This is a genomic window from Candidatus Liberimonas magnetica, from assembly GCA_020523885.1.
GTDB lineage: Bacteria > Elusimicrobiota > Endomicrobiia > Endomicrobiales > JAFGIL01 > Liberimonas > Liberimonas magnetica.
The window spans coordinates 1-57,671 of record JAJAPY010000005.1 but is presented as its reverse complement, the minus strand read 5'-3'; the positions used below and the strand labels follow the sequence as shown (position 1 = coordinate 57,671).

The following is a 57,671-nucleotide window of genomic DNA, read 5'->3' as shown; positions in this document are numbered from 1 at the left end:
ACAATATTTTATAACACGCCTGATGATTTAAAAGATAAACTTGTAAAAAGACTAAAAGCGACAATAAACATAATTGAGAGATAGGTGCAGGGATATGTATACAAAAAATATATTCAAAACCTTCAAAATGAGAAATGGTAAATATCAACGTATGTTTTATCGTAATTGGGTATACTTTGTATATCCAGGAGCACCACATTCAAAAAATACAATGAAAGATGCTATTAAATATGCGTTTCAATTGGAGCTAGTAAAGAAAATAAAGGAAATGAAAGAAAAAACGCCATTTGTAGGTAATGTGGGGGTAGAAATGTACATAGAAGCGTGTGGCAAAACTCCACCACACATACACACTGTTGCAAAAAATTACATAGACTTACTATATAAACCAGTTAATAAAAATATAAGTAAAGACGACCTAATATTAGAAGATGATAATCAAATATCTCATTTATGCATATATTATAGTGTAAATAATCAAAATCCAAAAATAACATTTCAAATATACAAAATGCAATGTTTAAAAGAGTCAATGAGGCTTGCAGTAGATGCGTTATATGGCAGATTGGAAGACGTTGATAAAAATGAGCTTGAAAGAAAATGTGAAGATTATGAAGGAGATGACTTATCTGATCTCGTAGAACGATATCGCGATCATGTAAAAGAAAAAGAGTTGATACTAAAAAATATTGGGGGAAAATCTTATAACAATATGCTAAGGTTGTACAAAATGGATATTCAAAAGTCCATACTGAAACATTCTAAACAAGACATTGCAAGTGTGTACGAATTGTTGAAACGTAATAGAAATCACAAAGATGAGCTATTAAATAAATTAAATGAATTTAGAAAGCAGAATGCTGAATTTAGTATTAAGAATCTCGTAAAAATTAAATTACCTAACGTAACATTTGAACATGATTATTTAAATAATTTTAAAAACAACATAAGGAAACAATTTAATGAATTCAAAAACAAAAATCCTTTTCTAGATAAATTATATTTTCCCGTTGCTATAGAAGTTGTTTACAGGCCAACAAAAACAAAATCAAAAGATGTTTTTAAAGATTTAGACAATTTAATGCGTATAATAGTGCCGATATTTCACGAGATTTTTAGTCCTCCCCTTGGATTTGATTCGTTAGTTGAAAAAAACTTGTGTCAAATTCCAAAAACAATAAAATATCAATTGGAAAGATATGAGATAGTTATGATACCAAGAAAGAAGGATGATGATGATGGGATTCTTACACTTGGTATTTGTGACTGGCAAACACATGAAGGATTACTTGGTAGAGCACGAAGAATTATTGACAAGGCAGAGGAGTGTGTTAAAAATGATTAGGTATTAGCATATGCGGCATACATGAGCGTAAAGGCATAACAACAAGGCTAGAGATAATGGAAGAAGTAAAGAAAATTTCAGTAAAAATTACAAAAAAAATGATATGGCGTCAGTGTTTGATCCTCCAAATAGTTTATGTACTCACTAAATTTAGACAAAGTTTCTGTTTTATTCAGATAAAACTTAAAAATTTAGAAAGTAGGTGTAAAACATGGGAAGTTATTGGGATTTAAGCTTAAACGGGTATCCTATAATTAGCATGAAAAGCTACGTAAGTGATGAAATAATGACGATTTACCAAGAAATGGATAAAAAAGTGCGTTTGGCAAATGTTTCTGAAAGAAACGAACTTGTATGGGGTAAAGATTTAGCTGATTCTAAAGAGGAAGAAACTAGAATAGAATATTCAGCAGAGGCTTCTTGTATTTGTCAACGCCTGGATCTAATGGGATTTAATTTATTGAAAACAAAACAAGATTTCGAAGAAAGTAAAGCTGACAAAATAATGAATTTAAAAGAATACTTAGATGAAGATAGATACTTCTCAAACGAATTAAGAGTTCTTGAAAAAAACAATTATGATGATTTTATCACTGAATTCAAAATTATTTTTAAAGAAGGGGTATATCCAATTTCTAAATTAAAATCTCTTGATAATTGTTCAGAATTATTAAAATATATTTGTGATAATGATGATACTTTTTATGGATTTCCTTGTTCTGATTTTCGATATTTATTACGAGCGATGCTATCCATTATTCCTCCTAGTTCTCATGTTACGTTAGATTTAACAGAAGTTACAAATGCAGGTTATTACAATGCCGATGATGAAGTGTCTAACAATGCAAGAGATGCTTTGAATGGCGGATATGCTATTAATTCAAAAATAATAGTTTTGACTGAAGGGAAATCAGACGCACACATTTTAGAAAAAGCATTAAAATTATTGTACCCCAACTTATATAATTATTACTCATTTCTTGACTTCACGTTTGGCAATCCGGGAGGAACAGGTCATTTAGTTAACGCAATCAAGTTCTTTGCTGCGGCTGGCATTGAGAATAGAATAATAGCATTGTTTGATAATGATACAGCAGCATTTTCAGCAATAAGCGGATTAAAGGAAACAAAGCTTCCTAATAATATCAAATTAACAACTTATCCTGATATAGAATTAGCTAATTCATATCCTACAATTGGTCCAAATGGATTAATTAAACAAAACATTAATGGTTTAGCATGTAGTATTGAATTGTATTTTGGAAAAGACGTATTATCTCTTGATTCTGAAGATTATGTACCAATTCAATGGAAAGGTTTCGATGAAAAGTTAAACCGTTATCAAGGTGAAATATTAAAAAAAAGAGAATTACAAGAAGTATTTTCCAATAAGATAAGAAAATCTGAACAGTCAGGAGTTACAACACCCGAAGATTGGGAAGATATTATAAGTATTTTTAACCATATTTTTATCCAATTTCAATAACCGCTTTTAAAGCCTTAAAAATACTTGTAAAGTTTCTTCTTTAAAAGATATTTAAATGCAATTGGGATCAGGGCTAATCTTTTGTCGTAATAGAAGATTTTGATTGTTTCTAAATATAATCAAAAAACTCAGGAAAACCATATTAAAATTTAAGAACGTCAAATCAGCCTTTTGGAACAAATACAGCGAAGATGAAACTGACTTCGATAATGAAGTCCGGCAAGGGATATGGTTCCGCTCAGATGATCTGACCCCCCTTCCTGAGGCCCCAGAGGGCTATTATTGGACGCTTGATAATGGTGGTCTTAGTACAGGTAGAACGATAAATTATAGGTTGTGGAGCAATAAATTTACTGAATATATGGTTGGTTCAGAATAAAGTTTAAGAAATAAAAGGCTTGTATACCTATGGAATACGAAATTCACAAGAAATACAATGTTGAAGATATTGTTGATAAAGTTATCCCGCTGCTTAATCCGAACGGATATGATGACTATTCCGAGTATGAAGATGCAGTTCATAATGCTATCATTAAAATTGGCATAAAAGTATTATTCCAGACCGATATTAGGAATGCCATTAGAACCAAGAAGGAATATTTGAACGGGATAGTAGATAGAATGAAGAATAAAATAGAGTTTTTAATCGCAAATGAACGTAGGTTAAACAAATATAATAAGGAGTGTTTTGCAAAGATTAAAAATCTTAAACGGGACGAATATAACCTTGCAAATCATAAAAAAATCGATATGATACTCAGTTCTAATTTTTCTACAAAAGAACTTGTTAAGAAGGGAGTGAACAATGCCTGAAGAAATAAAAGAAGTTACTTTAGAAGAAACTGCAAGAACGCTTGTTTATATCCAGGAAGCCATAATAAACGTACTTGAGCGAAAAGAGATAGCAACACGACAAGAGATCATGGAAGAAGTAAAGAATCTTGCAGCGGCTAGTTTAAAACCAAAAAATTGATAAAAACACCTTTAAAACAAATAATTTATTTTTAATTACAAAGAGACAGCTCGAGCACTTAGTGAATGGAGGTATAATGAGTAATAATATGTTTCCTCGTGGGTCAGAGTGGAGGAAATGGGATTTGCATGTGCATTCTCCAGCTTCCGAAGGTTATGTGGGTACATATGCTAAATTACTTCAGCAAATTAGAAATAGTGATTGTGCTGTAGTAGGAATAAATGATTATTTTACTGTAGATGGGTATAAGAAGATAAGAGATGAATTAAAAGATATTAAGGAAAAGATGCTTCTTCCAGTGGTCGAAATGCGAATGAATAATGTGTTGGCAAATCGTGCAAGAGAAGATTCTGGGGTTAGAATAAATTTTCATATAATATTTAATCCTTTAAGAGAAGAAGGTAATGTAGATTTAGTTCCAGCTATAGAGGTATTTGTAAAATCACTTAATTATAAAAAAGCTTCAGGACAAGATGGTAAAATAGGTGATATTTATAATAACAAAACGGCTTTACTGAATGATGTGACAGTGGATTTTGATAATGTTTTGCATGAGCTTAACAGATTGGAAGAACTAAGTAATAACTATTTAATTCTTCTTCCTTACGACGAATACGGCGGAATTGATGGAATAGTATCGAAAAATTTTCCTTTCAAACCTGCATTAATCAATAGTGCACATATCATAGGGTCTGCAAATAGCAAAGAAATAACTTATTTTTTAGGGGCGACAAAGGAGTATTATGAGCATTTTGAAAAAAGAAAACCATGTATAAAGGGAAGTGATTCTCATAATGCTAACTATCCAATTGGGGCTTTAAAAGATAAAAATTCAAAACCGATAGAAAAATATTGCTGGATAAAGGCAGATCCTACTTTCGAAGGCCTAAAACAGATTGTTAGGGAACCAGAAGATAGGGTTTATATTGGTCAAACACCTCCGATTTTAGAATTTATTCAAAAGAATACCACAAAATATATAGATAATATTGAAATACATAAAAATGAAAATTCGAAAATAAGTGATTTGTGGTTTGATAGCAAAATCGATTTAAACACAGGGCTTGTTGCAATCATCGGAAACAAGGGCAAAGGAAAGAGTGCTTTAATAGAAACAATAGGACTAATGGGGTATACTAAGAACAGTGAAGACTTTTCATTCTTGCATAAAAATAAATTTAATCGAAACAAGCTGGCAGATAATTTTAAAGCAACAATAAAATGGAAAAATAATAAAACATATTCTCACAGCTTAAATTACAAACCAGAGCTAGGCGAGCCAGAGCGAGTTAAGTGTATTCCGCAATACTATTTAGAGAGGGTTTGTAATAATATAGATAAAAGTTTTCAAGAAGAGGTAGATAATGTAATATTTTCGCATATCGATATTTCAGAAAAGTTGAATGCTAATAATCTTAAGCAATTAGTTGAATATAGAACAAAGACAATAGATGATGCTATTGAAATGGAAAGAGATAAAATAGTTAAGCTTAATACTGCTATTATTGAACTTGAAGAAAAGGATAAGCCAGCATACAAGAATAAAATAAATCAAGAGTTAGAACTTAGAAGCAGCGAGTTGATAGCGTTGGTTAAACAAAAACCTGGAAAGCCTAAACATCCAAAGCAAGACGAAAAGATAGTGGAGAAGCAGAAAGTATGCTTAGAAAACATTGAAAGAATAAACAAAGTAATTGAGGCAATAAATAAGAAAATTGATAAGAACAAGAAAAGTCAGTTAGCCATTAATTCGGATTTAGAAGAAGTTAAAATAATAGAAGGCAAAATCAATGCTTTGAAAAATACTTACAAGGCAATAATTGAAGATATTGGAGAGAGTTTTGAGAGACAGTTGAAAAATAAGTTTGAAGATGTTGTTAAACTAGATTTAACAAATTCAATGTTGTTAATAAAAAATAAATTAAAAGAACTGGAAGGTTTGAAATCTTCATTAAAATGTGAGGTTGAAGGTGAGACGTCGAAAAGTGAAAAGAAAGTTGGTCTTTTAGAGCAATTGAAAAATGAAATCGAAAGTAAAACAAATGAACAAAAGAAACTGAATGAGCCTACTAAAATGTATCAGGAATCGTTAGATAAATACAAGGATTGGGAAACATTACTTACATCTAAGAAAAAAGAGATAGGTGAAATTAGAAAAAATGTAGATTATGTTAAAAATGTTCTAAGAAAAGATATTGAAGGGGTTGTTGATAGGAGAAATAATTCGATTAAAGAGATATTTAACAAATATGAGGAAAAAATAAAAGTATATAAAGATCTTTATAGGCCAGTAATAAATTTCATTAGTAAAGAAAAAGTCAAAAATGAACGCATGGAGCTAGATTTCTCACCTGGTATTTTGATGGATAATGGTTTTGTAGATAATTTATTATCTTTTGTTGACCAAGGAAGAAAGGGTTATTTTCAAGGTGTTGAAAAAGGGAGAGAGCGACTAATAGAGATAATTCAAAAATATGATTTTAACAAATGCGAAAATGTAATATCATTTTTGGACGAAATTAATGGGGCAATAAGAAATAATTCTGATATAGGGGAACAATTGGTGAAAGGGAAAAGTAAAGGGTCTTTATATGCATTTATGTTTTTACTTAGATTTCTTAAGATCGATTACCAGTTAAGATGGGGTGATAAAACGCTTGAAGATCTGTCGCCAGGGGAAAGGGGGACTGTTTTACTTATATTTTATTTATTAATTGATCAAAGTAATATTCCTTTAGTAATAGATCAGCCAGAAGAAAACTTGGATAATGAATCGGTTTATTACTTGCTAGTAAAATATATTAAAGACGCAAAGAAAAGAAGACAAATTATTATCGTTACTCATAATCCTAATCTTGCAGTGGTCTGCGATGCTGAGCAGGTCGTATATTGCGATTTAGATAAAAAAAATAAATTCAAAGCATCGTACATAACTGGAGGTATCGAAAATAAAATAATTAAGGAGAAAATAATTAATATCTTAGAAGGAACAAAATATGCCTTTGGAAATCGACAACAAAAGTATGAAATAATTAATTACAATTCTTAGGCTTAAATCAGAGTTCTTGTAATTAAATTCGAAGTCAGGTTTCCCTAACTACACTAACTTTAAAAAATGATTTTAATTCATATTCTATAATAATCAAATAAAAAATGAAAATAATATCAGGTGGACAAACAGGGGCAGATAGGGCAGGTTTAGATGTAGCTATTGCCTTAGGATTAGAGTATGGCGGTGCCCTGCCAAAGGGCAGGAAGACAGAAGATGGCCCGCTTGATCTCAAATACAAGTCAATGACTGAGCTATCTACGGATAACTATCCAGCACGGACAGAAAAGAATGTTAAAGACAGCGATGGAACATTGATGTTTGTAGATGGTAAGATAGGGAAAGGAACAGCTTTAACTATTAAAATATGCGAAAAACTACATAAACCTTATCTGATTATTGACTTTCAAGATAAAAAGAAGGACCACGTTAAAAATATAGCCAAGTGGCTTAAAATATTGAAGCCTAGAGCATTGAATATTGCTGGTCCAAGGGAAAGCGGAGAACTTGGGATTTATGAGAAGACATGTAAAACTCTGCGTGAAGCGTTGAAGATGATATAAGTCAGGAATAAGATAATAAATATAATAGGAATGACGGAAATTATTATTTTAAAAGGAGTTCCAAATGTTAAAAAATAATTTAGTATGCCAGTATCTAGAAAATATTTCTAGAGGAGCTTTTGAAAAATATCAAAATGTAATTAAAAAGTATGTGCGTCACAGACATGGTATATATAGCTTATATAAAAATAACAAGCTGTATTATGTTGGACTAGCTTCCAATTTAAGAACTAGATTAAAACGTCATCTACGAGATAGACATGCCAATGCTTGGGATAGTTTTAGTATATACCTTACAACTAGCGGAGAACACCTGCATGAACTCGAAGCTCTTCTGCTAAGGATAATAGACAGAAAAGGCAACAAACAACGTGGTAAATTTGGTAAAGCAGAAGATCTGAAAAGAAAACTTCGCAATGATTTGAAAAAAGCATTGAATATTGAGTTGGAAAATATATTTTGTGGTAAAAAGAAACAGTTAAAAGAATTGAATAAAAAGATATTGAATAAAAAAGGCAAAGTTGCAGTTTTGGCACCTTTTGTTGAAAAAAGATTTCACATCAGATATAAACTGAAAAAAAAGCTTTTTATTGCACATGTTCGTACGGATGGGACAATTACTTTTGACAGAACAAGTGCCGATTACAAAAGACTAAAAAATAAAACATTCTATTCACCTTCTCTTGCAGCTGCGGCGGCCGCGTCAAAAAGAAGTAGGAATGGCTGGACGTGCTGGCAATATCAAAGGTCTCCTGGTGAATGGGTTTTACTTAACGAATTAAGGAAATAATGCTAAAAATGATACAATAGAACTAATAATAAATACAGAGAAAGATATCCTGAGGTAATAATGCCAACAATAGAATGGTCAAATAAAGATAAAGCGATTTTGGCGGCTAATAAAGTACCGTTTAGATTGCTTGATGAGGATAAAGAGCATTCTTATGGCAATAAGGATGCTTCCAATATGCTAATTCAAGGAGATAATCTGGATGCATTAAAATCGCTCCTGCCGGTTTTTGCTGGTAAGATAAAGTGTGTATACATTGACCCCCCGTATAACACTGGCAATGCATTTAAGCATTATGATGACGGATTGGAACATTCTTTGTGGTTAAGCATGATGCAGCCACGTATTGAACTTTTACATAGGTTATTGGATAATGAGCAAGGTACTCTTTGGATTTCTATTGATGATGAAGAAGGGCATTATTTAAAGGTGCTTTGTGATGAAGTATTCGGCAGAAATAACTTTGTAGCAAATGTTATTTGGGAAAAGAAGTTTTCACCACAGAATGATGCAAAATGGTTGTCTGATAGCCATGATCATATTTTTGTGTACGCAAAAAATAAGGAAGAATGGAGACCTAATTTATTGCCGCGGACAGATGATATGGACGCAAGATATAAAAATCCTGACAATGATCCAAGAGGGATTTGGACATCAGGAGATGTGTCAGTGAAAACATATTCTGCTGCAACAGATTATACAATTGTTACACCCTCAGGTAGAAAAGTAAACCCACCTTCTGGTTATTGTTGGAGATTGTCAAAAGATAAGTTACAGGAAATGATAGCTGACAATAGAATATGGTTTGGCGAAAAAGGAAATAATGTCCCTAGAATTAAAAGATTTCTTTCAGAAGTTAAAGAAGGAAGTGTTTCTAAAACTATTTGGTATAGGACAGAAGTTGGAGACAATCAAGAAGCAAAAAAGGAAATGAAAGTATTTAATATAGATGAAGTGTTTTCCACGCCAAAACCAGAGCGTTTAATCCAGCGGATATTTACATTGGCTTCCAAAGAAAGTGATTGGGTTCTAGATTCTTTCCTTGGTTCAGGCACCGCTGCTGCGGTTGCTCATAAAATGAAAAGAAATTGGATTGGCGTAGAAATGGGTGAACATGCGGTTACTCATTGTGTGCCAAGACTTAAAAAAGTTATAGATGGAGAAGAAGGTGGTATATCTGAAATCGAAAACTGGAAAGGTGGTGGAGGTTTCAGGTTCTTTAAGCTTGGAGCTCCTGTGTTTAATTCTGATGGTACTATCAATCCAGATGTGCGGTTTAAAACTCTTGCATCTCATATTTGGTTTTATGAAACAAAAACCCCAGCGGGAAGCATTAAAAACAGTCCATTTTTGGGAAGTTATAAAGGAACAGGATATTATCTTCTTTATAATGGAATACTTGGAGACAAAAAGCCTGAAGGCGGAAATGTGCTTACTAGAAACATCTTAAGGGAGCTTCCGAAATATGACGGGCCGAAGGTTATTTACGGTGAAATATCTACTTTGAGTAAGGATTATTTAAAGCGGTTGAATATAGTATTTAAACAAATTCCTTATGATGTGAGGTCTTATTAATGCATGAGCTAAAGAAATATCAAAAAGACACTTTAGATGTACTTACAAGGTTTCTAACTGAAGCTCGCTTTGGTCTGCCATCTGAAGCATATCTAAAAATTAAGCAAGAGCAGGGTATTGCAACAAGATATGAAACTTATGGACTAGGGAGTATTCCGTATGCGTGTTTAAGGCTTCCTACTGGCGGTGGTAAAACCCTGCTTGCTGCACATACTATAAACATAGCATCAAAGAATTACTTGGAAAAAGAGTTTCCCCTAGTTCTTTGGCTTGTTCCTACAAACGCTATACGCAATCAGACATTAAAAGCATTGCAATCTAAGGACAACTCTTATAGGCAGGTGATAGATGAACATTTTAATGGGAAGGTGTCTGTTTTTGATATAGGAGATGTTGATAATATTCGCACTCAAGATATTGAGAATACTGTTTGTATTGTAGTTGGTACTTTGGCTACTTTACGCGTGGAAGATAAGACAGGAAGGAAGATATATGCTTCTCGTCCGGACTGGTTTGACAGTCATTTTAAAAAAATACCGGATAATTATCCGGGGTTAGATAAAGACAGTGAAAATAAGGTTATTCAATCGTTTGCTAATCTATGTCATTTCCATAAACCTTTAGTGATTATGGATGAGGCACATAATGCAAGGACATCCCTTACTTTTGAAACGCTTAAAAGGGTAAGCCCTGCCTGTATTGTTGAGTTTACGGCTACACCTAATACAACAGATGAAAATGGAAGCAACATACTCTACAGTGTAACAGCATCAGAATTAAAAGCGGAGAACATGATTAAACTGCCAATAATGCTTACAGAGCATAAAAACTGGCAGAATGCCTTGCACGAAACTGTAATTATGCTTAATAAACTGTCTGAACTAGCTAAAAATGAAAATGAGTATATAAGGCCCATGGCTCTAATACAGGCGGAAAGCAAAAACCATGAAGTTACAGTAGATATTATTAAACAGTATTTGATTGAAGAAGAAAAGATAACTGCTAATAAAGTAGCGATTGCAACAGGCACACAGCGGGAGATTGATGGAATAGACCTGTTTGATCCAAAATGTAAGATAGAATATATTATTACCATTGAAGCCTTGAAAGAAGGCTGGGACTGCTCGTTTGCTTATGTATTTTGCTCTGTAGCTAATATAGGCTCTAGTACGGATGTAGAGCAGATACTTGGAAGGGTACTTCGTATGCCTTATGCAGTCAAAAGAAAAGTGCCGGAATTAAATTATGCGTATGCTTATGTAATATCCGAAAGGTTTTTAGAGGCAGCTAATAATTTAAAAGATAAACTCATAAACATGGGTTTTGAGGAACTGGAAGCGGATGCTTACCTGAAACCAAAGCTATTTTTTGGAGATGACTTACCGGAGAATAAGAAAAACATTTCTTTCATAATAGAATCACCAGTTAAAGCTGACACAACAAAACTTCTCGATGAGGTGAAAAAGCAGATTGATATAAAAGTAAATGAAAAAGGCACTATCATAAAACTTGAATGTGCCATAACAGATACAATGCAGACCAATATAGCATCCCTTTTTTCAAAGGATAAGAATGAACAAAATAGGATAGTTAATAGTCTCCATTTATTTAAGGCACAGCAAGATGTAAGTTTATCGCCCGCAGAAAAAGGCAAAATATTCAAAGTCCCGCAATTATCCGTTTTTTATCAAGGATATTTTGAACTTCCCGAACCTTCATTGTTTTTAGAATCCTCTCAATGGAATATTCTGGATTACTCTGCTGAATTAAGCGAAAGCGAGTTCAATTTATCTCAGGAAGCAAGGGCATATAAATTTGATATTGAAAATAAGAAAATTGTCTATGAGACAGCAGAGCATCCTGAATTTGAGGTTGATAATTTGCATTCCAATTGGGATAAGTTTCAGCTTGTTATATGGTTTGATAAACAGCTGCAACAAGTAGATGTGCCTCAAATAAAAATGATCGAATACATAAGGAAAGTGGTAGAGCATCTTTTAGACACAAGAAAGCTGCCCATAGATGCGGTAGTTATAGGAAGATACTTATTAAAGCGAGAAATCGAAAAAAAGATTAAGATGTCCAGAGAAGCGGCGATGAAAAGGGGTTTTCAGGATCTTCTTTTTAGCAATAATTCAAAAATGGAAGTAGATTTTAAATATTCCATGCAGTTTGATCCCAATAACTATCCAGTACACGATAACTATTACCAGGGAGCATACAGATTTAAAAAACATTTCTACGTAAATATTGGCGATTTAAAATCTGATGGTGAAGAGTTTGAATGTGCTCAGATTATAGATACTCTTGGCGAAGTTGATTATTGGGTAAAAAATCTGCCCAGGCAGCCGGAGTTTTCATTTTGGCTGCCTACCTCAACAGACAAGTTCTATCCGGATTTCATGATTCAATTAAAAGACGGCAGAATACTTGCGGTCGAATATAAAGGCGGTCAATTGACTGGGTCAGATGATACAAAAGAAAAAGATAATATCGGTAGACTTTGGGAGTCAAAAAGTAACGGCAAATGCCTGTTCTTAATAGTATATAAAACAGATGACAAAGGCAGAGATATTACAACACAGATTAAGAACAAAGTAAAGAAATAGTTAATAGTTTAAAAAATAACTTTATGTATAAAAATATTCATACTACGAGTGTATCAGAACTTCAGTTAGTCACCCAGCAATGCTTTTATGAGATTCTTTTCTTAAAAGTGTTTCAAACTATTGGTAGTACAGATCAAAACTGGTATGATAGTAAAACAAAAGCAGACAATGGGAAATTACTTCAGCAAATATTAGTTTTAGAATATGTTGATAAGCTGAAACAGAGGTGTGGTGATGTAGAGCATTTCGAAAATAAGCAGCTTCCAAAACCGTTGCTTTATGAAATTGCCCAAAATCTAATTAGGTTGTTATTAAAGTCTCATTTTACTTATCCATTAGGAAAGTCACCTGCTAAAGATGATTTGCCTGAAGATCCCGAAAGAGATTTATTGGAAAGAATCTGTGAATGTTTGTTTGATGTGAAAGTAGTCACGAAAACTAGTGAATATTGGGAAAATATTGCTAATAATACCTCCGAAGATATATATTTGGAATTATTGTTCAATATACTAAAGAGTAAAAATCAAATTAATTTGAAAGTAGTATTACCTGAAATAATAGTAGGGGCAGTATTAGATTATGCAACTTTTATTAATAAAAGTGATAGCCTGGAAAATGCACAGTTACATAGTTTAATTGGTGAAATGGATGCAAGTAATATAACAGTTGATGCAGTTACTGATAAAATCTGTACTCTATTAGGCACTTTAAACATAATTTGGCTTGGAAAAAAATGGATATTTTACCCAATAGCAAATACTATTGGCAATATTCTTATTAAAAACAATATCACAATAGAAGAAAAAGAATTATTGAATTATTTTAAAGATGAAGCAAATTACCACGAATACATTAAATCTTTTATCGATATAATAACGAATGAACAGGAACTACTGCTAGCTTTCGGAATAGATATTGTTTTTAATGAAGAGATTCCGAACACAGATTCTGTGTTCGGATTTAGAATAGTAGAAAAAGATAGCATTTCAAAAGAATTTGCTAAGTTTCCGGTCGAGTTATTTAAAGGTAAATATATAGCAATATTTGACAAAGTGAAATCGTTAGGGGTTGACCAGGCAAAAACTAAATGCAAGGAAAAGATAAGCCAATTTTTCGATACTGTTATTTTCTCAATGGGAGAAAAACTGGAATATGAAGTGGAATTAAACAATTACTGTGTGTCTAGTAATGAAGGTTTGGAATGGTCTGTCTATGGGAGAAGAGAAAAATACCCAAGAGTAAGCATAAGTAATAATTCTTTTAATGAAATATTTAAGAATTTATTAGGAATCTTAAATAATGATAATAGGGGAATATGCTATACATGGTTAAGATCTTTAAGTATGTATAGAAAAGGAATAGAAAGTAATAGTGAGATTGATAAGTATATCTTTTTATGGCTAGGTCTCGAAACTCTTGGCTGTAGTGCCGAAGGGAAGGACCTTGCTTCAAGTTTGACTACAATAATTACGTACTATGATAATGACCCAAAGTATAAAGTTAAGTGGGCCGAGCAATTGAATATTATTCAAAAGAGAATATTGCATTTGATTGTAATACGTTCAAATTATATTATACATAATCAAAAAAATGAAGCTTTATCAGAAACATCAATAAGTATACTAAATGAATTGCTTTCTAACATGTTAAGAAAAGCTCTTTACATATCAGGTTTAGCAATAAATAAGGATAAAACAATTAATAAAATAGAAGATATTAGAATTAAAATAGAACAAAATAATTTAGTCCTTTAACTCTTCATTATTAGACGCTGTGCCCTTACTTCCCCTTAAAAAACACCTATAGCCTCAAAAATATCCCAAAATATCCGCACAGGATTTTCCAGATTTTAGAAATTTCCTATTAGCTCGAAAAAAATCACAAAATTCCCACGAGAAAATCTATACAGAATAAAAGTTTCCTATAGTGGCCTTTTTTATTAGACAGTCGCGGGGGTCACTTACTGTATAAATATCTTAAGTAAGTTCTAATTTACGCCAAGCCGGGGTCTAAAAAGAAGACTATCAAAGTTACGATGGTCTTTTTTTTATTGCCAAATTTCTAAAAGGGAGGTGATATCAACATGATTAAATTATTTGAAGACGTTGTAAGGTTCGTCGTAATTACTATTGTAATGTTTATCATTACGAGAGTAATTATGAAAATCTTCAAGCTAGATAAATACATCATTGGTAAACATACAATGATAGATAAATATCTATCAAAAGAAGATGAATTAGTAAAAGAAGTGAAGATTAAAGTAGTAGAAGTAAAGAACGAATTAGTGGAGAAGTAAGAAACAAATGATGTGAGATTTACACGTAGTTAAATCTATAACGGGAGGTGATTAGCATAAGAATACTTCCAGTCTTTCAAGGGTGGACAGTAGACTTACGACTGAAAGAATTCAGGAAGATTAATCCCAAAACATGGGAATTAACTTTCCTGCAATTCAGCACAGAAAAAGGCGACAAGATTCTCACGGGATATATCGGCACTTTAGACGTTGATTCCGAAGAATTTAAACAGGTTGCCTTGAGCATACTCTAAGGAGGTGAAGGTATATGAATCGGATTAAATTTGTTTACAGGCACACCGTCAGATCTGGGGATTATTCTCTTAGATCTCTGGTGTGGGCAGTCAAGGTGTCATTCCAGGTATTTTAGTCTGGAAAATAACTAAAAGGAGGGCCTATGGATCACAAACATCCATTGTGGATTGCAATAGTGCTAACTGTAGCATTTATTGTATTGGAAATTTTACAGTGGTTTGTTATTTTACTTGCCGGAAAATACGGAGCTGGCTTAATATTTTCTGGTAAAAGAAAAGCTTAAGGAAGTAAAAAATCAAAAAGGAGGCATATCATGCGTAAGTTCATTAGTAAAGTAGAAAACGTATCAGCGACGGTATTAACGCTCTTAATTATTGACGCGTTGATCGTTTCGGGCGTGTACGAGTTGGTAAAGCTCAATGAAGTTAATCTAAAAAAGGAGGACAAAACCAATGGCTAGAACATTTGACAAAACAGTAGAGTTAGTAGAAAGGATTCCGGATATAGATACAACGAAATTCCTATTCCGTTCGTTGATGGCATATCTGCATCCTGGAGATCAGATGAAAGTGATTGAAGATCTGCTTGATTATGCAACACAGAAAGAAGCAGTCACACAAGAGTAGTTTCCGCAGTAAATCCTACCCAAACACATGCCTAAAGTCGAGAAACAATCCTGTACGTAAAAAAGCGAGGTGAAGAAACATGTTTAGTATTACATTTATTGTATTTCTGTCCGCGATTATGGCGGTCGTGCAAATTTCCATGTTTAAGGCCTTTCCCCATGTAGTACAGAAGTTATTCTGTGCTTCAATACTTGGCGGAATGATTTTGAACTATCTGCTCAGTGCCGTTATCTTAGCGTTCACAGGTATTGGCTTTCTGGCTGGTATAAGTAATTTGGCCGGGTCAATTGGATTTGGAGCCTATTTGGCAATGTACAAGAACAAACATGGGATATCTGGATTAAAGGTTAAGCACAGATTCGGAATTCCATGCGGTTTGTACATTGAAGAAGCCAATCCATTTGAGCACTGGCTGTATTAGTTGTTTATCCGCGAACAAATGGGAGGTGATGACAAATGAAGATACCGTACACGGTATTTCGGAAAGTGGTGACAGTAGGGTTAGTGGCGACGGATTTTATTGTAGTTGGGCTGGCTACAGTCAAAGTCTGGGGTACGCTGCTTAAGAAGCTTGGGCTTCTGATGGCCAGGCGTGCTGTCCGGCAGAGCAACAAAAGCATGCTACAAAAGTAACAGAAGTTAAGAAGAAAGTATTAACACGCAACCTTATAAAATATAGGGTTGTTTTTTTATGCCCAAATGGGCAAGGAGATCACAATGAACATTTCAAAGAAGGAACTCAAAGAAGTGGTTTTGACTGCAATAGACGTATTCCAAGAAGTGCAGAAGGAGCGGGGCGTAGTCTTCTCATCAGAAGACATCGTGAAGCTGGCCATTAGCCTGTACATACAAATCAGCAAAAACGGGAATGGTCCTAGCGATATTTACCGTAAACCTGACGGAGGCAATGGGAAAGACAAGGATACAAAAGCTGTATTAATTGGTTTTGGAAAGTACAAAGGAAAAACTGTCCTGGAGGTAGTGAAGACAGATCGTGGGTATGTAGCTTGGCTCGCGGACAAGAGTAAAGACGAAGCAATAAAGTCTGAGAGCAAACGGCTTCTTGCAGAAAGTCCTGTGGTCGGCAGGAAGTTTACTATTCCCCAGCCAAAACTAACGCACTAATCTGTAAAAGCGGCGGCAGAATGAAAATTCAGTGCTGTAACCAGCTCAAAGCTGCCGCTTATCTTTTTTTTATAGGAGTTTATCATGGTCAATGTAATAGAGAAGGAAATGCTGTCTATCAGCCGTATAAAGATGTTCCTCAGGTGTCCTTTGCAGTACTACTTCAAGTATGTAGAGGGAATTAAAACACCTTCTAATGGGGCATTATTGTTAGGAAAAAGCGTTCACAAAGCACTGGAGGTCAACTATAAGGAAAAAGTGAAGTCGAGGAAAGATCTTCCCTTAGATCTGCTTTATGAAATCCATTCAACCTCGTTTGATGAGCTTACAAAGGCTGAGGAAGTCATCTTTGATGAGGCTGAGGATCCCGGAAAGCTGAAGGATTGTGGGATTGCTTGTTTGAAGGCCTACTATGAAGAGATTGCTCCGACAATATTCCCTGTAGAAGTCGAAAGTCACTTCATCCTAGAGTTTGAAAACGTGCCTTATGCATTCCAGGGATACATAGATATTATCGATGAACAAGGTTTTATCAGAGATCATAAATGCGTGAAAAGGAGTTATGCAGTCAACGCTGCTGAGGAGGACATTCAGCTAACGGGCTACAATTTGGCATTTAAATTCTTAAAAGGCAAGGAGCCTACAGGTTTGGTATTTGACTGTATGGTCAAGACCAAAGTTCCTAAGGTCAATTCTGTGAGTTGTGGGCCAAGGAGTGAACAACAGCTGAACAGGTTCCTGAAGTTAATCGGATCCGTTTCCGAAGCTATGAAATCCGGGTTGTTTTATCCAGCGGAAGGCAGTATGGTCTGTTCGTATTGTGATTTCAAGGATCACTGTAGGAAATGGTAGTTGTACAAAGTACACAAAGTTCACATGTTCATAAAGACCAGGGATGGCAGATACTTGCTGTCTCTGGTTTATTATTTTAAGGAGGGTACAATGCAAAAAGATAAAGACGGAAAGTATGTATGTCCGGTATGCAGTAAGCCAATGAATTCCATAACCTGGTCAACGTATGACTCAATACGCTGGGATTGGGATTCTAAGGTAAAGAGATATGTTCAGTCAACGCATGAGGATGCTGATGATCCAAAGTGCGGCGAATGCGACATTCCATTGGATATGGAGTTTGCAACTGAACTTATCGAGGAGGATAGCCATGACAAATGAAAAAGGATTGTTTGAAGAGGCAGAAGTAATTTCCACTTACACGCTTGAAGAAGCGATAGAAGATGGAGTTCTTGCAAAGGTCGGTTTTTGCGGGCGTTATCCGGTTATTTTTACTTCAAACCTTTTGTATGACGGTTATGAAGATCAAGAAACACGGGTAAAGCTTGTAAACAAGGGATTAGAGGCCTTGAAGAAGTCTGATCCTGAAGATACACCGGACATGAAGCTCCGTGTGCTGGAGAAGGACAAAATCTGGGTAATTGCAGATACTCAGGCGATTACTTTTATGAAGCCCGAAGACTATTAAGTCTCAGGGTTAGCACTTGTAAGGGCAGTTCCTGTTCAATCCAGGGGCTGCTCTATTTTATTTATGGGAGGACTAAAACAAATGAACAATTTCAAAGATGTAGAGTTTATGACGGCACATGAAAAACAGCTGGTGTTAAAAGACTGGATAAGATTTATTGGAGCATTGGCTTCCAATAAATGCAAAGAGAAGCCGGATCTTTTCAGTAAATTTACAAAGAGGTTATATCAGCATTTACATTTGCATTGCTCGTTCATTGCTCATTATGACCGCAATGGCTTCTACAGTACGTATTTTGACGATCCTGCCAAGACAGTAGAGTTCATCCGGCAGTTTGACTGTGAACTTGGCTCTAAGAGCGTTGAATATGGCGGTAATTGGTGGCTGAATGGCGACTTCGAGGACCTTAACCGGGAGATGTGTATAGCAATTGATAAATACAAGAAACTGCTATACGAAAGGCTGCGAAATAGCGAAAAAGAGAATGATATAAGTGTTGCTAAAAGTTTAGCAGATAAATGGGGTTATGTGGTTAAATAAGAAGTACAAGTAGTGCCAATTTTAACAATGGGAGGGTTTATGTCTATGATCCGCGAAAATTTAGACGCTATAGAAAAATATGTTTACGCCAAGTATTTTGAAGTATTGAAAATCCCAGAGGAACCTGATACTCCAATTGGCTCGAAGAAAGTAGAAAGGATTTATGACTTACTTCAAGACGGTCTCTCAATAAAATCACTCACCACAAAAGCTAACCGCTTAAACATCCAAGAGAAAATCATACTGTCTGCTGAATTAAAACTATTTGTAGCGAACTCCGTTGGAGATTTACAAGAAACATATCGCTATGAGTCAGTTGAAGAAGGTGAACTTTATGAACGTTATCTCGATGACGTTTTAGTGTTAGCTGAATCGCTTATTGAGAAAGAAGTTCCTGAATATTCTCGAGAGCAGTACATGCAGGTCGCAGAATGAAGGATATCTTATAGGAGGAATAAAACAATGAACAATACAATTGATTTTGCAGTAAAAAGAGAACAGGTATTTACAGCTGATGGTATGTACGTCGGTAAACATGCGATCAGGCGAGCTGATGACCTTTCGTTATTAGGTGTTGTCGGTGAGAACTACCGGCTTATCGAGCACAAGAACGCTGTAGAAAGTGCTGAAAAGGTTCTGGCACAGATAGGAACGTATAAACGGGTGTCAATGGAGGTTACAAAGAACGGTGCCAGGCTATATGCCAAGTACGCGTTTTTGGATATGGCCTTCAAAGTTACAGCACGAAACGGCGAGATAGATAGCGTGGCCCCAACACTCACATTAAGTAATAGTTATGATGGCTTACTTAAATTTGGGTTTATACTCGGAGCATACCAGTTTATATGTTCAAATGGGCTCCGGATAGGTCACGATATTTTCGAGATAATTCATCGCCATACCGCTGGCCTAGAGTTAGATGGGATATTCAAGAATGCATCTACGGCCATGGATTATTTTAAGGAAAAGACATATCCACGGTATGTAGAATTAAGCGAAACACCAATGGACAGCCCTAAGGAATTCCTGGAAAACCTCGTTTTAGAAAAGCACGTACCTCTGAGACTTACTGACAGGGTTTCAGAGAGAGTTATAGGGAACGCGAATGTACGAACAAACTGGGATTTGTATTCAGAATTTACGCACTTGCTTACCCATGATGCAGATAAGATGAGTTATGAGCGTAAAGATCAGGTCGGACAAATTGTTGCCCGTGCGTTCGGGTTATAGGAGGCTGTCATGCAAAAAGATAAACAGGGCAGGTATATCTGTCCGGCATGTAATAAGCCGATGAACAGCGTTATCCAGACAATGTATGACGACATTACATGGACCTGGGATATTAAAACAAAGCAGTATGTGAAATCCCAGGGTGGAGACGCTGAAGATCCTAAGTGCGGAGAATGCTATGCAAAAATTGACCAGCAATATGCCGATGAACTCGGTTACTAAGGGAGGTTTAAGATGAAGATAGATAAAGTTGATAAGAAGAAATACTTTGAAGTCAGTCCTTGGGACTTTGAAGCATATTGTAAGGATAACAGGATAAAGTACAGGTTCTTTGATGATTACAAAGAAGCCGAAAGTTTTCATCGAGAGAATCCTGAATGGAAGGCCTGTACCTATATTGATGCGGAAAGCAAAAGTCTGGTCATCCAGGGTTGCCACTTTATAAATAGATTGGGCTACTATTTCACAGCAAAAAAAATAGAACCGGCAGAACTCTCTGCGTGGTGCACATCACACGGGATAAAAGACTATTTCACGGAGGTCCGTTAGAAACGGTACTATAGGCCCTGAAGTTGTAGAAGAACGTAAGAAGGAAACTTTAACAAGGGGAGCAATTCTGTTCTAATCAGAGTTGTTCCCCTATCTATTTTAGGAGGCCACTATGCAGATAACACTTGAAACAGTAAGAGACGTATTGAGAAAAGCCCTCGGTTGGGAATCATTTGTAGCAAGGTTTATTAGCAGGACAGTTGAAAATAGAGATTTGCCTACGGTGTGCATTAACAAGGATGGTGTATTGGAATACAATCCTGAGTTTCTTGATAAGTATGTAAACACTCAGCAAGATTTATTCTGTGTTGTATTCCATGAGCTGCTCCATCCTATGTTTAATCACTTTATCTACCGCTCAGGAAAGATTGACAACTTTGCCGCGGACAGTATAATCAACGCTGTGATAAGCAAATTGTACTCTGAGCAATCTGACGGTGGTAAATTCTTTACTAAACTCTATCCTGCTACAGGCTTGACGGGTCTATTGCGGCCAAAAAGTAGTCTTTCTGAAACAAGATTTGAAAACCTATATTCCAATCTATATTATAGATCGCCAAAACTTACTACAGGCGAGGTGATCCAGACACTCAGGATACTTGCTGATACCGTACCGTCTAATGTAACACTCATTGGATCTCATACAGGCGGTGATGGAATACCGGCAGATGTGGCTGAAAGGATAGCCAGCGAACTCAAAGAAAAACTTCTTGAAAAATTTAAGAATGCGGGATGCTACGATAACATGGTAGATTTGTTCATTGAGATTCTTAAAAGTAAGTTTACATTGAGGAAGCAGATGCTTGAAAAGTATGCCTCAAACAGCGTCAAAGCCAGGTTTAAAAGTTTTGTAGGCAACGACGCTGAAAGAGTCTCCCCTGTCTTGTTATCAGGATGCAGATTAAGGCGTGCAGCTGTGCTTCTATCCTGCGGGATTTATCCGGTAAGATATTACATCCCTAAAAGCAGTTTAAGGCCGAATAAAGGGATAATAGTTTATCTTGATGTGTCAGGCAGTGTTGAAAATGCATTACCTGACATTGTGGGAATACTTATGACTATCAAGGATAAAATAGGCAAGATCTACGCATTTTCAAATGCTGTGAAGGAAATCCCTTTTACTGACTTGGTGAAAGGCGAGGTGGAAACTACAGGCGGGACTGATTTTGATTGTATTGCGAATTCCATACTGGAACACAGGCATGAGCACGTTATAGTGATTACTGATGGTTTCGCGAGCCTGGAAGATGAACTTCTTGAAAAGCTAAAGAATTTTAAACCGCAAATACTGACAATACTATTTGACGGTAAAGACAACTGCCTTGAATTTCAACCATTCGGGGATGTTGTACAACTTGATGACATAAAGGAGGTGGTAGCCTAAGATTCAATTTCAGTTAAGTTTTAAGATGCAAAAGAGAGGAAAATAAACCTCTCTATTTTTTTGTCTACGGAGGTAGTCATGTTATTAGAAAAGTTAGGTATTTATGGTTGGCAGGAAAAAGATGAGAATTTGTTGCTATCAAGTTTGCTTACCGGGGATCCGCTTCTACTCATAGGAAGCCACGGGACCGCTAAGACACAGGTGATCTACAAACTTGCTGAATCGCTGGCAAAGAAGTTTATTGCTTATGATGCAAGCAAGGCTTTGTTTGAAGACGTTCTTGGGTATCCAAATATCCAGTTGCTTAAGAAAGGCCAGGTTGAATACATCCCGAGCACAGTCACGATCTGGGATAAAGAGTTTATACTAATAGATGAGTTAAACAGGGCGTTGCCTGAGATGCAGTCCAAGTGGCTTGAGATAATCCGGTCCAGGAAAATCATGGGAATCAGCACAAAAGTAAAATGGGTATTTTCCGCGATGAATTTTTCAAGCTATGCCGGTGCCCAGCAGTTAGATGAAGCCCTGATTGGCAGGTTTGCATTGTTTGTATATCCGCCGGAAGTTCTTAAGATGAGCGAAGAAGACAGAATAAAGGTATTAACCCATGTCAATGGAGATGATGCACTTGCAATCAGTGAATGGACTTCAGGCAAGAACTGTAAAACAGTCACTGAAAACGATACAAGGCTGACCGGTGAAGAATTAAGCAAGATTCTAAAGAAATCCGGCAAGCATTTCGTGAAACTGCGGGAACACATGAGTACATTACCAGTATTCCTGGCAAAGTTTTCAGAGCTTGTGCTTAAGGAGACAAATGGGACGCTCTCACTTGATGGCAGGCGGCTAGGATTTATCTATAGAAATATACTCGCAAATCGTGCGGTTGAACTTGCAAAAGCAGGAATCTGCGGTTCTGCATCGCCTGCCCTGCTTGATGGAGCAAAGTATGTGATAGAGAGCTCTATTCCTGTAGGATTAAACGATGCTTCAATCAAACGTGAAGAAATCCTGCACAAGTTTGAGGTCTGTTTTGACCTGTTAAGCGACTATTTCAAGGAGGATTCTGAAATATCTAGGGTCAATATGATCTATGAGTTGTTCACTACAACGGACGTAATGCGTAAGGCTGAGTTGCTTATCAAGTACGATCTCTCAGAATTAGCAAAAACCAAGGCATGGAATGACATGGTAAATTCTGAAGGAGATATTACGTTACTTGCCTATTCTGCCTTGCAGGTTGAAGCTAATAGGCCCGGTACTGTGCCAAAGGAAATGATTGAATCCTTAAGCGAACGGATTAACTTCAGCAACCTAACTTCTGGGAGTATTCCAAAGCTCAAGAATCAGCAGATAGATTTTGTTGAAGAGATAGAGAAACTGTTTAGCCAGGAGACAGACCTGGGTAAAATAGTTGCCTATGCCTGCATCCGGGATTTAGTTGAGAAAGAAACGCTTAAACCCGAAGACATAACGGCCACAAAAGCAAGAATACAGTCAGAGATAGAAACGTTTAATAAACTAATAGACTAAGGAGGGTGTTATGCTTGGCGTGTATAAATTGTCATTAAAGCCGGATAATGAAATCAGCAGTTTCAAGAGGTTGAGTTTTAAAAGCGAGCCTGTACCACTTTCAAAGGTCCTGCGAGAAGGAATTCATCCGGGATTCAATCTGGAAGATTGTAGTGACGGTTCTAAAATCAGGAGCAGGTTGCAGGAAATAACGAATGAGGATAAATATCTGCCGCCGGAATTAAAACAGATGGATTATTCTAACGAGTTTAGTCATTCTGCATATGATTATTCCGAAAAGGATAAACTAAAACTTCTGCTTGAAGATATCCGGGATAATATCTATTTTGTTGACGCGGACATTAAATTCCAGGAGCTGCTTGAAATTGCTAAAGTACAACTCAAAAAGAAGTGGGGTAGGGAAGCAGCCAAGGATATTCTTTTAAGTTGTTACAGGGAATTCAATGAGTTGCGTTCCTTTGTTAAAAGCAAAGATGAGAATGTGAAAATTACAAGCTATGAGGACCTGAGTGATATTCCGCTTGAGAAAATCCTGAAAGTTGAGGACTTTCTAGCCTTTGAAAAGGTGCTTATTTCACATGGGCTTGAAGTACATAATTTCAGGTATAGTGACTATCTTAAAGGTATTTGCACACAGGAAGGTTATTTATCACTGAAACCTAGTATATCAGAGTTTCAGTTTAGATATCCTGTAAAAGGTGAATGCATAGTCTATAATGCCCTGTTATCAGGAGATACTGTGACTTGCTATCCGGAATTAAGTGTTCACTCAGAAAGGCATAGGGTATTGGCAATAGAATTCGCAGAGAAATATGGAACGGACACCAAGTATTGCCCTTTGGTACCTTTAAGCACTATAGAGGAATTACAAAACCAAAATGTTCTTCGCGTTTATTTTGCGAATATAAATTATGAACAGGAAGACAATGCTTTGGAATCCTATGCGGGAGTTAAAAAGGAAGCGGTTAAATACTATATGATTGAGAATTTTCTCAACGAAACTGCCCCGGCCAAAAAGTTGCGGGAGATACTAAAGCAGTTCGACGAGAAAATCTCAGGGAACAAGGTCGAAATTATTGACCGGTATACAGACAATGCAACGCAGGAATATAACAAACTATTGCCTAAGCTGGATAAATATTTTGCGGGCAGGAAATATGTAAAGGTTAATTCTTCAAACGATGAGGATGGCCAGGAATTTGTAGTCCTCAAAGACAATCCGATTAAGAACCTGATACTTACCATGTACTTTATCAAGCATTTACGCGGTAACGTGATGTTTGATACTGGATATGAGAACGATGCTTATTCTGTCAGTGACCTGGCAAAGGCATTGATTAGCCGGAAGGTATCCCTGGAGGGAGTGTTTGTTGGAGTTAAGAGTTAATAAGATCACTGCAATTATTTCAGTGATAAGAGGAGGTGAAAAGCACTTATGAACAGAATAGAGTTTAATTTGATTATAGTTATCAAATTATCTATAATTATTGTGCTATGGCAGAAAAATTTAGAACCAACGTAGAAAAAGGGTTGCACCGGATTCCTTTGACTCTAAGCAAGGAAGTCGACGAATGGCTTTATCATATAAGTTCCGAGATGAAAAGCCGCGGCGGATATAAACTTCCTCGTACTTATATAATCAGATGTATAGTCCGGGCAGCGATGAAGCTCAAGCTCGACCTTAATGAAATTAAAGATGAAAAGGAACTTGAGAAACGCATAATAACTGCTATAAAGAAATATAAATAACTATCACCCTGTGGCAACTGCCACGGGGTTTTTAGATGCCTTTGATAAGCACATAACAGCATAACACAAACACGGAGGAATCATGGCCACTAAGAATAAATATAATATACAACTCAAGGAAAAAGAGTTTAAATTTATTGAAAAGTACATTAAGCAGTTCAAAAAGAAGGGTGTAAACATAACGCATGGACAGGTTATTAACTATATACTCAAAGCAGTCAGAGCCAGCAATGTTGATCTTAGCTCAGCTACAACTGAAGCTGAAATTGAAGAAGCTGTTGAGAAAGCATTTAGAAAGACCAGATAACATGAAGATTACATTACATAAAAATGAAAGTCACCAAACTCTTTTTGTTTATACTTGTAACTTACCCAATAATATTAACCGCCGAAACTCAAAATTATGTTAATAATGAGTTTATTGTGAAATTTAAGTCTACAGCAACAAGTAAAACCATAAATAAAATAATAAAAAAATACTCCCTGCAAATAATCGAACGCGTAACTACTGAAAACAACTTGTACCATTTAAAGATTATTGATAAAACAAAACGCCATGATTTATTTGACACAATAAATAAATTAAAACTAAACAAGGATGTTGAGTATGTTCAGCCAAATTATAAATATAAAATTGAACAATGATTTATGAAAAAAACATGCATCTTCTTATTTGTAGGTATTTCATTCTTAACCAGCTCACTTTCCGTTTACGCAAAACCACTAGATTCTTTAAATAATTCAAATCAGTCTCCTCAATCTTCAGAAGATCTAAAATATGTGCGGGGGGAAGTAATAGTTGTTTTTAAATCCGGTGTTGTCTCAAATCAAAAAGTCCCTCTTGCACTAAGTAAAAATGCAGTCGTGACTGAATCTTTCATAGTAACCAATAATAAAAAACAAGAAGCCTGCCTGATGAAGTTAAAAGCTGACAAATCTGTTGAAACTGCGGTTTCTGAACTACAAGACGACCCATCCGTTGATTACGTACAGCCAAATTATATTTACCATTTATGTTCAATGCCAAATGATACGGATTTCCCAAAACTTTGGGGTCTTAAGAATACCGGACAAACTGTAAACAATATTACTGGAACGCCTGGTGCAGATATTGATATGCCTGAAGCTTGGGATGCGGCTACAGGTACTAATACTATTATTGTTGCTGTTCTTGACACAGGTGTTGACATTAATCACCCTGATCTGGAAGATGGTATATGGACAAACTCAAAAGAAATAGCAGGTGACGGCACTGATAATGATGATAATGGGTATATTGATGATATAAATGGATGGAATTTTGTTGAAAATAACAATGAAACTAGAGATTATAATGAACACGGCTCTCATGTTGCAGGTATTATAGGAGCTATTAATAATAATGGAATTGGTGTAACTGGGTTTTCATCAAAAATAAAGATTATGCCGGTACGAGCTGGGAATGTGTTAGGAGAATTTAGGTCATTAGATATTTATAAAGGTGTTAGATATGCTGTTGCAAACGGAGCAAAAGTCATCAATGCAAGTTTCGGCGGCAGTGAATACGATACGCTTGTATACAATGCCATTTTATATGCTAATAATAACAATGTTCTATTTATTGCAGCAGCGGGTAATGGTGGTTCGGATATACTTGGAGATAGTAATGATGATACTCCTACATATCCAAGTAGTTATAACTTACCAAATATCATATCAGTCGCAGCAGCAGACCAGAACGACAATCTTGCAAGTTTTTCAAATTATGGAATAAATTCAGTTGATGTAGCAGCTCCGGGTGTAAATATTTATAGCACTATACCTGCATTTAGTTATGGCTCGCCTTTTGCTGTTTACAGTCAAAACTTTGATTCTACTACTGTAGGTCAAAGACCTACAGGTTGGATAAGCAATACCTCTTCTGACTGGAAAGCATCAAGTTCTTCATACACATCATCGCCAAACTGTCTTGAAGATAGCCCTGGCAGAAATTATTACGAGAATTCATCATCCTACATCTATTACAACTCAACATTCACATACCAGAACTACAATAGGTATAAAGCAAATTATAAAATTAAATATTCTTTGGAGAAAACTTATGATTACTCATATCTAGTTCTATCTCAAAACAAAAAAATCTGGTATAGGCTTATTTCTTCATCCATGACAGGCACCAGCAATGGGGCGTTTATTAATAGGTCAATAAATATTACAAATTTCATTTCTGGCTATTATTTTGGTTTTGCTCTAACTTCTGACGCCGGAACAAATGAAGACGGCGTGTATATTGACGATTTTAGTATAACAAAAGAACCAATATCACTGGGAAGCCATTCTTATGATTATTTAAATGGTACATCAATGGCAGCACCTTATGTTGCCGGTCTTGCTGCTTTCATGTTATCAACAAACCCGTCATTAGCACCTTCTGTAATAAAAAGTATTATTATTGCCAAATGTGATCAAAAAGCATCGCTTACAAACAAAGTTGTATCTAACGGCAGAATTAATGCGTACAGAGCCATTAGATCTCTAATGGTTAACAGAAGTTTGCCAACATTAACTTTTGCTGGTGTAAATAACTATGTTTCGGATTATGTTTATCCTAATAAAGGAAATAACAAAACAATATTTACTTTTAAAGTTAAATATATAGATCCCCTTAACAAACCGGCGGCAGCCGGGTATCCCAAATTAACTGTCTTAGGTAATACACCAATAGAAATGATGTATTCATCAGGTAGCTATGCTACAGGGGCTATTTATTGTGCGACAACAACTATTTCACATATCGGAGACTACAGGTCTATTTCCTATAAAATACAAGCTTATGATTATTATGGGGATTCTGTGACTTCCGTTTCAGGTACAGGGCCTTCTTACTCAAATTCTGCTGATATACAGGGATTTGTATTAGATAAAAAAGGAAACGGTGTGCCCGGGATCAGTGTAAATTTATCTGGGTATAAATTTAAAACAACAACAACGGATAGTGGAGGTAGCTACTTATTTGAAGATGTTATGCTTGATAAATCATATGTCATAACTCCTACATCAATTAATTATTCCTTTCTTCCCTCGTCTTGTACATACTCATATTATGCCGGCAATCTATCATCTCAATGTTTTGTTAGACAAATAGGAAAATCAACTTTACTCTGGGCAGATGACTTAAACTACAAAAAAAGTGCTGTATACCCCAAAGATGGTTTTGAAACAACAAATTTTGTTTTTCGTATAAAATACAGAAACGCGGTAGCAGATGAGCCTTTGGTAAATTATCCGAAACTTCATATACTTCAAGATAGCTCAGAAATACAAGGGAGCCCTTTTGTTTTAAGAAAAGAAGAATCAGATTTAACAGATTACAAGAGAGGTGTTATTTATAAAGAATACATAACTTTGTCAAAAGGATGTACCTATAATTATTTCATTGAATGTTATGATGTTTTCGGTACCTCTGCTACAGGTTCTGCCAGTAGTTTGCTAGCTGGACCTTTTGTTTCTGCTTTAACATTACCTCAATCTGGAAATGTAAGTGTTGTTGGGCCAGCAAGAAGCAAAGGGGTAATAAATCCTGACAAAGGAGATAAGGCTCAGATATATTTTAACAGTAATCTTAGAGGTAAGTTCACATGTAAAATATTTTCAGTTTCAGGGAATTTACTTTTTGAAGAAACAAAAAGTGATGTAAATAATGGGTATTTTGAATGGATACCTAAGGATATTGCAAGTGGGGTATATATTGTATGCGTTCAAGGACCAGGTGTTGACCAAAGAAAAAAAATGGTAGTTTTAAGATAATTTATGAAAAAACATTCAATCATCCTTTATTTATCTTTTACTTTCCTGGTTATTGGTATTGTCAATGCATCGGACGGTTGGCAAATATTATCAAATATTGAGTCTGCACGGCCAAGTTCAATTTGCACAAATCATATATTCCAAAGCAGTCTCACAGGGATACTTTACAATCCTGCTCAGTTATCATTTCTAAAAAACAATTCTTTAGACTTCACAGCGACAAAAGCTGAAGGAAGTGAACAAAATAGCGGTGGGTTCATATATGCAAACAGTTCTAAAACTTTGCCGTTTGCTATAAGTTATTTTAGTTTTGATTATGGAACCGCAGAGCTTAGCTGGATAGAAAACAATACAATAGTAAGCAGGAATGTGTCCGCTCAAAAAGACAGTTTTATAGGTTTTACACTTGCCAGACCATTAAGTGAATATTCTTCCTGCGGTCTTAACATTAAATACATAAATTCAAATATTGCAGAAACAGCATCCGCCTATGCTATTGCATTTGATGCAGGATTTACTGTTAAAAATGATTCATCCATGAGCTTAACAATAGCGTGTCAGAATATAGGTGTGACATCAAAATTCATTGATAAATCAGAGAATCTTCCTTCTGCCATCAACTTGGGCTTAAATTACTGGCAACCGATTGGGGAAATATATTTGACAGGGAATGCGAACTCCTCTTACTTATTCAACGAACAAAAGATGACACCTGAAATCACTGTCGAAGCAGGTAAGTGGCCAATTTCTTTCTTTTTTAATAAAAAGCTTTATGACAATGAATTAAATACTTCTTTCGGTGTGGGAATATGCCTGAATAATTATGAGATTAGTTACTCCTTTACACCTTCACAGTGGCTTGGAAATACGCAAAAAATATCATTTTATTATAAATTTGGAAATGTTATAGACGCTAGGGAAGATTTATAATTTTAAAAAACAGAATATAGACAAGGATTGAGGTGTCTATATGATAATAAAGGAGAAACATAATGGAAGTTGATGGATTATTTACCTTGTTGCTTAAGTGGTTTGTTATTGCAGATATAATTGTACTAATAACATCCTTTATCGTATTTGGAGAAACTACAGCATCATTTTTATTAATATGTGTTTTATTTATTCAAATTCCCTTTTTAGCTATTGTAGGCTTATACACGTTAATTATAAAAAGTCAAAATAAAGGAGACTAATATGTTAGAAAAAGATATTGAATTATTCGAGAAGGCAATAAATATTAATAAAATATATTGGTTGTCATATTTATGGGAGGTAAATTAATTATGGGAAATTGTTCTACGTGTAGTTCACCAGCCGATAGCTACTGTCCCGAGTGCAAAAAAGCTTTTTGTTATGAACATGAAAGAGATTTGTTGTTTTATGCCCCAAAGAAGCATTATGTTGCTATTCGCACAGATGCAGGGTTTACTGAACAACAGGAAGCTGTAAAATTGCATAATGAACATGTGACTATCCCAGAGATGAGGAAGCTTGTAGATAAACTGCGTCTTAATAAGCTGCATCCAGAAACATGGGGAAACATGAAAAAGTTTAGTAGTCAAATGTATAATTTAGGAGAAGTAACAGAAGGGTGGTATTTTTGTGAATCATGCTATAATAAAATAAAGTCATGTGATCAAGGTGAAATTGGTTTGTCTGGTGTAAAAAAGGCCGAAAATGTCTCAGGTTGTTATATTGCTTCAACTGTATACTCAGACAGTAAGGAACTATATAAAATTGAAATATTAAGGGAATTCAGAAATAATATACTCATTAAGAATCAAATAGGGAAAGTGTTGATAAAATATTATAACGTATATGGTCCGAGCATTGCAAAAATATCTAACAAGTATATTGTCATTAATAGGATATTTAAAATAATTATTAATATGATGGTTAAAATGATTAGTAGTGTAATAATTAAAACGAACTAAGATATCCCTATAGTTCAAAAGGATGATTAATGTCAGAAACAAAAGATTATTATTCAATACTGGGAATACCACGAAATGCTTCCCCTGAAGAAATAAAGAAAGCGTGGCAACTACTTGCTTTAAAATACCATCCTGATCGACATCCTAATAATGAATTAGCTTATCTTGCTGCTGAAAAATACAAAGAAATACAAGAAGCCTATGATGTTTTAATAGATGATGATAAGCGTAAAGCATATAATCCGAATCCTTCCACTTATGATAACAATAATATTGAAGAAGAATGTCGTAAGCATATAGAAACAGCTTTGCAGTATTGTTTACAGCAGATGTTTGATGAGGCACATGAAGAATTAGATATTGCTGAAAAAATGAATCCCAACAATCCATATGTGAGTGCGGCTAGAGGGATTATATATGTAAAAGCAAACGAGTATGTTGAAGCTATTCCGATTTTTGAAGAAGCACTTTCAAAAAGTGTTATTGAGGCGGTTGTTTACTATAACTATGGAATAGCTTTAATTGCAACCGGATTCTTTTCAAAAGCCATAGATATGATAAATAGAGCAATTAAAATTGATGGCGAAAAAACAGAGTATCTTGAAGCATTAGTGATTGCTAATAATAAAAATAGCCAAGAAAACAAAGCATGGGAAATTGGTAAAAGTAATTATTCATTTGAACAGGTAAAAAGGGCAAAAGAAAGTTATTCAATATGTTTTTGGATTGCAATTGTTTTGGGTGTATTATCTGGCATATTTACAGCAGGATTAGGTTTAATAGTTACAGTCCCAATAGGGTATGCTCTTGGCAGATTCTGGGGAAAATCTGCTGTTAAAAATGAATATGGTGAAGAGATGTTGAAAATATTAGAATTAAAATAAATTATTATTGATCAGAAGTTTCATTGTCTTTTTTATCTCCCGCGACTTTTTAGCTGGTTGCTACTGAAAATCGCTGGATTTTATATAGATAGAATAAAATGTTCCTAAAATAGGAGAATTTATGTCAAAAAACAAACAATTATGCGTATGTTTCTTGTCAATTATATTTCTTTTAACAGGATGTGCTCAGAATAAGCAGAAGGAAAGAATATTGAGCTTAGTAAGTAATGGAAAATATCAGGAAGCCGTCAATGAATATACAATATTACTTAGCATGCGTAAAGGAAAAGATGATAAAGAAGTTCTTAAAACAATATGTGAGGGTGTTCTAAAAAACGATAAAGGCAGAGAATATATTTTATATTTAATACGCACTAAAGGAATAGTCGCAAAGGATATTTATATAAATTATGTAAAAAATGCTTATCGTGAAGACGATACTCTTCTGATGGAAGAAATCTCAAAATTTAAGATACCCGAAATTACTTCTTGGTTTCTTAACAATTATAAAAAAGACGGTAATTGGAAAATGCTAAAGTATTTACTAATAAGTGACGATAAAAAAGGAAGAGATATTTTAGCCGAAACAATATTGCATGATTATCAACACTATTATCAAATAGTCCAGGCAAACACAAAGGAATTGCTGACTACGGATATGTCTAACAATCGGAACTTTTACGCTTTTGAAGAAAGTTTGATAAATCATATTAACGAAGCTTCTTTTAAATGTGCTTACTATGTTTATCTTGCAGGTTATATAAAGGATCAGAAATGTCAAAAAATTATTGAAAGAATATATCAAGAATCAGAATCGATCCATGAACAATTTAAAATGGTAGATAATCGTCTAAAAAAGAAGGAATTAAGTAATTTGTTTTATCGCTCTTACCCCTCTGATTCAATAGATAAGTTAAAAGATTTGAAATATGTAGCCGCATTAACATTGTTAAAGATGGAAGATAAAACAGTAGTACCAGTAGTAAAGGAAAATATAATATATATTAGTAAAAGAATCGATATTGATTATAATCCGTACATAAATATAAATAATTCAGCATCACCTTTAAGTTATTGTGAGTTATTAATGTTAACAAAAAGGGATGGTGAGGATAATCCTGAAGGGTATAAAATATTTGATGATTTATTAGAGGAATATAATAAGGAACATGACAATGTAAGTTCTTATAAAATTGTTGAGTACGCAAAAATAATGAAGCGATTTAATGTTGAGTACGGTCAAAATAAAATAAATTCAATTACTATTAATGTAGCAAAAAGTATTGTAGAAAACCCTGATAAAAGCTCGTATGAAGATGTTATGAACTTGTACTATATTTTTATGTTTAAGGATCATAAAATACAAGGCCTGACTATTGGAATGAAGGATAAATTAGTGTATGTATTTAGAAAGAATATGTTCAGTCAAGATTATATAAGTATAGATAAGTGGTTGTTTTTGTCATTGCTGTTATCTGAGTAAATTTATTAAATAGGTGTTAGTATACTTTGTCTTTGTTGAAGCGTTAAGGGGCCGGTAGGCCCTGATTGTCAATTTTAGTATTTACACATCATTTTATCTTCATTCGAATAATCCCCTCTGATCGGCTTAATCGTGCGTAAGCATGGTTAGGCCTTTTTTTTATTTCTAAAATAGCCTGCTGATGAACTATTTTTCTGAAATCTTTGTATATAATCTAATATGGGCAAGTATGTGGTTTTGCCCTAAAATAAGGCCTCAAAATAAAAGCTAAAAATAAATGAATATTCTGCAAGGATATTTGTATAAAATAATTATGTAGGGCAATTATGTACTTTTGACCCTAAAATAAATTTCAAACTATTTTTAAAATAACCAGTTCAAAACGTTAAAAAATATAATATTTCTGTATATAATTCAATATGGGGCAATAAAATGCTCCTAAAGATTAAAATAAAGATGAACGGAGGATCGATATGGATATTTATTACCAGCCAGCAGTAACCCCATCTGAAGTACCCGCTTTAAGCTTATCAGTAGTACCAGCATTTAGCATCAAACTCCAAGAAAGGAAGTTGACGCCTTTACGTGCGATCAGGCTTTATTGTTTATGGTGCCATAAAGGCAGCTCGGCAGGAGTTAAGGAATGTTTAGATACTGCTTGTCCTTTGTGGCACTATAGATCAGGTAGGAGACCCCAAAGTGGGACTACCGACCTTACACCAATTCAGGCAATACGTGCCCGGTGCCTTAATTGTTCAGGCTCTGAAAGAAAAGAGGTCAAAAACTGCCTTTGTGATGACTGTTCTTTGTTTTGCCATAGGAAACCACTAGCCAGAACAGATAACTCGCCGGTTGGCCTTATATAGGCCTGCTTTTTAACGTAGGAATCGATTCTGTAGGGTATATCTTAAGTAACAAGGAGGCCTGTGATGGATGTCTATAGAACTAATGACTTATATGAGTCAAGCTTGCTATACGCTTTAGGCTACAAGCTGGTGAATACTGAGAGGACAAACGGAAGGATAAGTTTTGAATTTGGGGATAAGCTCGAATGCGAAGCTACTCTAAAAAAGTACTATTCAAATGATTTGAAAGTGAAGGCACACAGTTTTGCTGAATCTATAAGGAGTATAAAAAGCATGTTATTCAGAATTTAAATTTAAATGAGGAGGAAAAAAAGATGAAGCTGATAAATGAAGAAGAAAAATTACGGCATAAGTTTTATGAAGATGTTCACGCTCCAGGGTTGCTAAACGGCGAGTACGTTGAGTTAAGGGAAATATTTTTGAATGGTCCAATACTGCAACGATACTTCAGGGATATCGAAAGCTTCAGGATAGAGAGCTTAAGGAGAACAGATAATAAAAGCAATCTCTATTTCGGAGTTGCCCCAAGACATCTTAATGATTTTGGCGGGAAGGAATCTGTTTATTATTTAAAAACGCTTTGGTGTGACCTTGACTACGGCAAGAAAGGACATACAAAACCCAATAACTATGCTACAAGAAAAGACGCTCTCCGTGCGATATTGAAGTTTCCACTAAGACCGACGTATATCATAGACTCAGGACATGGGTTTCATCTGTACTGGGTTTTTAATGAATTTCTCTCTGTGAAAGATATTAAGGAAGATTTTGAGAATACCTTAATGGGTATTAGTATTTCCCTGGATAGCGACACCAGTGCTTGTCAAATAGCCCAAATTTTACGTATACCAGGGACTTTCTGTAGAAAAAAAGAGTGCCCTGAGAAAGAAGTAAGAATACTGAATCAAAACAAGCGAACGTATTACGAGTATTCAGATTTCAAGGAATATACTGTAATCGGCGGCAAGATAAACCCACATAAAGAACCTGATATTCCGATTGATCCTACCCTGTCAAATCAGGGATTGAAGATAGATCCTGCTTATCTGGCATCTCTTGGGATAAAGTTTTCTAGTAAGCCCAGTAAAGATGGCTGGTATAGGCTGTGCTGTCCGTTACCAAGCCATAAAAGCGGAGAAGACACTACTACCAGTGCTGGTATTAATCTTAAGAAAGGGTTGTTTCATTGTTTTACTGAAGATAATTTAACAATATCTATTGATGAACTTATTTATCGTATGGGCGGATCCTTAGATCGCGGCAAAAACAATGACTACAGCGATATAGTACCTTCTGGAGTAGTTACCGCATTGATGCAGGGTGATCCGGCATTACTTGGATATGAAACATATATCCCTGAAGAACCTATAGGCATAGATTGCGATATCGTAGATAGCCTTGTAATGGATTTAAGACATACAATTCAAGCACAGCCTGGTCTGGATGCCTCAACGACAGAAGGCCTAGTAGAAAACGGCGGGGACATACTTAAAACTTTAGTGCGTCCTAATAAGGATATCGTTACTGTTGCTATGGATCCAGGAACCTATAAATCATTTTTAAAGCGTAAATATATCGCTGAAAAAGCGAAGAGAGACAAGTATTTTGGATGTATATTCGTTGGCGAATATGCTGATGATGTTACGCGTGATGTTGACGAGATAAACAGACTTATCGGCAGAGAAGATGCCTACGCCGTTCTGGGTTATGATGAAGACAGATGTATCGCAAAATGCTTTTCACAATGCCAAAACGAACATAAATGTGAAGGTTGTTCAAAACGGCAGGGATATAAGGAGTATAGCTGTGAACTTTGCCATACATGTAAAGCGGCTATGTGCCATGTTAAACAAAACTATAGACAGGCACAAAGTCACAGGATTATAGGTATAACCACTGAACGCTTGGCACGGTTTGGAATATCATCAGGGTTGTGTGCTTTTCACGATGATGCAGGCAGGAAGTATTCACGTGCGGATTTAATAATTGACGAGGCTCCTCACCTAATGCTGATAAAAGAGCTCACCGTTCCTGAAATTGTTACCTTCAGAGATGCATGTATCAAGCAAAATCTGCGTTTCAATAAAATAGATAAATTAAAAAATATTATCAAGAAAATATATGAAGATAAGAATAAAGGATTTCTTCCCCCCGTATGCAGTGGGTATAAGGTTACGGAACATTTTAAAAAACGGTTTATTAAGAAGCTCCCGGATATGTATGGCATCCTTGAGAAAATAGAGTCGCTGATATCTCACGGCGGCATGATAGACAGTAACGGCAACAGAGTATTCGTAGGCAAGCACTTAGAGCTTGAGGATTTGCCGTTTAGGACTACTATTTTAGACGGTTCCGCGTTAATAGATCCCAGATACCGGTTAATAAAGAGTAAGTACCTAAAGATGTCCTGGCGGCCTTCTTATGAGAACGTAACGGCGGTTGTATGCGACAGTAGGAATCTAAGCAGGACAGCACTTGAAGAAGAAAAGACCCTTTATGAGACTCTTCCGAATATAGCAGAACTGATCCAGGCCGGGGAAGACAAAACCTATCTTGTTACTTTGAAGATAAAAAAGAATGAAGAAAAAATTAGAGAATATTTAAACAGTAAGGGCCTGAAGGATAAATACATTATCAAGCATTATGGAAAGACACGCGGATCAAACGAGATGCGTGATTGCAAGTCAATAATACTTTACGGGAACTTCAGGAAACCAAGCGGGTACTATTCGGCACTGTCTATGGGTATCAATCCTGATATTAATGATTTCGCTGTAGCTCTTAAAGATAAGACAGTTCGGTTTAAAGATAATGATGTAGAGTCAGTAAGAATTATGGACTTCATCCAGAACTTCTACCAAGAGGTCTGCCGGATCGGGATAAGGAATCATACAAAGGAACGTTTTAACATATATGTATTCTCAAGGGATGCAGAGGTTGTCAGGCTGATGAAGGCAGTGTTACCCGGGATAAAGGTTGAGTACGCTAACACCCTGGACAAACGGATTCCATCGTTATTGTCTATCTTGAGGGCTTTCGTTGGCTCAGGAAAGGGGTCTATCAGCAAAGCCGAGATATTGGATCAGCTTGGAGTAACAAAGCGACAAATCTTGATAAACCTACTAAAAAACCGGCTAGTTATAGATTATATGGAACAGAACAGGCTTATAGCTGAGAACCATGGGATATCACTAGGTAACGGTGCGGTATCGGATGCCGCTGTTGCTTAAGCGGTGCCGCACCCAAAAACGGGCAATAGAATCATCAGAATACGGTATTTGAGTATGTATAGCCCGCCAAAGGTGACCAAGCCCTATAAGTCTTTATTATATAGAAGACGGTCACCTTTAAAAACGCATTGAGATTACTCACTAAAAACACACTCAAGTACACTATTCCGATGATTAGTAGTGTTCTATCCCGCCGCAAGGCGGGTGAAGAGGTTCGAAGTATATCATAAAGATAACCATTTAACAGGGTTTTTAGGTGGTCTGAGGTCCATAAGGGCCCGAATACAATAGGTAGAAGAGTAATCTGCGTAAAGGGGAGCATAGCTGGTACTTTGGGATTCTGTTGGCCACATAAACATTGCGGCACAAAAGTAAAAATCAAATGTTGTCCAAAAGTTGTCCTGTTGCATCAGGAAACAAAAGGAAATAGGAAGCATTGGATAGCAATTAATATTTTAGGTTATTTTATTAATTATCGTCATAAGGAAGAGAGAGGTGGAGGGCAATTTATAGATTTTCGTTCACAAGTTCAAAACAGGATTTTAATATAATATATGCCTTGAGAGGGCGATGTCCTGGACCACTAGACGATGGCGGCAGCTTATATATTCTTATTGATATTACAATATGATTTATGCTCTACTATTTTATATTATATTTTGGTAAATTCTAAATGTTTGACGGTTTATTGACTGCTTTTAAAGATTATATCATATTCCAGTAATCGCCGCAAAGAGGCGATGTTCATTTCTGTCTTAAATAATTTGCGATAGCAAATATTGCTCAGATTATAGGTATCAATCCTAACCCTATTTTCAAGCAAATCATTTGTATACATCTTTTTTGTGTTTTTCTATCTGCAATCATTTTATCAATCTCTGCATCTGAAATCCCAAGTTCATCTTTGTCCCATATTTTAAGCTCGCCACATGTTTTTAGGGGTTCTTTTTCTATCCCACGAAAATAACAATAAATATTTACTTTATTTTGATATTGTTTACAATATAAACAATCAAGGCATGTGGTTTCTTTGGGGTTTTTCAATGTCTTGGCTCACAATAAAATAACATATATAAAGTATCATATATTTCAATCGTCTGCTTAAATTTACTTTTCTCTTCGTAGAGGGAGTTTGCATATTTGATTATGCAGGATTTATCAAATATTTCCACGCAGATTTGACTTCTATGTTTGATGTTAAAGAGAAGTCCTCTTTGCCCATGTAAATTACTATGCCCTTTTCAATCTTGAGGTGCTGCATACAGCGTTGAAACCCTGACAAATCGCTGATACCCACGGAAGATGATGTTTTAATCTCAAAGGCGGTAAGCTTGCTGCCGGTTTTTACTAAAAGGTCAATCTCGTCTCCCTGGGCAGTGCGGTAAAAATAATATTCATTACGGGCATTGGGCACTGCATCGAGATTCTGTATTATGTTTTCTATTATAAGGCCCTCAAAACTGAAACCACGGTAAGGGGAAGTCCGTAGCATTTCCAATGAATCTATGCCAAGAAGATAATGCAGTATGCCTGCATCCCGAAAATATATTTTGGGGTGCTTCATGAGCCTTTTGCCGACATTCGCAAAATATGGCATCAATCTGCGGACAATAAAATATTTATTAAGTATATCAATATAATTATTAATGGTATGGTAGCTCGTGCCGAAAGCGGACGAAATCTGGGATGCATTCCATAACTTGCCGTGAGTATGGGCGATCATTGTCAAAAGCTGAATTTGCTTTTGCGCCGTTATGTCTATCTGGTTATACCGGAATACGTCCCTTTCCGTAAATGTTTTGATATAACTTTCCAGCCATATAATATGGTCTTCTGTTTTCCATTTAATGGGCTCGGGGTATCCGCCTTTAAGCCAGAAACTCTCTAAATTTAGTTTCAGCTTTTTGCTTATTTCAGAAAATAAGAAAGTAGGTATCTCCACAAATCCAATTCTTCCAGAAAGCGATTCGGATATGTTTTTCATTAGCAGTGGGTTTATTGAACCCAAAAGAACTATACGCCCCTTCTTTTTGCGGTTTGTGTCTACAAAACTGCGTAGAAAAGGAAATAATACAGGCATGTTTTGAGCTTCGTCAATTATGCACTGATTGCCATACTCATTGAAAAAATACTCCATATCGGATTCAATTCTTCGAAAATCGGAAGGTTTTTCCAGATCAAAGTATTTCCATGAAAACAGCTCCTTTTTTATAAAAGTCGTTTTGCCGGCTTGCCTCGGCCCGATAACAGAAACAATAGGAAATAGCTTCAGGTAATGATTTAGTTTTTGGGAAAATAATCTTTTAATCATGTATGCATTGTAGCAATTGTATTTCTATTTTGCAAGGTATTTGCAAACCGGGAGGCTATTGGAGAGAACTGGCGAACATCGCACTATCCAATTATATCTTCCAACTCCATTTCACAATATTCTATATGCAAGTATGGTTGCATATAGAATATTGCTTTCAAAAAACAGATTCAATAAGTTTGACAGCTGTTTGACGGGTAATAGCCAAAAACAGCCCGAAATGACCCGAAACAGTCCGAAACGTTCCGACGATAAAGCCACTACAGCTGGGGCGATTTTAGATTTGAGAGGGCGATGTCCTGGACCAATAGACGATGGCGGGAGCTTTTATATTACAGCATTAAACTAATGTTTTATTCTCAAGCTCGCAGGTTTCGGTTGTTTTTCCAGGTGCTTTCAGGTCGCCGAGCTCAGAACCAATAAGCTTATCTTCAAATTTTTCAAGACGCTTTGAGCTTTCGTCAAATTTTGTTTTTATGTTTGTTATATGCTTGCCTAAAATATCGAACTCACATTTAAAACGTTCAAAATCGCCTTTTAAACGGGCAAGGTGCTGGATTATCTCGCCAGCGGTCTTTTCAACCTTCATTCCTTTAAGCCCAAGCACTATAGCCTGCAGGTAAGCGTAAAAAGAGTTCGGGGATACAGGGATGACCCGCCTTGAAACCGCGTACTCCGAGATACTTGAGTTATCTTCATCTTTTATTATCGTTTCGTAGTAAACATTCTCCGCAGGTATGTACATGAGAGCGAAATCGAACGTGCCTTCATCCGGCACTATATATTTGGCAGCTATCGCATCAATATGCTTTTTAACGTCAGATACGAACTTTCTTCTTACGGCTTTTTTCTCTTCTTCGCCCTGTGTCTCCACGTACTTCTTAAAGTTTTCAAGGGGGAACTTCGAATCCACAGGTACAAGCCCACCGCTAAGCTGCACTACCGCGTCCACAGCCTCGCCACTTTTAAACTTATGCTGGGTTGTAAAATTTTCTTTCGGAAGCATCTGACCAAGAAGGTCACCCAGAAAAAGCTCACCGAGGTTACCCCTGAGTTTTGGTGACTGGAGTATCTCCTGAAGGCTTGATATATCCTTTCCTACTTCAAAGACCCTCTCTGTAGCAACGGAAAGAGAGCCTAACTCTTTTTCTACCTTTGATATGATGTTTGTCGTGTTATCGAGCCTTTCTCCCATGTTTTTCTGGGATGTAGAAAGCTGGTTTGTAACTTTGTCAAGCTGATTATTCACCTGGCTCATTATTCCAAAAAGCTGTTTGTTTACTACATCCGTGTTGTTTTTAAGGCTTTCCGAGACTTGAAGTCTCAAATTCTCAAGCTGCTGCTGCAGTAAAAGAAATGACTGGTCAGAAGTTTTTGATTTTCTTAAGGCTAATATAATTATTACCGCAGCAAGAAGTATGATTACAAGAACAAATATATTCATTGGTTATATTTTATACGATATTTAATTATATTTCAAGGGAACTTCTTAAGGTTGATCTGTATGTGGGATAAATAAGGCTGCCAGGTATTCATCCATATATTTTGGCTCACTGCTTAAATCTAGATAAGTGATTGCTTTCTGTATATCATAAGTTTCGCTTCTTGCTTCTTGAGATAACAAATATTTAACCGCCCCTGTAAGCGACGAGTTCCCGATAAATTTAATTTTCTTCCTGTCCATGGGAGGGAACAATCCTATGTATAACGCATCTTCTATATTTAATGCATTCCCGATGCCTCCGGCTATGTAAAAATTATTGATATTTGAAAATGGAATATCCAGCTTTTTCATTATAAGGCTCATTCCTGAGTATATCGCCGCTTTAGCTCTTAGAATATTGTCAATATCCGTTTCGTCGATGTAAATAACCTCATTATTAAACGAGTCATCTGCCTTAAACAGTATAAAAGATTTTCTGCCGTTGATTTTATCGGTAACTTTATCTGTAAACTTGCCCCGTTTATCAATATAATTCTGTTCTCTTAAATGTTTTAATAAACTGATAACTCCTGTCCCGCATATGCCGCCGGGCTTTGATTCCCCTGCTACAGAGTATTCAAACTTGCCGTTATTATAAGTTGCACTTGTTACTGCGCCGGCTTTGTACCTCATGCCGCAGTTAAGTCCCATGCCTTCAAATGCCGGGCCGGCTGAACAGGCGCACCCGGCCATCCACTCATTGTTTCCGATTATAATTTCGCCGTTTGTCCCTATGTCAAGCAAGATGTTAATCCCTGTTTTTTTATGCAGCCCGCTCGCAATTACACCTGAGACTATATCCCCTCCAAGATAATTAGCTACCCAGGGTATTATAAATATCTTACCATCTTTTAAAATATTAACCTCAGGATATTTATCCGGTGCCGGCAAATAAAGCTTTTCCCTTATATCTTTTGTCGGAAGCCCCATTGCCAGATGAATCATTGTTGTATTTCCGGCTATGACTGCGGCTTTTACATCTTCAAGCCTGAAATTGTTTTTCAGGCATAAATCATTGATCGCCATTCTTATTTCATCAATTACATTTTTTTGAAGCAATTGCGCATTATCGCCTTTTTGGGCAAAAACAATGCGGTGGATAATATCAGCCCCATAAATTATCTGCGGATTATAGAAAGTAATAGAATCAACTATTTTGCCCTTGTTTAATTCTAAAAGCTCTATACATATTGTAGTTGTGCCAAGGTCTATGGCAGCACCCAGGTTGTTCGGCCCATCGGTTTTAACCGCAGGTTCAATACAATGCCCTTTAAAATATTTGGCGATTTGCGTTTTTTCATTTTTCAATTCAAGGTTAGCATATTCCGGCACCCTTACAATCATATCATTCTCAACGCTTACCCTACATGCCAGGCAGGCCTGCCCGCCGGTGAGGCGGGGTTTTTCATCAATAAAAACCGTGCATTTTTTACACGTTCCGTTGCCGCCGCACGGAGCATCAATAAAGAGCCCGCTTTGTTGTATTATGCTTAATAAATTGGAATTTTCTTTTACAAGGATGGTTTTGTTAAAATTACCTGAGATGAGCGTAAGCTTTTTCATTTACTGCTTCCACGTTTCTTTAAGGTACTGCGGAATGTCTACTGCTTCCTGCGGGCCTACCTTAACTTCCCAGCCTGCAAGCTTCTCTTCCAGGTCGCCTTGCAGGATCGCCACATAACCCGGGATTATAATTTTTCTGTGCTTGATTTCATTTTCTATCTTTGAGTCCCTGACCGAGCGGGCGATAAGTTCCGGAGAGAATTTATTAGCAGACCAGGCTGTAAGCACTGACATCCCTTCTGAATCAGCGATTAGCAGCCAGGCGCTGTAAGGCGAATTGCCGACCTCACCTGAAACTATAAAATAGGTTAAGGAGAAATTTGTAGTAACCATTAACGGCGAATCAGCCGCGGGTTCACCGACTTTATAAATACCCGGCTGTATTTGCAGAGGTTTCTGCGGATCGGTATAAATATTCTGCCTCAAGGTAAGAAGGGGAAAAAGCGAAGCGCCGTTGTAATCTTTTAATATTATAATTGATGAATATTTACAGATACCGGTCACACAATCAAACAGCCTGTCGCTGCTTTCGGATAAAATGGGGTATCCTGCGGGCTTAAAATTCCTTTTTAATGCCAGGCGCCTTAAAGTAACATTATTTTTAAGCAAATCCGCAACAGAATTTGAATTCTGTTTCAATATAATGTTTTTTATGCTGCTGCCTTCCGCTTTTAGAACAAGGTCAAATAATTCTTCCGGGTTTTCCGCCTCAACAACAACTTTAATATCCTTCCCTGAAGCAATATTTACATATCCGTCAAAATCCGCAAGCCTGCAACTGTTAAGTATTAAATTTGCGTGAGTGCCCCCTGTATTTAATACCTGCTCCAATATGGCAGGATTAATCCCTGATAATATAATCACCCTGTCTAAGCCTGTCAGCGCTTTATATCTATTTATGTAATTTTCAATATTATTTGAAGTGTTTAGAAGCGATATGCCTTCACAAAAAAGGTCTTCGCCAACCCTGTTAAACGTATAAGACATTATTTCTTTGAGTTTCTTGTCAAACTCATCGTTTGATAACCCGTCACTTATCTCCAAAGCGATTACTGGCTTATTAATAAACCTTTTTTCATGCCTGTACATTACAGTCTCAGCGCCGATATCTATTGATTTTCCGGATAATCTAAAACTAAGCTTTTTAATAGGCGGCGTCTGGGAAGCTCCTAAGACTCCCATTGCTTCTTCTGAAATGTACGGACATGACTTTGGTTCAGCGGCCTTTGCTGCAAGTTTCATTGCAAAAGCCAGGCATGTGGGTACGCCGCATTCGTTGCAGTTTTTGTTCGGCAATAATTTAAATATCTGAAGCCCTGTTAATGCCATTTCATTCTCCTCATATAATCAATTCACCCTCACCTTTAATCCTCTCCCCTCGAGGGAGAGGAAAGAGGTGAGGGGGCTGTAATTAAATCTCCACTACGGTCTTCATCGGGTTATGCTATCCAATTTGGACATACATGACCTTAACTATTATATAATGACTTAATAAACTTCTTGATCAATTTCACCGATTCCGGGTGGCGCACAACGACTATATTAGCGCCGGATAAAATTAAGCTTATAGCAGTTGTGGTTTCCCAGTTAATGCCTCTTTCCAGGTTGCTGCCCAGGTTTTGGGCTTCGATCTTTATTTCCTTTGCCTTCCAGACGTCCTGGCCCACACAGCATATAAGAGGCGGGGACATCATTTTATCGTCATTAAAAGTCTGAAGCCTTATTCTTTCCATTACGGAATACGTATATTCAAGCCCGTACCCCAGAGCGCCTGTCAGCGGGTCCATAATTATCCTATCAAGCGGGAAGTTCATCTGTGTTACAAGTATATTTGTCTGTTTGGATATATTTACGTCAATAGGCGCTTCTGTAATTATAAAGTGTTTTCCTGCCATAGCCGAAGCCGTTATTGTCCTGTAATTATCTTCCTTGGCTGAACCAATTATTATCTGCCTTTTTGCCTGCTCGCAGCATTTGGAGAAAACCTCATTCTTTTTATCGTTATTGCCGTCCGGCCTTACTATAACGGGCAACTCAACTGCGCTTAAAACAGCGTTCATGCCCTCTGCTGCCTGCTGCGGCCCGATATTTTCCTTATCCTGGTGCGTGCCGGGCATATCATAAAATATCAGGTCAGCATCAAATTCGTTCACGCATTTTTGAGCCCACGTAACCGGGTTTTTCAGTGCATCTTCGCCTATGGAATCCTTTAAAAACACCGGCCAGGCTTTTGGATATACATCATTTATTTCCATTGCAACTAAAGGAACGTTGGGGAAATTCCCTTCAAACCTGTGATACGAAAATGCCGTCTCTCCGCCGATTTTTATTTTATCAGAGAGCGCCAGCTCGTTTACAGCTCCGCTCCATTTCTCTTTTACGTCATCGTATTGCATAAACCGCTCCTATACCAATTCGCCCATCTCAAGGGCAGGGTGCTTTTTTTCTGAAAGAAACTCTATCAGTTTGCCTATATCATTAGTTACTTTTTCGTCTGCTATTTTATCCAGCAAGTCAGGGACGCCAAGCTCTGTGGCGCGTTCAAGAAGTTCAGCCCTGAACCTTTCCTTAATCTGGGCCGGCATCCATACAAGGCGCTTCAACCCGCCTTCAGCAGAAATAAATTTCTTGCTTACAAGGTAATTCAAGCCCACCCCAAGAAATCCCGGTGTCTGCTGGCCGCCGCCTACTACACCTGCAAGAGTAGAAAACGTCATGCCGCAAGGCGTCATTTCCATAAAAGTCCTGTCAACCACCATCACGCCGCCCGTGCCCGGCAATACGGCAAGAATGCACTCAAAACATCCGCAGGACGTCATCGGATACTTTATTATAGAATATGCGCTGAACCGTTCTAAGGTCTTATTTGATGACTTATAGACAAAATCATTGATACCTTTCCATTCTCCTATTACCGCATCTATCACGTGCCCCTTAACAACAGGCTGGTTAGGGCCGGTGGGTTTTATCTGGTGTGCGGCTTTTCCATCCAGCCAGTTATAGGCGCCGCATAAGCCCAGCCGTTCAGGGGTAATAATACATACATGGTTAGGCGCAAAGGACTGGCACAACGTACATGAATAAAAGGTATCTACGCTTTCATCCGTCATAGCACCCATCCGTTTGTCGCGCTCTGTATACAGCTCCATGGCCCTGCCTAAATACTTTTCCGCTTCCTCTTTCTGGGTATATATGTGGACTTCCACTTTATCTACTATTGAAGGGAACTCGTCTTTAAATTTAGTATGCACTATCCTGCCAAGGTCGGAAATTTTAAACCCGTTTTTCCTGGCTTCCTTGCTTATCCTCAGCCAGACGATATTTCGCTGGCCTATATGCATAACGCCCGCTGCCTGGTTAATAAGCCTGTGCATCTGGCGCTCTATTACAGGCTCAAAATCCTTTTGCATGTTTCTGCCTGCCACGTATGCCACCATACCGTAATACAATTTCCCGCCTTCTTCAACCTCGTCAATTTCTTTGCCTATTACTTCAATCTTTCCGTCGGTTATTTCAGACAGCTCCTTTCCTTCAACATACTCAAAAGCTTTTGTGTATTTGCCGCCGAACTCTACCGCAACGTCCACTGCCCTTACACGTTCGCCTTCAAAGGCAGCCCCGTACAGCACAGGGATGGGGGGCTTTGAAACAGTTATTTTCACCCCGCGCACTTCAATTGCGCGGCTAACCATTTTGTTTAAATCTTTTTCTTTTACAAGCTCCTCATAAGTGCACACGCCTGTGGGCAGTATTTCAGGTATATCCGTATCAGCGATAATGGGAAAACCCATTGCAATAGCCCCTGCGCCTGTAGCGTATTTTAAATCATCTAGCTCGCCAAACGCCAGCCCAAACGCAAATACCCTGTCGCGGCAGTATTCAAGGCATTTCTGGCCTGCACCGCCGTGAAGCCCTCCGAAAGTAAGCGCTGAACGGATAGCCCAGTCAAGCGCATATATTGTGCTTTCAGTATCTTCACCTAACGGCACGATATACGTATCCCAGCCCATTTCCACACCTTCAGCTTCAAGATGCTTTTTCATGGTATAGCCATTGCTTGAGCCGCTTAAAAATATAAGGATACTTTTTTCCTGCAGCTCGCGCACAATCTTTACCGCAGCCTTGGCATCCTTCGGCGCGCCAAGTATCGCCGCAAACCCGGGCATCCTGCCGTCTACAAGCTGTATGCCAAGAGTCCTCATCTGTGTATCTGAAAGAAACCCGAGGTAGCCTTCTTTTGGTTCTGTTCCTTCAATGTACTTCAACATCATAAGTATCTCTTCAAGCATCAGGGTAGAAAGGCCGCTGTCAAGCGCATCGCCCAGGTACGGCAGCCAGTTTTTTTCAAGCGGCGGGTTATGAATCAACTTTTCCGCATAGCTGAGAAAATTCCCGATGTCTTTTAGTTTCTGAATCTTAACGCCTGTAAGCGCAAAAATCATGGGCAGGTAGTAAGCTGTCCCGGGAAACACTGTTTCAAATTCCGGCCCCTTTGCGTTTAAAATAACCTTATATTTTTCTTTAACGTCCGCCAATATTTTTGCCGCGCCGCTCATTACCGCTGTAGCTACTATTTTTGACATATTATTTTCCTCTCTATTTTGACTGTTTTTGACTTAAAAGAGTCGAATTCGACCCCTTAATGTTATGAAGCTCCACGTGCATGCAGGTGGTATCAACACCTCTACCACTTTCGGTGGAGCGGAATCCCGCTTTCCACCAAACTACCGGTGGATTTTCAACATCCACGCCTGCCCGCCAGTTCTTTTTGGCGGGGGCCTGCCCGTGGTTTTCAAGACTGCGGGATAAATTTTTAATTCTTTTTAGGCTTAGGCAAATAGTTTTGCCCGGTGACTATACTTCTGCCAAGTTCTTTTTCAGTTTGTTTGCGAGCAGTGCCTGCAACCCTTCCGCCGCGCACAGCTACCTTTTTATTATCATTAAAAGTGTCAGGTTTTTCTTTATGTGATATTTCTGTTGTTACTCTTTCGCCAAGCATGGTAAAAATCAGTTCTAAATCTGTCATATGGTCACGTAAATTCTGATTTTTTCTGCTTAATCCTTTTAATTCTTTATATTCTGATGGAGTAATACCAAAAGCTGCTTTTGATATTTCTGCGGTGAGTATGGCATAATCATGTTCGCTTATGATACCCCGTTCTTTCCATTCATCCGTAAGGTTTTGTCGAATTGCAATTCCTCTTAGACGTTTATCAATCCAATCTTTAGGGTAACCCTTTTTCTCATATAATTCTTTCATCCGTTCTTGTGCTAATTCAGGGTTTTCTATTTCCTGTACTCTTTCGTAGCCAACCTGTGCCAACCACTGTTTGAAAGGCTCTGCTTTTGGGGAAGGAATGGATTGAATTATACGAAACATGTTTTTAGTATTTGCACAATCGGTTTCACGCATTTTGCCATCTGAAGCCTTAAGTTTCAACTGTCTACAAATTGTAGACAGTTCAATTCCATCTTGAGCTTTTACTCTTGTTTTCATCGCATTCCAGTAAACACGCGGTTTATTACTGTCTGTAAGCGCACTAACGACATCCACAACCGAAAAATACCACTCATCGTCATGCCATACGCGCCTTATTTTCTTGCTTTCAAAAACGACAATTTTATTCTGTTCCATTTCGAACCTCTTTTAATTTCACTCCAATGTATTATACGGTCTATTTGTCTTTGTAGTATGTCCCCTACGTATAATAATGTGGGACGTCTTTGGGGACGTCTTTGGGGACGTCTTTGGGGACGGGACGTCTTTGGGGACGTAGTTAGGTAATACGGTATTCGGTTTATTCCCCAATTTCTAGTCATATTGTATAAATAGCCGCATTATAAAACTATAACTACTATTATTTGTTGTTTTCTTTCAATTGTTTAGGTAGATTTCTTAAGATATACATAATTGACCAATAGTTTGCTGTTATTCTGTCTTTATCTATAAAAACCTGCTTTTTGACTTCTTCAAACTCTTTTCTGGTTATCATTCTATCTTCCAAACTTTCGGATAAATCGCCTAATGCCCGCATGATAGCTATATTTATCTGAATAGCTTTTTCTGATTTAAGAACGCTTGACAGCATTGAAACTCCATCACGAGTAAAAGCGTATGCATAAGAATTCGGGGGACATAATACTTAATTCGTCCCATTTTTTTGACATAATATATCTTACTTCTCATCATAAGCAATGAGATTATATCACAATGACATCATTGTTTCTCCATTGATGAAATAATCCCTTGCTCGCCTATGCATTCCAGCAGGTTTGCTCTGGTCAGTTTCGCTGAATTAAATACATTTTTAATTGATGAAATATCCTTTTTTTCACATAACAAGCGGTTCAATATCCCTGCAAACCTTATGTCTCCGATTGTTACAAAACCGAATATCCTGTTATCCTTAACAAAAATTCTTCTTAAAACAGCCTGGCCAGGCTTTCTGTAATCAAACACCTCGGTAGTTTCTCCATGCATACTGCCAGCGGAAATGCAGGGTATGCTGAAGCATTCCATGGAATTCATTGAAACAGCGCCTGCGTATATTATTTCCTGGCCGGCCTGCTCCGCCGAATCGAGTCGAGCCATGTTCCTGGCTGCGATTTTTCCCTGTTCAACAGCGGTAGTCCATAAAGCCTTAATCTCTTTTTTTCCGCTCAGTAAATCCGTTGATTCAGCAACATCCCCTGCAGCATAAATATCGTTATCTGAGGTTTTCATTGTTTCATCTACGGATATTCCTTTATCTACCACAAGCCCGGCTGCTCTGGCAAGTTCAGTATTAGGAGTTACACCTTTTGCTGTAATAACCATCCCGCAATCTATTTTTTCATTATTCAACAAACGCAAACCAGCCATTTTACTATTGCTGTAAAGTATTTCGCTTACATCCTGCCCGGTTAATACTGTGGCTTCCTTTCCTATATGCCCTGTCAGGAAGCCTGCGGACTCAGCGTCAAGCATCTGCGACAAAATCTGGTTTGACCTTGCGATTATGAAAACCTTTTTGCCTTTTTCCTTTAGCATGTGTGCTATCTTCATTCCTATTAAACCTGCGCCTAAAACAGCTGCTGAATCAACGGTTTTAAGTTTTTCGGCGATTTTATCTGCGTCCTCTATTACCCTGAGAGTATATGCTGCGCCTTCTTTCTGGCCCGAAATATTCTGAACTTTTGCAGATGAGCCTGTTGCAATAAGCAGTTTGTGATAAGAGATATCTTCTTTATTCTCAAGCACTATTTTTTTGTCTTTCCTGTTTATGCTTACTGCTTTTATGCCTGATACTAATTTTATGTTATTTTTTTCATAAAACCCTGTATCCTTAAACTCCAGTTGTGAGCGGCTGATCTTTCCCATTATGTAATATGTTAAAAGGCACTTTGAATAAGCATTACCTTTTTCGTCAGAAACAATGACTATCTCTGATGAATTGTCTATTTTTCTTATTTCCTCTGCAGCGGCAACTCCTGCGGCGCTGTTTCCGATTATAATAAAACGTTTCACTTGAAAATGCTCCTTAAATGTCATTCCTGCGAAGGCAGGAATCTATAAATTATTAAGAATGGATTCCCGATAACAACATTCGGGAATGACACAATAGTTGGGAAAAGTCTCCTAACCATGTATGTTTTTTTCAGTCATTTTCATTCAGCGCCAAAGCTCCTGTGGGGCAGGCATTGACGCATTCAGGCTTTTCTTTTGATACGCAGTTATCGCACTTAAGCGCGGTATGTTTGGATACCCTTATCGAGCCGTGAGGGCACCTCATTATGCACGACCAGCACCCTACGCATTTGGTTTTATCAAGGCATACGTAGTTAAGTTTTTTATCAATATACAGCGCGCCGGATATGCATGCATCCACACACAACGGCTCATCGCATTGCCTGCATATAAACGGCATTGAGTTGTCGCTCATCTGAATGAGCTCAATGTTTTTGACAGGCGGCTCGGCAAGCTTTACAGCTTCAAAAATATCGCGCACATCTGCATTTTTTATGTAACATGCCAATTCGCACCTTCTGCAGTGCATACATTTTTTAATATCACAAAATATTTTTTTCATTTAAAGTCTCACTACGTTCGACTTTTGATTACGGTGATTTTTACAGAGATTACAGTGATACACCTTTAATAAAATCACTGAAATCAAGTTAGCGAAGCTAACTTTTCAACCCTAATTTTTTGCGCTTGTTATTAATGTGCGCTATTATCATAGCTGCTGCTTTAAGCGGGTCGGGCTCAAATGCGAATTTCCCGCCTGTAAGGCTTTCAATCTCTGAACACAGAAAGTTTTCTACGTTCTTGCTGCCCAGTATCGGAAAAGGCATCCCCATAACTGTATATACGCCTGATGCAACAAAATAGCAGCCTATAGCAACTGCTTTTTCGCTCATCCAGCATTCAGGCGCTGCGCCTGCTACAGGCAGCTCGTCAAAACTCTTGCCGATCTTGCCTTCATTTATCAGCTCTACAGCAGCGGTAAGGATCCTGCTGTTATCAACACACGAACCGAAATGGAGCACCGGCGGCAAGCCCGTAGCTTCGCACACCTCTCTAAGTCCGGGCCCTGCTGACTCAATGCTTGCCTCAGGCCTTAAAAGCCCAGCCTTTGCACAGGCTATCGCGGAGCAGCCTGTCTGGATAACAAGTATATCGTTCTTAATAAGCTCTTTAACCAGCGAGACATGTTCGAAATCATGCACCACTTTGGGATTATTGCAGCCCACTACGCCAGCAATTCCTTTTATGCGCCCGGAAACGATCGCCTCGTTCAGCGGCCTGTACGAGCCCCTGAAAGTGCCGCCTAACAAATACTTTACGTTTTCCGTGGTAAATCCAGCAACAAGGTCCATTGTCTCATCAGGTATAAAAACCCTGCTTTTTTCGCGCTTATTAAAATTGTTTATTGCTCTTCTTATTATTTCCCTTGCTACAGCCTTTGCTTTACTCGGCTGAAACTCGATGTGTTTTACAATATCCGGAAACTTTGCTTTATGCGAAGTAGTTATAATTTCCGTATGGAAACACCCTGCTATATCTGACAGCGACGGCATAACGCACTGAACATCAACCATCATAACCTCAACAGCGCCGGTTAAAAGAGCAAGTTCCTGCTGCAAAAAATTTCCGGCTACTGGTATACCGTGCCTCATAAGCACTTCGTTGGCAGTACAACATATCCCTGCCACATTAATCCCCTGTGCGCCTGCTGCTTTTGCTTCACTAATAAGTTCCGGGTTTTTCATCTCCTGATACACTGCTTCTGTAAGCAGGGGTTCATGCCCGTGAACTACGATATTTACCATTTCTTTTTTAAGCACGCCTAAATTTACCTTTGCCCTTACAGGCGCAGGCGAGCCGACTATTGAATCTGTCAGCTCAGTGGCTATCATAGATCCGCCCCAGCCGTCAGAAAGCGCTGTGCGCATCGCGCTTAACAGCACCGATTTATAATTTGAATCCACGCCCATGTTCGTACGGTGCAGAATTTCAACTATCTCCCTGTCTATGCTTCTTGGCATAATATCAAGCCTTTTCCATACCTCTTTCTGATGCGCAGGCGCGCGGTTTGCCATTGTGAGGTTTCCTTCATACTTACCGAATTCAGAAAGCATTTTTACGGCAAGGGCTTTTGTTATTGATTTTAAATCAACTTTTTCTGTTTTGATGCCAAACTCACTGGCCAGTTTCCTTGTTTTTTCCTCATCGGATATTTTAAAATCAATGGTTTTATCTTCTGCCATTTCAAGAAGCGCAAGCGCTATTTCGCGGCCGTGGTCTGAATGCGCGGCTGAGCCCGCAGCCACTTTCCTGGCAAGGTTTCTTGCAACGATTAAATCCGCATCCGCGCCGCATACGCCTTTGGATTTTTCATCGCTGAAAGGGTCAATGCTGCAAGGCCCCATATTGCATATACTGCAGCATATTCCAAGCGTGCCAAACCCGCACTGGGGCATCATTTTTTTAAGCCTGTCCCATACGAGCTCAATGTTCTCCTTTTCTGCCTTATCAATCATTTTGTTTGAAGCTGAATCTATGCTTAGTTTTTCGTTCATATAAGCTCCGCTTTGATTACATCAATTTTATTTAATATTAAATTTAAATTCTGATAACTTACTGAATCTTCCGGCAAATCGAGGAACGATTTTCTTTTAAATTCATATTCGGGGATATTTTCGTCATTCCTTATTATACCGGCAAATTTAAGGCTGTTGCCTGCATTTTTATTTATAAATTCCACATACGAATCTATTTTTTCATCTTTTCTTACGTTGTTTATAATAAGGTAATTATTCCGGGTATTTATGCCGAGTTCTTTCATCATGCCTGCCTGTTTTATGCCGGTTAAAATGCCTTTCTTGGATAAGTCAGATACTATAAAAGCGGTATTCATATCGCCGAGCGTTTTTCTGCTGAAATGCTCTAGCCCTGCCTCACAATCTACCAGGATAAGCTCATAATTTTTCTGTAGTTTTTCTATTACCATCTTGACTATGTTATTAACATAACAATAACAGCCCGGCCCGTCTGATTTTCCCATGGTAATCATGTCAAAGCCCTGTGATTCAACTATAGCGTTATTTATTGCGTATTCGCAGTAATCGGGCTTAGGAATAGCTGTTTGGTTGAGATATTCCTTTTTTTTTATCAGTTCATGGCGTACACTGCCGATCGTTGAGTCTATTTTTAGTGACAAAAGGTCGCCCAGGCAGCTGTTGGGGTCTGCATCAATAACTAGAACTGGCCTTTTGTTTTTGCTTAGCCAATATTTTAAGAAAAGAGCGGTAAGCGTTGTTTTCCCTGTCCCGCCTTTACCTACAAATCCGATTGTTTTCATATTTCTATCGCTCCGTCTTTCTGTATATCTCTGATACTCCCTTAAGGAGTTCAATTACTTTCTCTGCTGCTTTTTCTGACAAAGAACCTGTTCCGCAGGCAGGGGTCAGGATTGTTTTTTCTGATATATTTTGTTTGTTGACGCCTGTAGATGCCAGCTTATCCTGCGCTGATTTTAGCTTTTCAAACAACCGTTCCGGGGTTTGGGAAAATGTTTTATCTTCAGCGGTCGGGACAATGCCCCAGGCAAAATATTTCTCTTTGCTTAAGAATTTTTCCGTTTTTTCAGGGTAAAGCAGTATACTTCCTGAATAGTCATAAGCGTCAAAGTTAATTATGTCAACGTTACTATCCATTAATATTGACCAGTCTGTATTACCGCAGCAGTGTATGCCGGTTATAACATCCAGTTCATGCAGTTTATCTATAACTTCATTTAGCATTTTTATAACCTGTTCGCGGGACAGGCTCACATAAGCTGAACCGAACGAAACAAGATAAGGCTCATCCAAAAAAATTACCACCTTTTCAGCAATATCCTTTAGATATTTTGCCTGCCAGGCAGCCTTGCAGATACAAGCCTTAAGGACAGCATCTGATAACTGTTCATTGTAGAGTATTAACCGCTTGTTTTCATCTGTCAAAGACAAGCCCAGGCTTACAGGGCCTAAAACCTGCCCTTTAACTAAAGGTATTTTCCCTTTTGCCCCAATTTTTTTCTTAAAAGCATACAACCCTTTCGCATATTGTTCGCTTATGGCAAAATAATCATAATTTTCTGAAATGTAATTCTCATACACAGTTTGTATAGGTGCAAAAATGTCTTTTGAGGTATCAAAATATATCTTTTCGTTTTCAGCATCCGTTACAATGCACGGCAGCCCTTCGCTGTACTGTACATACATGTTTTCTAAAAAACCTGTTTTAGGCAGCTGCGGCCATACTGGCATATCCTTGAAATTTGCGATAATTATATCAGTTATTTTTTCAACATCTTTATGGGGCCAGCTCCCAATTGCAGTAATCGTTCCTTTTTCTATCATAGTTTTAAGTAACCTCCAAAAAAATCTACAATATATGAGTGGACAGATATTTTATACCTTTATTTGGTTCTTGTCAATTTCAAGCGAAACCACGGTTTCTATATGGAAAGTCTGAGGGAACATGTCAAGGGGTACTATCCTTTTAATCTTATAACAGGATTTTTTTGTAAGGTCATTAAGGTCCCTTGCAAGGGTTGAGGGGTTGCAGGAAACATACACTATTTTTTCAGGCTTCTTATCAATAATGAAATCTAGGACTTTTCCTGATAGGCCGTTCCTCGGCGGGTCTACTACCAGAGCATTAAAAAACGGCATAGCATTTTCCTTGACCCATTTTTCTACTATTACAGGTTTAAAATCAATATTCTTTATTCCATTGTTTTTACTGTTTAATGATGCATCGAGTATCGCTGCTTCGTTCGAATCAATTCCATACACGTTCTTGACATACGGCGCAAGAACAAGACCAATAGTGCCTGTACCGCAATAAAGGTCAAGAACGCTGTCTGTCACTTTGCATTCCATAAGCTCAAAAACAGTTTGGTAAAGTTTTTCCGTGCCGAAAGTATTTGTTTGAAAAAATGAAAATGGCGAGATCAAGAACGAATACTCTTTATTGTTTACTACGAGTTTCTCTTCTATTGCTTTTTTCCCTTGCAAAAGTATAAGCTTATCGGCTTTTACCGCATCGGAAACCGAACTATTTATTGTCCAGTAAATACTCGTTACCTTATCTTTTAACTCTTCGATAAGCTTTGAAAAGAAACTCTCATCTATACCGCTTACCTTGTTGGTAACGATATTTACAAGGATCTGGCCAGTATGTTTTGCTTTACGTATCACGAAGTGCCTGTAAACCCCCTCGTGTGTTCTTTTATCATAACTGATTTGGTCTGAATTAACAGAAAAATCAACTGCCTGTTTAACAACTTTCATCATATCAGGGTCAGCGATAAAACAAGGAGGCACAGAACAATACTGATTGAATTGTTTTTTCTTATGAAGCCCAAGGAGCAACCCGTTTTTGTCATTCGCATAGCTGAATTCCATCTTGTTCCTGTAGCCCCACTGTTCCGGGCTTTTTATTATAGGCTCCATCGGCACATTAAAGAGTTGGATAAGCTCTTTTACATTTTCTTCTTTTATCTTTACCTGGTCTTCATACCCTACGTGCTGAAATGAACACCCACCGCAAACCCCATAAGAAGGGCATTTTGCGATTATTCTTAAAGGGGAAGGTTTTATTATATTTAAAAGCCGCGCTTCTTTAAACGTCTTTTTATTTTTAAAGACTTCAACTTCTACAACCTCCCCGACAAGAGCGCCTTCAACAAAGGTGGCAATCCCGTCACTGCCCCTGCCAAGCGCATTACCCGGATAAACGATCTTTTCTATTACAATTTCCACTAATCTCTCCGTTTAATTAATTATTTTAATTATATCATAATTTCCAGTAACGACATAATTATAACATTTTAACATTTTGGAATAGCCTTTCTTTTGGTTTGTAATCACAGTAATCTGCCTTAGAACTCATTGTAATTTATTAACTTGCCATTAGCTTTTATTTTTTGTATATTCTACAAATGAATATTAACCCGAACCAATTTGAAAGTTTTGAAATTCCTTATAATAAAGTCCTTGCAAGGATAGGCTTTGCCCACGGCAAAACGAAGCTTGACAACAATGCAAAACAAAGCATAAATGAAGCTCTCGAACTTGCCATAAAACTTATAACTCCGAAACAGGTTATCTCATCTTCAAAAATCAGCTTAATAAATAACGCTATTATTGCCCTTGAACCTGGCCTTGAAATAATAAGCTCTAAGATATATGAACTTCTTAAGGATTGTTCAACAGCTTACGGGTTTGCCGTAACCATCGGGCCTGGTTTGGAAGAAAAAAGGAACAAATACATAAACGAAAAAGAACCTTCCAGGGCTTTAATCCTGGATGCCATAGGCTCAGTAATAGCTGAGGAGCTTGCCGAGATAACGAATAAACAGATAAACAATGAACACAAAAAAAACAAAATGACAAAGCGTTTTTCGCCAGGCTACGGGGACTGGGCGCTTTCCGGCCAGAAAGATTTTCTTTTGTGGCTTGGCGCAGAACAGATCGGGATAAAACTGAACCCGAACTTTCAAATGCTGCCCGAAAAATCCGTTTCCGCCATCCTCGGCATGAAGTAGATAAAAGACAATAGATTTAATCGCTAAAATGTGCCATTTTCGAAGAAGCTACATTCAAATTTTAATTGCTTGTGGCTTAGCCACAGAGCTACTTGACAAACACAATAGTATCTATTAGAATAATAGCGAATACAAACGAATGCATGGCAGGAGGTTCTTATGTCAAGAACAATAACGTTACGGTTGGATGATAAGGAATACGAATTGATTACTAAGTGTGCAAAAACTCAGCACAGGCCTATTTCTAATTTTATAACACATACCATCATAAATAATATTGAAGAGTCTATGTCTGTTGATTCAGTAGAAATGGCACAGATCAAAAATGACCAGGGTTTAGTAGAAAGAATAAAAAAAGGCCATGAAAACGCAAAAAACAGAAAAGGGCATTTCGTTGACTAACCAATACAGGATTTTTGAAACCGGCCAGTTTATAAATGATCTAGAAAAAGACTTTTCCGGCCAAAAGAAAAGAATTTGTAAAAAACTATTAGATTATGTGTACCCTCAGTTGAAAGCACAACCCTTTTACGGAAAAAACATTAATAAATTAGTTAATTACCACCCTGAAACCTGGCGTTACAGGATCGGCGATTACAGGTTTTTTTATTCAATTGATGAGAAAAATAGAATAGTTTTCATGCTTACCGCCGACAACAGAAGCGAAGCCTATTAATTCACCAAACCACTTGTCCCATAACAACTCCCATAACAACTCTATTTGCCAAAGCCAATTAAAAGAGGTAGAATTACCCTGAAAACCGCGTCCAATGCTCTTGCTCTCCGAGCCCCTTTGGCAGAGTTTGGGTCATGGCCATAGTCAATGTTATAAGTAGTAAATTGACAAAAGATACAAATAGACGTGAAAATAGGTGTTAATGAACACATACAAATCA

The 57,671-nt window shown here is 37.2% G+C and carries 58 protein-coding genes and 1 pseudogene (1 of these 59 running past the window's edge); 44 read left to right on the top strand and 15 right to left on the bottom strand.

From position 1 onward, the window contains the following. The 41 genes and pseudogenes from LHV68_05255 to LHV68_05055 all read left to right on the top strand — a co-directional run. Positions 1-84, top strand: partial view of a hypothetical protein gene (locus LHV68_05255; protein ID MCB4791277.1) — the final stretch only. It extends 873 nt beyond the left edge of the window; the window shows 84 of its 957 coding nt (coding positions 874-957); its start codon lies off the left edge, out of view; its stop codon occupies positions 82-84. Between the two features lie 10 nt (positions 85-94). Further along, on the top strand, positions 95-1,345 hold the full coding sequence (locus LHV68_05250; GenBank protein MCB4791276.1) for a hypothetical protein: 1,251 nt from the start codon (positions 95-97) through the stop codon (positions 1,343-1,345). Between the two features lie 211 nt (positions 1,346-1,556). Then, complete coding sequence (locus LHV68_05245; GenBank protein ID MCB4791275.1) at positions 1,557-2,831, top strand: hypothetical protein; 1,275 nt, start codon at positions 1,557-1,559, stop codon at positions 2,829-2,831. 103 nt (positions 2,832-2,934) lie between these two features. Then, complete coding sequence (locus tag LHV68_05240) at positions 2,935-3,210, top strand: hypothetical protein (GenBank protein ID MCB4791274.1); 276 nt, start codon at positions 2,935-2,937, stop codon at positions 3,208-3,210. Between the two features lie 29 nt (positions 3,211-3,239). Further along, positions 3,240-3,644 carry a hypothetical protein gene (locus LHV68_05235; GenBank protein MCB4791273.1) on the top strand — a complete coding sequence of 135 codons (405 nt, stop codon included), beginning with the start codon at positions 3,240-3,242 and terminating at the stop codon, positions 3,642-3,644. Further along, entirely contained in the window at positions 3,637-3,804 is a 168-nt protein-coding gene (locus LHV68_05230) for a hypothetical protein (protein ID MCB4791272.1), read from the top strand. The genes LHV68_05235 and LHV68_05230 overlap by 8 nt, the downstream gene beginning before the upstream one ends. Before the next feature lie 76 nt (positions 3,805-3,880). Beyond that, entirely contained in the window at positions 3,881-6,853 is a 2,973-nt protein-coding gene (locus LHV68_05225; protein MCB4791271.1) for a hypothetical protein, read from the top strand. Positions 6,854-6,957: 104 nt separating this feature from the next. Then, positions 6,958-7,416: a putative molybdenum carrier protein gene (locus tag LHV68_05220; protein MCB4791270.1), complete on the top strand. Its 459-nt coding sequence runs from the start codon at positions 6,958-6,960 to the stop codon at positions 7,414-7,416. 64 nt (positions 7,417-7,480) lie between these two features. Next, a complete protein-coding gene (locus LHV68_05215; GenBank protein ID MCB4791269.1) occupies positions 7,481-8,206 on the top strand; it encodes a GIY-YIG nuclease family protein in 726 nt (241 codons plus the stop codon). Positions 8,207-8,266: 60 nt separating this feature from the next. Continuing rightward, positions 8,267-9,781 (top strand): site-specific DNA-methyltransferase, encoded by a 1,515-nt coding sequence (locus tag LHV68_05210; protein ID MCB4791268.1) that lies wholly within the window; start codon positions 8,267-8,269, stop codon positions 9,779-9,781. Further along, the gene (locus LHV68_05205; protein ID MCB4791267.1) at positions 9,781-12,390 is read left to right on the top strand and encodes a DEAD/DEAH box helicase family protein; all 2,610 of its coding nucleotides are present in this window, start codon (positions 9,781-9,783) and stop codon (positions 12,388-12,390) included. Before LHV68_05210 ends, LHV68_05205 begins: the two co-directional genes overlap by 1 nt. Positions 12,391-12,413: 23 nt before the next feature. Beyond that, positions 12,414-14,144 carry a hypothetical protein gene (locus tag LHV68_05200; GenBank protein MCB4791266.1) on the top strand — a complete coding sequence of 577 codons (1,731 nt, stop codon included), beginning with the start codon at positions 12,414-12,416 and terminating at the stop codon, positions 14,142-14,144. A gap of 329 nt (positions 14,145-14,473) precedes the next feature. After that, entirely contained in the window at positions 14,474-14,686 is a 213-nt protein-coding gene (locus tag LHV68_05195) for a hypothetical protein (protein ID MCB4791265.1), read from the top strand. A 397-nt stretch (positions 14,687-15,083) separates the two neighbouring features. Next, positions 15,084-15,224, top strand: coding sequence for a hypothetical protein (locus LHV68_05190; protein MCB4791264.1), 141 nt, complete (start codon positions 15,084-15,086; stop codon positions 15,222-15,224). A gap of 30 nt (positions 15,225-15,254) precedes the next feature. Then, a complete protein-coding gene (locus tag LHV68_05185) occupies positions 15,255-15,401 on the top strand; it encodes a hypothetical protein (GenBank protein MCB4791263.1) in 147 nt (48 codons plus the stop codon). Further along, a complete protein-coding gene (locus LHV68_05180) occupies positions 15,394-15,567 on the top strand; it encodes a hypothetical protein (protein MCB4791262.1) in 174 nt (57 codons plus the stop codon). Before LHV68_05185 ends, LHV68_05180 begins: the two co-directional genes overlap by 8 nt. Positions 15,568-15,706: 139 nt before the next feature. Next, complete coding sequence (locus LHV68_05175) at positions 15,707-15,988, top strand: hypothetical protein (protein MCB4791261.1); 282 nt, start codon at positions 15,707-15,709, stop codon at positions 15,986-15,988. Positions 15,989-16,023: 35 nt separating this feature from the next. Continuing rightward, complete coding sequence (locus LHV68_05170) at positions 16,024-16,200, top strand: hypothetical protein (GenBank protein MCB4791260.1); 177 nt, start codon at positions 16,024-16,026, stop codon at positions 16,198-16,200. An 84-nt stretch (positions 16,201-16,284) separates the two neighbouring features. Then, positions 16,285-16,692: a hypothetical protein gene (locus LHV68_05165; protein ID MCB4791259.1), complete on the top strand. Its 408-nt coding sequence runs from the start codon at positions 16,285-16,287 to the stop codon at positions 16,690-16,692. An 84-nt stretch (positions 16,693-16,776) separates the two neighbouring features. Then, on the top strand, positions 16,777-17,544 hold the full coding sequence (locus LHV68_05160; GenBank protein ID MCB4791258.1) for a PD-(D/E)XK nuclease family protein: 768 nt from the start codon (positions 16,777-16,779) through the stop codon (positions 17,542-17,544). 90 nt (positions 17,545-17,634) lie between these two features. Next, a complete protein-coding gene (locus tag LHV68_05155) occupies positions 17,635-17,865 on the top strand; it encodes a hypothetical protein (protein MCB4791257.1) in 231 nt (76 codons plus the stop codon). Then, on the top strand, positions 17,855-18,172 hold the full coding sequence (locus LHV68_05150) for a hypothetical protein (protein MCB4791256.1): 318 nt from the start codon (positions 17,855-17,857) through the stop codon (positions 18,170-18,172). Before LHV68_05155 ends, LHV68_05150 begins: the two co-directional genes overlap by 11 nt. A gap of 81 nt (positions 18,173-18,253) precedes the next feature. Beyond that, a complete protein-coding gene (locus LHV68_05145; GenBank protein MCB4791255.1) occupies positions 18,254-18,712 on the top strand; it encodes a hypothetical protein in 459 nt (152 codons plus the stop codon). 39 nt (positions 18,713-18,751) lie between these two features. Beyond that, on the top strand, positions 18,752-19,147 hold the full coding sequence (locus LHV68_05140) for a hypothetical protein (GenBank protein ID MCB4791254.1): 396 nt from the start codon (positions 18,752-18,754) through the stop codon (positions 19,145-19,147). Positions 19,148-19,174: 27 nt separating this feature from the next. Further along, positions 19,175-19,942: a DUF945 domain-containing protein gene (locus LHV68_05135; GenBank protein MCB4791253.1), complete on the top strand. Its 768-nt coding sequence runs from the start codon at positions 19,175-19,177 to the stop codon at positions 19,940-19,942. 9 nt (positions 19,943-19,951) lie between these two features. Next, positions 19,952-20,164, top strand: coding sequence for a hypothetical protein (locus LHV68_05130; protein ID MCB4791252.1), 213 nt, complete (start codon positions 19,952-19,954; stop codon positions 20,162-20,164). Positions 20,165-20,176: 12 nt separating this feature from the next. After that, on the top strand, positions 20,177-20,491 hold the full coding sequence (locus LHV68_05125; GenBank protein ID MCB4791251.1) for a hypothetical protein: 315 nt from the start codon (positions 20,177-20,179) through the stop codon (positions 20,489-20,491). Between the two features lie 112 nt (positions 20,492-20,603). Next, the gene (locus LHV68_05120) at positions 20,604-21,875 is read left to right on the top strand and encodes a hypothetical protein (protein MCB4791250.1); all 1,272 of its coding nucleotides are present in this window, start codon (positions 20,604-20,606) and stop codon (positions 21,873-21,875) included. 78 nt (positions 21,876-21,953) lie between these two features. Next, positions 21,954-23,408 carry a MoxR family ATPase gene (locus LHV68_05115; protein ID MCB4791249.1) on the top strand — a complete coding sequence of 485 codons (1,455 nt, stop codon included), beginning with the start codon at positions 21,954-21,956 and terminating at the stop codon, positions 23,406-23,408. A 10-nt stretch (positions 23,409-23,418) separates the two neighbouring features. Beyond that, positions 23,419-24,795 carry a hypothetical protein gene (locus tag LHV68_05110; protein MCB4791248.1) on the top strand — a complete coding sequence of 459 codons (1,377 nt, stop codon included), beginning with the start codon at positions 23,419-23,421 and terminating at the stop codon, positions 24,793-24,795. A 107-nt stretch (positions 24,796-24,902) separates the two neighbouring features. Then, the gene (locus tag LHV68_05105) at positions 24,903-25,157 is read left to right on the top strand and encodes a hypothetical protein (GenBank protein ID MCB4791247.1); all 255 of its coding nucleotides are present in this window, start codon (positions 24,903-24,905) and stop codon (positions 25,155-25,157) included. 82 nt (positions 25,158-25,239) lie between these two features. Next, a complete protein-coding gene (locus LHV68_05100; GenBank protein MCB4791246.1) occupies positions 25,240-25,464 on the top strand; it encodes a hypothetical protein in 225 nt (74 codons plus the stop codon). Between the two features lie 116 nt (positions 25,465-25,580). Further along, positions 25,581-25,802, top strand: coding sequence for a hypothetical protein (locus LHV68_05095; protein MCB4791245.1), 222 nt, complete (start codon positions 25,581-25,583; stop codon positions 25,800-25,802). Positions 25,803-25,805: 3 nt separating this feature from the next. Beyond that, positions 25,806-28,943, top strand: coding sequence for a S8 family serine peptidase (locus LHV68_05090; GenBank protein MCB4791244.1), 3,138 nt, complete (start codon positions 25,806-25,808; stop codon positions 28,941-28,943). 3 nt (positions 28,944-28,946) lie between these two features. Continuing rightward, positions 28,947-29,873, top strand: a complete 927-nt coding sequence (locus tag LHV68_05085; GenBank protein MCB4791243.1) for a hypothetical protein — start codon at positions 28,947-28,949, stop codon at positions 29,871-29,873. A gap of 62 nt (positions 29,874-29,935) precedes the next feature. Beyond that, on the top strand, positions 29,936-30,136 hold the full coding sequence (locus LHV68_05080) for a hypothetical protein (GenBank protein MCB4791242.1): 201 nt from the start codon (positions 29,936-29,938) through the stop codon (positions 30,134-30,136). Positions 30,137-30,208: 72 nt separating this feature from the next. Continuing rightward, a complete protein-coding gene (locus tag LHV68_05075) occupies positions 30,209-30,877 on the top strand; it encodes a hypothetical protein (protein MCB4791241.1) in 669 nt (222 codons plus the stop codon). A 29-nt stretch (positions 30,878-30,906) separates the two neighbouring features. Further along, a pseudogene (locus tag LHV68_05070) lies at positions 30,907-31,119 on the top strand (DnaJ domain-containing protein). Positions 31,120-31,882: 763 nt separating this feature from the next. Next, positions 31,883-33,244, top strand: a complete 1,362-nt coding sequence (locus LHV68_05065; protein MCB4791240.1) for a hypothetical protein — start codon at positions 31,883-31,885, stop codon at positions 33,242-33,244. 929 nt (positions 33,245-34,173) lie between these two features. After that, positions 34,174-34,401 (top strand): DUF5659 domain-containing protein, encoded by a 228-nt coding sequence (locus LHV68_05060; protein MCB4791239.1) that lies wholly within the window; start codon positions 34,174-34,176, stop codon positions 34,399-34,401. Between the two features lie 23 nt (positions 34,402-34,424). Then, positions 34,425-37,340 (top strand): hypothetical protein, encoded by a 2,916-nt coding sequence (locus LHV68_05055; GenBank protein ID MCB4791238.1) that lies wholly within the window; start codon positions 34,425-34,427, stop codon positions 37,338-37,340. Between the two features lie 783 nt (positions 37,341-38,123). Here the strand turns inward: LHV68_05055 and LHV68_05050 are convergent. From LHV68_05050 to rlmD, 15 genes are all read right to left on the bottom strand, one after another. After that, positions 38,124-38,384 carry a hypothetical protein gene (locus LHV68_05050; protein ID MCB4791237.1) on the bottom strand — a complete coding sequence of 87 codons (261 nt, stop codon included), beginning with the start codon at positions 38,382-38,384 and terminating at the stop codon, positions 38,124-38,126. A gap of 100 nt (positions 38,385-38,484) precedes the next feature. After that, the gene (locus tag LHV68_05045; GenBank protein MCB4791236.1) at positions 38,485-39,651 is read right to left on the bottom strand and encodes an ATP-binding protein; all 1,167 of its coding nucleotides are present in this window, start codon (positions 39,649-39,651) and stop codon (positions 38,485-38,487) included. 340 nt (positions 39,652-39,991) lie between these two features. Then, on the bottom strand, positions 39,992-41,095 hold the full coding sequence (locus tag LHV68_05040) for a DNA recombination protein RmuC (protein ID MCB4791235.1): 1,104 nt from the start codon (positions 41,093-41,095) through the stop codon (positions 39,992-39,994). A gap of 45 nt (positions 41,096-41,140) precedes the next feature. After that, entirely contained in the window at positions 41,141-42,697 is a 1,557-nt protein-coding gene (locus tag LHV68_05035; protein ID MCB4791234.1) for an ASKHA domain-containing protein, read from the bottom strand. Continuing rightward, positions 42,698-44,026: an acetyl-CoA decarbonylase/synthase complex subunit gamma gene (locus LHV68_05030; GenBank protein MCB4791233.1), complete on the bottom strand. Its 1,329-nt coding sequence runs from the start codon at positions 44,024-44,026 to the stop codon at positions 42,698-42,700. It lies immediately after the preceding gene. A 140-nt stretch (positions 44,027-44,166) separates the two neighbouring features. Then, complete coding sequence (locus LHV68_05025) at positions 44,167-45,093, bottom strand: acetyl-CoA decarbonylase/synthase complex subunit delta (GenBank protein MCB4791232.1); 927 nt, start codon at positions 45,091-45,093, stop codon at positions 44,167-44,169. 9 nt (positions 45,094-45,102) lie between these two features. Further along, positions 45,103-47,280: a CO dehydrogenase/CO-methylating acetyl-CoA synthase complex subunit beta gene (gene cdhC / locus LHV68_05020; GenBank protein MCB4791231.1), complete on the bottom strand. Its 2,178-nt coding sequence runs from the start codon at positions 47,278-47,280 to the stop codon at positions 45,103-45,105. Positions 47,281-47,510: 230 nt separating this feature from the next. Next, positions 47,511-48,332 carry a Bro-N domain-containing protein gene (locus LHV68_05015; GenBank protein MCB4791230.1) on the bottom strand — a complete coding sequence of 274 codons (822 nt, stop codon included), beginning with the start codon at positions 48,330-48,332 and terminating at the stop codon, positions 47,511-47,513. Positions 48,333-48,555: 223 nt separating this feature from the next. Next, positions 48,556-48,786, bottom strand: a complete 231-nt coding sequence (locus LHV68_05010; protein ID MCB4791229.1) for a hypothetical protein — start codon at positions 48,784-48,786, stop codon at positions 48,556-48,558. A gap of 128 nt (positions 48,787-48,914) precedes the next feature. Continuing rightward, on the bottom strand, positions 48,915-50,204 hold the full coding sequence (locus LHV68_05005) for an FAD-dependent oxidoreductase (protein MCB4791228.1): 1,290 nt from the start codon (positions 50,202-50,204) through the stop codon (positions 48,915-48,917). Positions 50,205-50,334: 130 nt separating this feature from the next. Further along, the gene (locus LHV68_05000) at positions 50,335-50,766 is read right to left on the bottom strand and encodes a 4Fe-4S binding protein (GenBank protein MCB4791227.1); all 432 of its coding nucleotides are present in this window, start codon (positions 50,764-50,766) and stop codon (positions 50,335-50,337) included. A gap of 97 nt (positions 50,767-50,863) precedes the next feature. Continuing rightward, positions 50,864-52,759, bottom strand: coding sequence for an anaerobic carbon-monoxide dehydrogenase catalytic subunit (gene cooS, locus LHV68_04995; GenBank protein ID MCB4791226.1), 1,896 nt, complete (start codon positions 52,757-52,759; stop codon positions 50,864-50,866). Beyond that, positions 52,756-53,541 (bottom strand): AAA family ATPase, encoded by a 786-nt coding sequence (locus LHV68_04990; GenBank protein ID MCB4791225.1) that lies wholly within the window; start codon positions 53,539-53,541, stop codon positions 52,756-52,758. Before LHV68_04990 ends, cooS begins: the two co-directional genes overlap by 4 nt. 4 nt (positions 53,542-53,545) lie before the next feature. Further along, positions 53,546-54,583, bottom strand: coding sequence for a methionine synthase (locus tag LHV68_04985; protein ID MCB4791224.1), 1,038 nt, complete (start codon positions 54,581-54,583; stop codon positions 53,546-53,548). Positions 54,584-54,634: 51 nt separating this feature from the next. After that, complete coding sequence (gene rlmD / locus LHV68_04980; protein MCB4791223.1) at positions 54,635-55,990, bottom strand: 23S rRNA (uracil(1939)-C(5))-methyltransferase RlmD; 1,356 nt, start codon at positions 55,988-55,990, stop codon at positions 54,635-54,637. A gap of 179 nt (positions 55,991-56,169) precedes the next feature. On the opposite strand from rlmD, the gene LHV68_04975 reads away from it, so the two are divergent. The 3 genes from LHV68_04975 to LHV68_04965 all read left to right on the top strand — a co-directional run bounded on the left by LHV68_04975 (position 56,170) and on the right by LHV68_04965 (position 57,451). After that, entirely contained in the window at positions 56,170-56,775 is a 606-nt protein-coding gene (locus LHV68_04975) for a hypothetical protein (protein ID MCB4791222.1), read from the top strand. Between the two features lie 159 nt (positions 56,776-56,934). After that, positions 56,935-57,177, top strand: coding sequence for a DUF6290 family protein (locus LHV68_04970; GenBank protein ID MCB4791221.1), 243 nt, complete (start codon positions 56,935-56,937; stop codon positions 57,175-57,177). Continuing rightward, positions 57,137-57,451, top strand: a complete 315-nt coding sequence (locus LHV68_04965; protein MCB4791220.1) for a type II toxin-antitoxin system RelE/ParE family toxin — start codon at positions 57,137-57,139, stop codon at positions 57,449-57,451. Before LHV68_04970 ends, LHV68_04965 begins: the two co-directional genes overlap by 41 nt. Positions 57,452-57,671 lie beyond the last annotated feature (220 nt).

Excerpts from the sequence above, each read along its gene's own strand:
- LHV68_05250 (MCB4791276.1), top strand. The coding sequence starts at position 95 with ATGTATACAAAAAATATATTCAAAACCTTCAAAATGAGAAATGGTAAA.
- LHV68_05245 (MCB4791275.1), top strand. The coding sequence starts at position 1,557 with ATGGGAAGTTATTGGGATTTAAGCTTAAACGGGTATCCTATAATTAGC.
- LHV68_05235 (MCB4791273.1), top strand. The coding sequence starts at position 3,240 with ATGGAATACGAAATTCACAAGAAATACAATGTTGAAGATATTGTTGAT.
- LHV68_05230 (MCB4791272.1), top strand. The coding sequence starts at position 3,637 with ATGCCTGAAGAAATAAAAGAAGTTACTTTAGAAGAAACTGCAAGAACG.
- LHV68_05225 (MCB4791271.1), top strand. The coding sequence starts at position 3,881 with ATGAGTAATAATATGTTTCCTCGTGGGTCAGAGTGGAGGAAATGGGAT.
- LHV68_05220 (MCB4791270.1), top strand. The coding sequence starts at position 6,958 with ATGAAAATAATATCAGGTGGACAAACAGGGGCAGATAGGGCAGGTTTA.
- LHV68_05215 (MCB4791269.1), top strand. The coding sequence starts at position 7,481 with ATGTTAAAAAATAATTTAGTATGCCAGTATCTAGAAAATATTTCTAGA.
- LHV68_05210 (MCB4791268.1), top strand. The coding sequence starts at position 8,267 with ATGCCAACAATAGAATGGTCAAATAAAGATAAAGCGATTTTGGCGGCT.
- LHV68_05205 (MCB4791267.1), top strand. The coding sequence starts at position 9,781 with ATGCATGAGCTAAAGAAATATCAAAAAGACACTTTAGATGTACTTACA.
- LHV68_05200 (MCB4791266.1), top strand. The coding sequence starts at position 12,414 with ATGTATAAAAATATTCATACTACGAGTGTATCAGAACTTCAGTTAGTC.
- LHV68_05195 (MCB4791265.1), top strand. The coding sequence starts at position 14,474 with ATGATTAAATTATTTGAAGACGTTGTAAGGTTCGTCGTAATTACTATT.
- LHV68_05190 (MCB4791264.1), top strand. The coding sequence starts at position 15,084 with ATGGATCACAAACATCCATTGTGGATTGCAATAGTGCTAACTGTAGCA.
- LHV68_05185 (MCB4791263.1), top strand. The coding sequence starts at position 15,255 with ATGCGTAAGTTCATTAGTAAAGTAGAAAACGTATCAGCGACGGTATTA.
- LHV68_05180 (MCB4791262.1), top strand. The coding sequence starts at position 15,394 with ATGGCTAGAACATTTGACAAAACAGTAGAGTTAGTAGAAAGGATTCCG.
- LHV68_05175 (MCB4791261.1), top strand. The coding sequence starts at position 15,707 with ATGTTTAAGGCCTTTCCCCATGTAGTACAGAAGTTATTCTGTGCTTCA.
- LHV68_05170 (MCB4791260.1), top strand. The coding sequence starts at position 16,024 with ATGAAGATACCGTACACGGTATTTCGGAAAGTGGTGACAGTAGGGTTA.
- LHV68_05165 (MCB4791259.1), top strand. The coding sequence starts at position 16,285 with ATGAACATTTCAAAGAAGGAACTCAAAGAAGTGGTTTTGACTGCAATA.
- LHV68_05160 (MCB4791258.1), top strand. The coding sequence starts at position 16,777 with ATGGTCAATGTAATAGAGAAGGAAATGCTGTCTATCAGCCGTATAAAG.
- LHV68_05155 (MCB4791257.1), top strand. The coding sequence starts at position 17,635 with ATGCAAAAAGATAAAGACGGAAAGTATGTATGTCCGGTATGCAGTAAG.
- LHV68_05150 (MCB4791256.1), top strand. The coding sequence starts at position 17,855 with ATGACAAATGAAAAAGGATTGTTTGAAGAGGCAGAAGTAATTTCCACT.
- LHV68_05145 (MCB4791255.1), top strand. The coding sequence starts at position 18,254 with ATGAACAATTTCAAAGATGTAGAGTTTATGACGGCACATGAAAAACAG.
- LHV68_05140 (MCB4791254.1), top strand. The coding sequence starts at position 18,752 with ATGTCTATGATCCGCGAAAATTTAGACGCTATAGAAAAATATGTTTAC.
- LHV68_05135 (MCB4791253.1), top strand. The coding sequence starts at position 19,175 with ATGAACAATACAATTGATTTTGCAGTAAAAAGAGAACAGGTATTTACA.
- LHV68_05130 (MCB4791252.1), top strand. The coding sequence starts at position 19,952 with ATGCAAAAAGATAAACAGGGCAGGTATATCTGTCCGGCATGTAATAAG.
- LHV68_05125 (MCB4791251.1), top strand. The coding sequence starts at position 20,177 with ATGAAGATAGATAAAGTTGATAAGAAGAAATACTTTGAAGTCAGTCCT.
- LHV68_05120 (MCB4791250.1), top strand. The coding sequence starts at position 20,604 with ATGCAGATAACACTTGAAACAGTAAGAGACGTATTGAGAAAAGCCCTC.
- LHV68_05115 (MCB4791249.1), top strand. The coding sequence starts at position 21,954 with ATGTTATTAGAAAAGTTAGGTATTTATGGTTGGCAGGAAAAAGATGAG.
- LHV68_05110 (MCB4791248.1), top strand. The coding sequence starts at position 23,419 with ATGCTTGGCGTGTATAAATTGTCATTAAAGCCGGATAATGAAATCAGC.
- LHV68_05105 (MCB4791247.1), top strand. The coding sequence starts at position 24,903 with ATGGCAGAAAAATTTAGAACCAACGTAGAAAAAGGGTTGCACCGGATT.
- LHV68_05100 (MCB4791246.1), top strand. The coding sequence starts at position 25,240 with ATGGCCACTAAGAATAAATATAATATACAACTCAAGGAAAAAGAGTTT.
- LHV68_05090 (MCB4791244.1), top strand. The coding sequence starts at position 25,806 with ATGAAAAAAACATGCATCTTCTTATTTGTAGGTATTTCATTCTTAACC.
- LHV68_05085 (MCB4791243.1), top strand. The coding sequence starts at position 28,947 with ATGAAAAAACATTCAATCATCCTTTATTTATCTTTTACTTTCCTGGTT.
- LHV68_05080 (MCB4791242.1), top strand. The coding sequence starts at position 29,936 with ATGGAAGTTGATGGATTATTTACCTTGTTGCTTAAGTGGTTTGTTATT.
- LHV68_05075 (MCB4791241.1), top strand. The coding sequence starts at position 30,209 with ATGGGAGGTAAATTAATTATGGGAAATTGTTCTACGTGTAGTTCACCA.
- LHV68_05065 (MCB4791240.1), top strand. The coding sequence starts at position 31,883 with ATGTCAAAAAACAAACAATTATGCGTATGTTTCTTGTCAATTATATTT.
- LHV68_05060 (MCB4791239.1), top strand. The coding sequence starts at position 34,174 with ATGGATGTCTATAGAACTAATGACTTATATGAGTCAAGCTTGCTATAC.
- LHV68_05055 (MCB4791238.1), top strand. The coding sequence starts at position 34,425 with ATGAAGCTGATAAATGAAGAAGAAAAATTACGGCATAAGTTTTATGAA.
- LHV68_05045 (MCB4791236.1), bottom strand. The coding sequence starts at position 39,651 with ATGATTAAAAGATTATTTTCCCAAAAACTAAATCATTACCTGAAGCTA.
- LHV68_05040 (MCB4791235.1), bottom strand. The coding sequence starts at position 41,095 with ATGAATATATTTGTTCTTGTAATCATACTTCTTGCTGCGGTAATAATT.
- LHV68_05035 (MCB4791234.1), bottom strand. The coding sequence starts at position 42,697 with ATGAAAAAGCTTACGCTCATCTCAGGTAATTTTAACAAAACCATCCTT.
- LHV68_05030 (MCB4791233.1), bottom strand. The coding sequence starts at position 44,026 with ATGGCATTAACAGGGCTTCAGATATTTAAATTATTGCCGAACAAAAAC.
- LHV68_05025 (MCB4791232.1), bottom strand. The coding sequence starts at position 45,093 with ATGCAATACGATGACGTAAAAGAGAAATGGAGCGGAGCTGTAAACGAG.
- cdhC (MCB4791231.1), bottom strand. The coding sequence starts at position 47,280 with ATGTCAAAAATAGTAGCTACAGCGGTAATGAGCGGCGCGGCAAAAATA.
- LHV68_05015 (MCB4791230.1), bottom strand. The coding sequence starts at position 48,332 with ATGGAACAGAATAAAATTGTCGTTTTTGAAAGCAAGAAAATAAGGCGC.
- LHV68_05010 (MCB4791229.1), bottom strand. The coding sequence starts at position 48,786 with ATGCTGTCAAGCGTTCTTAAATCAGAAAAAGCTATTCAGATAAATATA.
- LHV68_05000 (MCB4791227.1), bottom strand. The coding sequence starts at position 50,766 with ATGAAAAAAATATTTTGTGATATTAAAAAATGTATGCACTGCAGAAGG.
- cooS (MCB4791226.1), bottom strand. The coding sequence starts at position 52,759 with ATGAACGAAAAACTAAGCATAGATTCAGCTTCAAACAAAATGATTGAT.
- LHV68_04990 (MCB4791225.1), bottom strand. The coding sequence starts at position 53,541 with ATGAAAACAATCGGATTTGTAGGTAAAGGCGGGACAGGGAAAACAACG.
- LHV68_04985 (MCB4791224.1), bottom strand. The coding sequence starts at position 54,583 with ATGATAGAAAAAGGAACGATTACTGCAATTGGGAGCTGGCCCCATAAA.
- LHV68_04975 (MCB4791222.1), top strand. The coding sequence starts at position 56,170 with ATGAATATTAACCCGAACCAATTTGAAAGTTTTGAAATTCCTTATAAT.
- LHV68_04970 (MCB4791221.1), top strand. The coding sequence starts at position 56,935 with ATGTCAAGAACAATAACGTTACGGTTGGATGATAAGGAATACGAATTG.
- LHV68_04965 (MCB4791220.1), top strand. The coding sequence starts at position 57,137 with ATGAAAACGCAAAAAACAGAAAAGGGCATTTCGTTGACTAACCAATAC.